Consider the following 56137-nt stretch of genomic DNA (forward strand, 5'->3'; position numbering starts at 1 on the left):
TCGCAGATGACTCGCTGGAGCGGCTTGTGGGCGTTTTCGCCCGAACGGATGAACTGGCGAAACACCCGGCCGATCATCCGCTCAACCTGCTGTGGGCGGCCTTCCAAGCAGAAGCGCCCCGGCCGTAGCCGAGGCGCTGGTGCTCGTTGCGGTACTGCTACTTCTGCGCGGGTGTCATGGCGTCGTGCTCAGGCCTGCGGGCTTCGACTTCGGGACGATGCTGGGCTTTGGCCATCTTGGCCAGCCAACTCGTCGCCTCCGAGCGGATCTTCGCCAGCTCGTCGTCGCGTGCCTGTTGCTCGTTCATCGGCCACTCCCTGCGTTCGGGAAATCGCTTCGATGGGAGCACTACCGGGCGTGTGCCCGCTAGGGCCGCCATTCTTGTGGGTGAACCTGGTTGACAGCATCGCTTGTGGACACGTTCCGCGCACCCCGACACGTCGAGCGTCAGTACCCCAGGTAGCCGCCACCCAGGTTCATGTTGACCAGACCGGGGTGGTTCTGGAAGCCGCCGTAGCGCGCGTAGGTGTAGCGGACGCCCGCGATGATGTTGTCGACCGGCGCCAGGATGTTGTCGTACCCCGGCAGCTTGTAGGCGCGGAACGTCGGGTCGATGCACTGCATGAGGCCCTTGGACGGCGTGCCGCGCATGGCGTTGGAGTCCCAGTTGTTGACGGCGTTGGGGTTGCCGTTCGACTCCTTCATGATGATCGTGTAGATCTCGTCGACGCTGCTGTTGTCGATGGCCGTGCCGTTGGCCTGCAGGACCTTGATGGCTTCCTTGATCCAGCCCTCGACCTCGCGCTGCTTGGCCGGCTTGCGCATCTCGATCTGGCGCTCGGCCTCGGCCTTGGCAGCGGCCTCGCGCTCGGCGTGCGCGTTCGCGGCGACCTTGGTGGCCTGGTCGAACGCCTGCTGCGCGTACATCTGCTGGTGCTGCAGGAGCCTGCCGACCTGGGTGCCCGGGTTGACGTTGTGCACCGTCTGGATGGTCTGCACCTGCTGGTCGGGCAGAGCGCCCAACTCGGCGGCACCCGCGGCGAGCTCCGTGGCGTTGCCGCTGGTGGCGGCGTTCGCGATGGCGGCGGTGCCGGCGGCGACACCAGCGGCGACGACGATGGCGCTCACGCGGTGGGCAAGCGGAACCTTGTCGTCCTCGGCACGGTGCGCACCGATCTTCAGTTCTGCGTTGGGCACGACCGTGTACACGGTGCGGCCGGCGGCCTTGCTGTGCCGGGCCAAGGGGGAGCCTCCTGCGTCGGGGAGCTTGGCCACCGTGCTCACTCGGCGGGGGATTCCGAGCGGGACCTAGGACCCTACGAGCTGCGGTTCCTTGTCCTGCCGGTGACCAAACCGTTATCGGCGGGCGAGAACGTAACCTCGCGTCACGAGCGCAGGCAAGCTTGAGGGCCCGCCGGGTGACTCTCGTCACGTTTTCGGGGAACCGAGCGACGACTCACTAACGGACAGTCAGCGGATTGCTTGCTCATTGCTGAAGTTCGTTCTTCGTGCGACGAACTGGCGGAGCTGTCCGTTGGTTCGGCGGCGGCTAGGTTCTCCGGTTCGGGTTAGTTCGACGACCACGCGATCGAGGGATGCTGTCACGCTTGGTAGTTGGGTCGGGGTGTGGGGGCGCTGACCTGCGGGGACTTGATCGCTGGACAGCGTTTGTTCGGGGTCTGATGAGGTGTACGGAGGGAAGGCCGCTCCGGTTCACCCGACTTTGTGGGTTACTTCTGCCGGAGTGCCTTGAGCGCCCAGTCCGCGCTGTCGGCCGGCCCCGAGTTGAACGCGATGGCGGCCTGCGGCTGGTGCCGGTGCACGAGGTTGACGACGGTTTGGAACAGCTCCAACATCTCCGCGGGCTTGCGAATGCCTCCCCCGACCACGACGCAGTCGTACGGCTTGCTGCGCAGGTGCTCGACGACTACTGCGGTGCTCGGCTCGCGGAAGTCGATCAGGCACCGATCCTCGACCATGCCCAGTTCCAGGAACCGCTCGCTGCCGGCGTCGAGGCTCGCGGCGACCGCGCCGGGTTCGAAGCCGGGAATGGAGTCGGGGGCGAAGCCGATGAGGAGAACGTGGGGCACCTCGTCGACGGTAGTGAGCCGGGCTAGCGGTTTCTTCGCTGTTCCAGCGCCTTGAGCACCCAGTCCGGACTGTCGCCGGGACTGTCGTTGAACGCGAGCGCGGCCTGCGGCTGGTGCCAGTGCACGAAGTTGACCACGACTTGGAAGAGCTCCAAGAGCCCAGGCCCCTTGCGAATGCCGCCGCCGACCACGACGCAGTCGTACTGCCTGACTCGAAGGCGTTCGACGAGCTTGGTCTGCGCGCGGCCGTCGAGCTCGTCGAAGTCGATGAGGAAGAGGTCCTCGGCCAGACCGAGCTCGGCGAATGCTCTGCTGCCCTGCTCGATGGCGGCTGCGACGGGGGCGGGGTCGAAGCCGGGGATGGTGTGCGGGTCGAAGCCGATCACGAGGATGTCGGGCACCGGGCCGAGGCTAGACCTTCCTAATAGGTACGACAGCCGGAACGACAGGCCTCAGCGCGATTCTCCGCATGCTCACCTGGTGCTGCGCGGCGTGACGGTGGCTCGTGGGCTGCGGATCGAACCGTCGTCTCCGGCGAACGACGAAGGCCCCCGGCGTCGTTGACGGGGGCCTTCGAAGCAGACTGCGTGGGCGAGGTCTAGCCGCGCAGTTCCATCGTGCAGCACTTCGGACCGCCGCCCGAAGCACGCAACTCCGAGATGTCCACGAACACGGGCTCGAACCCGCGCCGCGCCACCTGCTCGGCCAGGTGCGTGGCCTCCACAGGCATGACAACGTGCCGACCGTCAGAGACGGCGTTAAGACCCAGACAGACGGCATCGGCGTCGTTGGCGATCACCGCGTCCGGGAACAGGCGGCGCAGAACCGCCTGAGAGCCGGGAGAGAACGCCTCCGGGTAGTAGGCCACCAGTGGAGAAGGCGACTGGTCGTCGAGCATGAACAGCGCCACGTCCAGGTGGTAGAAGCGCGGGTCGACGAGCTGCAGAGACACCACAGGAACGCCGAGCACCTCCTGGGCCTCGGAGTGCGCGAGAGGGTCGGTGCGGAAGCCTGTGCCGGCGAGCAGCAAAGAGCCGGTCCAGGTGAAGTCGCCCTCGGCCTCGTTGACAGCGGTGGGCATGACGACCGACTTGTAGCCGGAGGACAGGAACCAGCGGCGGAAGTGGTCGGCCTCGGCGGCGCGCTGAGACGCCCTGAAACGCGAGCCGAGAACGCGGCCGTCGATCACCGTGCCGCTGTTGGCCGAGAAGACCATGTCCGGCAGGCCTGGCACGGGGTCGATCACCTGGACGTCGTGGCCCAGGCGTTCGTAGGTCTCCTTCAGCGCCGTCCACTGCTCCACGGCCAGCGAGGTGCTGGTGGGGCGGGTCGGGTCCATCCACGGGTTGATGGCGTACTCCACCGTGAAGTACGTCGGCGGGCACATGAGGTACCGACGGGTCGTCGGCATGCGCGTCGGCGCTAGGGGCGTGGCGATGTCGAGCGTGATCGGCTCGCCGGGCCCGGAGATGGATACCGTCATGGATCGAAATGTAAATGCCTGGCGGACCGTCGAACAACGCCGCGACATTGCGTGATCTGGGGCAGAATGTTGCGTGTGGACAGCATCGACCAGCGAATCATTTCGTGCCTCATGGCCAACGCCCGCTCCAGCTACGCGGAGATCGGCAAGGAGGTGGGGCTCAGTGCGCCCGCGGTGAAGCGGCGGGTGGACAAGTTGCTGGACAACGGCGTGCTCAGGGGCTTCACGGCGGTGGTGGACCCCGAGGCGCTGGGGTGGGGTACCGAGGCGTTCGTCGAGGTGCACTGCAAGGGGAACGTCGCGCCGCACGACATCCAGCACCGGCTGGAGCCGATGGCCGAGGTCAGTGCCGCCTACACGGTGTCGGGGGCGGCGGACGCGATCGTGCACCTGCGCGCCGCGGACATCCACCACCTCGAGACGGCGCTGGAGCGGTTGCGGGCCGTGGAGATCATCGACCGGACCGTGTCGACGGTTGTGCTGTCCCGCCTGCTGGACCGGCCGCTCGCACCCTAGGGTTCGGGGCATGGCCGAGGTTCTGCTGGAGTTCCGCGATTCCGTCGCCGTGATCACGATCAACGATCCGGACCGGCGCAACGCGCTCACGATCGACCTGTCCCAGGAGCTCGCGGACAAGGTCGGAGAAGCGGAACGAGGCGCCAACGCGCTGGTCGTCACGGGGGCACCGCCCGCGTTCTGCGCCGGCGCGGACCTCACGCAGCTCGGCAGTTCCAAGGACGAGGGCCTCAAGAAGATCTACCGCGGTTTCCTGGCAGTGGCGAACGCCACCATTCCCACCATCGCCGCCGTCAACGGTGCCGCGGTCGGGGCCGGGCTCAACCTCGCGCTGGCAGCCGACGTCCGGGTCGCGGGGCCGAAGGCGCGGTTCGACGCGCGGTTCCTGCAGCTCGGGATCCACCCCGGCGGTGGCATGACGTGGATGTTGCAGAGGATCACCGGGCCCCAGGTCGCCACCGCCATGACGCTCTTCGGGCAGATCTTGGACGCCGACGCCGCGGTCGAGAAGGGACTCGCCTTCGCCAAGGCCGATGACCCACTCGCGGTAGCCCTGGAGCTGGCGAAACACTCCGCCGAGGCTCCGGGCGAACTCGTGCGGACCATCAAGGCCACGATGCGCGTGACCGATGCAATGCACGACCACGCGGAGGCCGTCGAGACCGAGCTGCGGCCACAGGTCGCTTCGATCGACACTCCAGAGTTCGCTGCGAGGCTTGCCGCGATGAAGGCTCGGATCAGCGGACGTTAAGTGTTACCTTGGGTAACAGGTATTGAGGGTGACGTCGGTCGCGTTCGGGTATCCGCTGGTAGCGCTGTGCTGACCGTCCAGTCGGAGGCCCGTTGCGGCAGATGGGACGGTTCGTCTCGCCCAGTGGTACACGGCCCGTCTCGCAGGCGGTCCTGGCGACTACCCTCGCGGTGGGGCACAGCCACCCTTGGAGAGAGGTATCGGCGTAGGAATGAGCACTGAGACCCGCAAGCTGGATCGCGTCGTGATCCGCTTCGCCGGCGACTCCGGTGACGGCATGCAGCTCACCGGAGACCGGTTCACGTCGGAAGCGGCGGCGTTCGGCAACGACCTCGCCACGCAGCCCAACTTCCCCGCCGAGATCCGCGCGCCACAGGGGACCCTGCCCGGCGTGTCGTCGTTCCAGCTGCACTTCGCCGACTACGACATCCTGACGCCCGGCGACCGCCCCGACGTGCTCGTGGCGATGAACCCGGCCGCGCTCAAGGCGAACGTGGGCGAGCTGCCGGACGGCGGCATCCTCATCGTCAACACCGACGAGTTCTCGAAGCGGAACCTGACGAAGGTCGGCTACGACTCGAACCCGCTGGAAGACGACTCGCTCGAGAAGTACCAGGTGCACAAGATCGCCATGGCGACCTTGACCATCGGCGCGCTCGAGGAGACCGGACTCGGCAAGAAGGACGCGGAGCGCGCGAAGAACATGTTCGCGCTCGGCCTGCTGTCGTGGATGTACCACCGGCCGACCGAGGGCACGGAACGGTTCCTGCGCGAGAAGTTCGCGAAGAAGCCGGACATCGCCGAGGCCAACGTCCTCGCGTTCCGCGCCGGCTGGAACTACGGCGAGACGACCGAGGCCTTCGCCGTCACCTACGAGGTGGCGCCCGCCAAGCTCAACGTCGGCACGTACCGCCAGATCACCGGCAACACGGCCACGGCGTACGGCATCGTCGCGGCGGCGCAGCTGTCGAAGCTGCCCGTCGTGCTCGGCACGTACCCGATCACGCCGGCGTCGGACATCCTGCACGAGCTGAGCAAGCACAAGAACTTCGACATCACCACGGTGCAGGCCGAGGACGAGATCGCGGGCATCGGCATCGCCCTCGGTGCGTCCTACGGCGGTGCGATCGGCGTGACGTCCACGTCGGGTCCCGGCATCGCGCTCAAGTCGGAGACCATCGGCCTCGGCGTGATGACCGAGCTACCGCTGCTCGTGATCGACGTGCAGCGCGGTGGCCCGTCCACCGGTCTGCCGACGAAGACCGAGCAGGCCGACCTGCTGCAGGCGATGTTCGGCCGCAACGGCGAGTCGCCGGTGCCGATCGTGGCGCCGCAGTCCCCCTCGGACTGCTTCGACGCGGTGGTCGACGCGACCAGGATCGCGCTCAAGTACCGCACGCCCGTGCTGTTCCTGAGCGACGGCGCGATCGCGAACGGTTCCGAGCCGTGGCTGGTCCCGGACGTCGACGCGCTGCCGGACCTGACCGTCGAGTTTGCGACGGACCCGGAGACGTTCCAGCCCTACGCGCGCGACCCGGAGACGCTGGCGCGTCCGTGGGCCGTGCCGGGCACCCCCGGGCTGCAGCACCGGATCGGCGGCCTGGAGAAGCAGGACGTCACCGGCAACATCTCGTACGACCCGGACAACCACGACAAGATGGTTCGCCTGCGCCAGGCGAAGATCGACGGCATCGAGGTGCCCGACGTCGTGGTCGAGGACCCGGACGGCAACGCCAAGGTCCTCGTCGTCGGCTGGGGTTCGTCCTACGGCCCGATCGGCGCGGCGGCACGGCGAGTGCGCAAGCTCGGCCTCCCGGTCGCGCACGCGCACCTGCGGCACCTCAACCCGTTCCCCAAGAACCTGGGTGACGTGCTGAAGTCGTACGAGAAGGTCATCGTGCCGGAAATGAACCTGGGGCAGCTCGCGTTGCTGCTGAGGGCGAAGTACCTCGTGGACGCCGTGTCGTACACCAAGGTGCAGGGCCTGCCCTTCAAGGCGGAAGAGCTGCAGGACGTGCTCGCTGACGTGATCAAGGGGGTGTCGGCGTGACTGCGATCGACATCGGACTGCCCGGCCTGACCGGGGTTCCGACCACCGACGAGAAGCAGACGGCCAGGGACTACAAGTCGGACCAGGAGGTCCGCTGGTGCCCCGGCTGCGGCGACTACATCGTGCTCAACACCATGCAGTCGTTCCTGCCGTCGCTGGGTCTCAAGCGCGAGAACATCGTGTTCGTCTCGGGCATCGGGTGCTCGTCCCGCTTCCCGTACTACATGAACACCTACGGCATGCACTCCATCCACGGGCGTGCGCCGGCCATCGCCACGGGTCTCGCCGTCGCGCGGCCGGACCTGAGCGTGTGGGTGGTGACCGGTGACGGCGACGCGCTGTCCATCGGCGGCAACCACCTGATCCACACGTTGCGGCGCAACGTGAACCTCAAGATCCTGCTGTTCAACAACAGGATCTACGGCCTCACCAAGGGCCAGTACTCGCCGACCTCAGAAGAGGGCAAGGTCACCAAGTCGACCCCGCTCGGGTCGCTCGACCACCCGTTCAACCCGGTGTCGCTGGCGCTGGGCGCGGAGGCCTCCTTCGTGGGCAGGGCGCTCGACTCGGACAAGGCCGGCCTGACCTCGGTGCTGCGCCAGGCGGCGGAACACCGCGGCTCGGCGCTCGTCGAGATCTACCAGAACTGCCCGATCTTCAACGACGGCGCGTTCGACGTGCTGAAGGACGCGGACGAGGCGCAGCGGCGGATCATCAACGTCGTCGACGGCGAGCCGATCCGGTTCGGCCGCGAGGGCGAGTACTGCGTGGTCCGCGAGGGCTTCGGGCTCGCGGTCGCGAAGTCGGCGGACGTCGACGCGAGCGACATCGTCGTGCACGACGCGTCCGACCTGAACCTGTCGTTCGCGCTCTCGCGGCTCTCGACGCAGGACCTCACGCACACCGTCACGGGTGTGTTCCGGCGTGCGGACCGGCCGACGTACGACGACAGCGCGCGGGCGCAGGTCGCCGAGGCGAAGGCGACGAAGGCAGCGGACCTGAGCAAGCTGTTGCACGGCAAGGACACCTGGACCGTGGTCGGCTGACCCGGACCGACGGGAAAGGCCCCCACCGGGCTCGGTGGGGGCCTTTCTCGCGTTCTCAGGGCCTCACGGCGCCGGGCGGAACCCGGCCTTCTCCGCGTCGGCCTCCGTGCGGAACCACACGTCGGCGCGGGTGTCCCCGAAGTTCGAGGAGCCCTCGGTGTAGTAGCGGCGGCCGGTCAGCGTCGCCTTCACCGCGAAGTCCGCGGCGGGCGCGTGGCCGTCCGACTTGGGCAGCACCGAGCCCGGTCCGAACGGCGACCGCGGGTTGAAGCCCTCCGGCTGCTGGAAGCGGGCCGAGCCCTGCGGCGCGCCGTTCGGGCGGCCGCCGGTGGACGGCGAGAAGCCGACCGGGCGCGGACGTGCCGGGAGCGCGGGGGCGGGCGGTGCCTCCGCCTTCGGCGACTCGAAGGCCTGGAACGCCGGGAAGCTCTGCTGCCGTTGCGGCGTGGTGCGCCGGGCCTCGCGGATCGGCAGGCCCGCGTCGGTAACGCGCTGGGGCAGGTCGGTCACGGCGACCGGTTCGGGCTCCGGCTCGGGCGGGGCGGCGAGCAGGGGCTCGCCGCTCGGCACGAACTTGGGCACGAACGGCTGGTCGTTGCTCGTGTCCGGCAGCGTGCGGGTCTGGCCGAGGGGCGGCAGCGGCTCGTCGGCCTCCAGCAGCGGCTCGAAGATCGAGCGCGTGCGTTCGACCTTCGGCGCCGGTGCGGGTTCGGGGGCCGTCTCGGTCCCGTGCGAGAACGCGGCACCGACGGCGCGCACCGAGCGCTCCTGGGTGTCCTCGACGTCCACGCGCGGCTCGAACGCCGAGAACGGCGCGGGCGGCGGGGCACCGGGGGTGCTGAACGGCTCCGCGTAGGCGTGCCGGGGCTGCCAGAGCTCGGGCTCCGGCTCGGTGAACTCCTGCCGGACCGGCTCGGGCTCGCGGTACTCGTGGACGGGCTCGGGCTCGCGGTACTCGGGCTCCGGCTCCGGCTCGGGTTCCGGCTCCCGCAACGCGTGCGCGGACTCGGTCTCCGGCTCGCGCAGGGCGTGCGCCGACTCCCTGTCCTGCTCGTCCGCGGTGTCCTGCTCGGCGTAGGACTCCTCCTCGGCCAGCGTCGACTCGAAGACGCCGTTGCGCACGTGCGGCGCGTCCAGGTCGACGGGCTCGATCAGGCCGGTCTGCTCGGCGGGCGTCTCGGGCTCGGTGAAGCCCTCCAGGTCGCCGGAGATCTCGTCGCGCAGGCCGGGGTACTCACCGGTGAGGTCGTTGTCCGGCCAGCTGCTCTCCTCGACGGCGATGAACGTCGTCTGCTCGGAGCGGGTGTCGGCGGGCTCGTCCTCCTGCTCGGCGGCCTCGTCGAGGAACGCCTCCTGCTCGTCCTCCGCCCAGACCTCGCGCGGCTGGTAGATGAAGTCGTCGGCCTGCTCGTGGACCTCCGGCGGCGCCGTCGGCCTGGTGACCGGCTCGCCCACCTCGGCGACCGGCTCGACCGTCGGCACGTACGACGTCTGCTCGGCCGGGAGCTCGGGGTGCTCGTCCTCGAAGTCGGCGGCCTCGAGACCCGAGCGCGGCAGGACCGTCGTCATCTCCGCCGGCGTCTCGGCGGGGACCTCGTCGTCCGGCCCCAGGCGCTCGAACAGCGACCGCGGGCGGTCGTCCTCGGCGTCGGCCAGTGCCTTCTGCTCGGCGAGCTGCTCCTCGAAGCGGCGCTGCGCCTCCTCCGGCTCCAGGTACTGGCGGACCGGCGCGGCGGGCTCCTCGTGCTGCTCCTCCTCGACGACCGGAGCGGGCTCCTCCACGACGGGAGGAGGCGGCAGCGGCACCGGGAGGGGTGCGGCGGGCGCCTTCACCGGCTCGCCGAAGTAGGCGGGCGGCTCCGCGTATGGCGCGGGCGCCGGCGGCAGAGCGGACTCGGGCGCGGGCGGCGGCAGGGCGGGAACCGGCGCGGGCGGCGTCAGCACCTCGTCGGTCAGCGAGCGGGGCGGCGTGTCCTCCCACTCGTCGACCACGAAGTCGTCGACGCGGCTCTGCGACGCGACCGGCGAGGCCGACTTGCGCGCGTCCAGAAGTTGATCTTCGAGGTCGGCTACCTGCTTCCGCGCGGGGCGCACCATCACCACCCAGGTGAGGACCACCCCCGCGACGAAGGCCAGCAGGCTCCACAGCCAGACCTGCCCGAAGATGTTCACGGGTAAGCCCCTTCTACGACCACACTCCGACCCCACTCACTCGGAAGGGTGAGCATGGCCAAACTACAGTGCCTTTGTTGATGCTCCGTCACTACGCCGTTCAGCGCAAACAAGCAGCGGAAAGCCCAGCGTAGAGTGGGATTTTGTGCCCCCTCTGACGACCTCGGCCATCAGTTCGCCAGAAGTTCACACCCAGGGGCGAGGGGTCACCTACGGCGTGCTCGCCTACGTCCTCTGGGGACTTTTTCCGGCGTACTGGCCACTCCTCGCGCCTGCCCAGCCGATCGAGGTGCTGGCGCACCGGATCGTCTGGTCGTTCGTCATCCTCGCCATCGCCGTCGCCTTCCTCCGACGCTGGCGCCCTCTTCTGGAACTGTCCGGAAAAGGCTGGTTGATCGTTACCGCAGCCGCCGTGCTGATCACGGTGAACTGGGGCACCTACATCTACGCGGTCAACAGCAACCACGTCGTCGAAGCGGCGCTGGGGTACTTCATCACGCCGTTGGTCAGCGTGGCACTAGGCATGATCTTCCTCAAGGAACGATTGCGTCTCATCCAGGTCGTCGCGCTCGCGGTGGTCGTCGTCGCTGTGATCGTGCTCACCGTCGACTACGGCAGGCTTCCCGTCGTCACGCTGGTCCTGGCCTGCTCCTTCGGCGTCTACGGGCTGCTGAAGAAGAAAGTCCCGCTCGACGCCGTCTCCAGTCTCACCGCGGAGAGCGCCGTGATCGCCCCGGTGGCACTCGTCTACCTGCTGACGCTCGGCAGCGCGAACACGTTCACCGGCGCGGGCACCGGTCACGCGCTGTTGCTGGTCAGCACCGGCATCGTGACGGTCGTGCCGCTGCTGCTGTTCGGCGCGGGCGCCCGGCTGATCCCGCTGACCACCATGGGGATGCTGCAGTACCTCGCGCCGGTCCTGCAGTTCGTCTGGGGCGTGTTCGTGGTGCACGAACCCATGCCGGCCAGCCGGTGGGTCGGCTTCGCCCTGGTGTGGCTGGCCCTGCTGGTCTTCACGGCCGACGCGCTGCGGAACCGGCGCAGGCAGACGCCCGCGCCGGTCGCGAACTAACGAGAACGCTCGACGCAGTAGGTCGCGAGCTCCTCGAGTGCGTCCCGCGCGGCGCACGGCGGCAGCTTGTTCAGCTCCGTGCGCGCCCGATCCGCGTACTCGTCGAGCGTCTCGCGCGCCCTGTCCATGCCGGAGGACTTCCGCAGCAGGCCGAGGGCTTCCTCCACCAGCGCGTCGTCGGTGATCGGGCCCGCCAGCAGCTCGGCGAGGCGCGTCTCGGCCGGGTCCGCGAGCGCGTAGAGCATCGGCAGCGTCTTCACGCCCTCGCGCAGGTCGGTGCCCGGCGTCTTGCCGGACTCGACCGACGGCGAGGCGATGTCGATGACGTCGTCGGAGATCTGGAACGCCGCGCCGATCACCTCGGCGTACGCGCGCAGGGCGTCGACCTGCTCCTCGGTCGCGTCGGAGAACATGCCGCCGAACCGCGCCGCGGTGGCGATCAGGACGCCGGTCTTCTCCTCGATCACCTTGAGGTAGTGGGAGATCGGGTCCTCGCCGGGCTTCGGGCCGACGGTCTCGCGCATCTGGCCCGTCACCAGGACCGAGAACGTCTCCGCGATGATCCGCGCCGCGTCCGTCCCCAGGTCGGCGGTCAGCCGGGACGCGTGGGCGAACAGGAAGTCACCCGTGAGGATCGCGATGCTGTTGTCCCACTTGGCGTTCGCGGACTCGGCGCCGCGCCGCATGGTCGCCTCGTCCATGACGTCGTCGTGGTAGAGGGTCGCGAGGTGGGTGAGCTCGACCACAGTGGCCGCCTTGACGACCTGCTCGCGGTTCCAGTCGGCGCCGAACTGCGATGCGAGCAGTGTGAAGAGCGGGCGGATGCGCTTCCCGCCCGCCTCCACCAGGTGAAGAGAGGTCTCGGTGACCGGGTGGAACTCGCTCTGCACGACGTCGTGCAGGTTGCGCTCCACCTCGGCAAGGCCGTCCTGGACTACCTCGGTGAGCACGGGGTCCACCAACGCGAACCCCGGTCCCACATGCTCGCTACTGGTCACACCAGCAGACTACGTACACCTAGCTGAGGAAGGTGCCGGTACCCGCCCAATCGAGCACCAACGTGGGCCACAAACCCAGCACCAGGGTCACGACGGCACCCAGCGTGATCGCGATCGTGGTGAACGCACCGGGCACCGTGACGGTCGGGCCGTCCGTCGCCGGGTCGCTGAAGTACATCAGCACGATCACCCGCAGGTAGAAGAACGCCGCGACGGCCGAAGCCACCAGGGCGACCACCACGAGCGGCGTCAGACCGGCCTCGATCGCCGCGCTGAACACGACGAACTTGCCGATGAAGCCGGACGTCAGCGGGATGCCGGCGAGCGCCAGCAGCAGGAACGTGAAGGTGCCCGCCACGATCGGCGACCGCTTCGCGAGACCCGCCCACTGCGACAGGTGCGTCGCCTCGCCGTCCGAGTTGCGGACCAGCGACACGATGCCGAACGCGGCGATCGTGGTGAAGCCGTACGCCAGCAGGTAGAACATCGTCGCGCTCACGCCCTCGCCGTTCGGCACGAGCGCGATCGAGCCGATCAGCAGGAAACCCGCGTGCGCCACCGACGAGTACGCGATCATGCGCTTCACGTCGGTCTGCGTGAGACCCAGGACCGCGCCGATCACCATCGAGACGACGGCGACGCCGTACAGCACGCCGCGCCACTCCCACTGGGTGTTCTCGAACGCCACCGTGAGCACGCGCAGGATGCCGCCGAACGCGGCGACCTTGGTGCAGGCGGCCATGAACGCCGTCACCGGCGTCGGCGCGCCCTGGTACACGTCCGGGGTCCAGGCGTGGAACGGACCGACGGCGGCCTTGAACAGCAGGCCCACCACCAGCAGGCCGAAGCCCGCGAACAGCAGCGTGTCGGAGCGGTCCGTGCCGGCGGCCGCGGTCGCGATGGCCGAGAGCTTCACCGAACCCGCGTAGCCGTAGAGCAGGGCCACGCCGTAGAGGAAGAACGCGGACGCGAAAGCGCCGAGCAGGAAGTACTTCACGGCCGCCTCCTGCGAGAGCAGGCGACGGCGGCGGGCCAGGCCGCACAGCAGGTACAGCGGCAGCGACAGGACTTCCAGCGCGATGAACATCGTCAGCAGGTCGTTCGCCGCGACGAACGTCATCATGCCGCCGAGCGCGAACAGCGTGAGCGGGAAGACCTCGGTCTGCATGCCGGTCTTCGTGGCCTGCGCCCGGTCCTGGACCGTGCCGGGACGGATCGCGGCCTGCGCCACGAACGCGCCGCCGGGTTCGACCGAGCGGTCGGCGATCAGCAGGATCGACCCGAACGCCAGCACCAGCAGCGTTCCCCACAGGAAGAGCGACGGCGTGTCGACGGCGATCACGCCCGCCAGCGTCGCGACACCCTGCTCGGGTCGGTCGGCGGAGTTCGCGTACAGGATCAGCGTGCCGGTGGCCGCGACCAGGGAGACGAGCGACAGCAGGAGCTGCACGGCCCACCGCTGGTGCTTGGGCAGCAACGCTTCCAGCAACACGCTGACGCAGGCGGCGCCGAGCACGATCAGCACCGGTGCGATGGCGTTGTAGTGGATCTCCGGCGCCTCGATCTGTTGCGCCTGAGCGACGAAAAGGTTCACGTCACTTGCCTTCCTGCACGGAGACCGGGTCGGTCACGCCGACCTCGGTCAGCGTCGCCCCGACAGTCGGGGTGATGACGTCGAGCACCGGCTGCGGGTAGAACCCGAGCGCCAGCACGATGACAACGAGCGGTGCGAGAACCGCGATCTCCCGCTTGGTCAGGTCACCGATCGTCGTCTTGCGCTCCGGGTCGCCGACGGCACCCGGACCCGCGGCGGCACCCACGAGGGCGTCTCCGCGCAGCGGGCCGGTCATGACCCGCTGGTAGAGCCACAGCACGTAGAGCGCCGCGAGCACCATGCCGACGGTGGCGATGATCGTGTAGACCGGCCGCGTCGGGAACGAGCCGATCAGCACCAGGAACTCGGAGACGAACGAGTTCGTGCCCGGCAGCGACAGCGTGGTCAGGCCGGAGATCAGCAGCATGCCCGCGAGCAGCGGCGCCACCTTCGACATGCCGCCGTAGTCGGAGATCTGCGACGAACCACCGCGCGCGATCACCATGCCGATCACCAGGATCAGCATGCCGGTCGAGATCGAGTGGTTGAGCATGTACGACACCGAGCCCACGCCCGCCTGCGACGTGAAGGAGAAGATGCCGAGGGCGATGAAGCCGAAGTGGGCGATCGAGACGTAGGCGAGGAACCGCTTCATGTCCCGCTGGCCCGTGGCGAGCAGCGACCCGTAGAGGACGCCGGCCACCGCGAGCACGAGCACGAACGGCGCCAGGTTCTTGGACGCCTCCGGGAACATCGGCAGCAGGTAGCGCAGCATGCCGAACGTGCCGACCTTGTCGAGGATGCCGACGACGATCACCGTGACGCCGATGGGCGCCTCGGCCGCGGCGTCGGGCAGCCAGGTGTGGAACGGCACGAGCGGCGCCTTGATCGCGAACGCCAGGAAGAAGCCGAGGAACAGCCAGGTCTGCGTCGTCGAGTCGGCGTCGCTGACCACCTTCACGAGCGTCGCCCAGTCGAACGTGCCCTTGCCGAGCTCGTCCGACGCCATCGCGTAGGCGCCGATCGCGGAGGCCAGCATGATCAGGCCGCCGAGGAACGAGTACAGGAAGAACTTGACCGCCGCGTACTGCCTGCGCGCGCCGCCGTAGCCGCCGATCAGGAAGTACATCGGGATGAGCATGACCTCGAACAGCACGTAGAACAGGAAGACGTCGGTGGCGGCGAACACCGCGACCGTCACGGCCTCCTGCACCAGGATCAGCGCGAGGTACCCGCCCTGCGAACGGCCGGCGGGCAGCTTCTCGGTCCAGCCGGCACCGATCACCAGCGGGATCAGCAGCGCGATGACCGCGATCATCACGAGCGCAATGCCGTCGACGCCGAACGAGAGCCGGACGCCGAACGACTCGATCCAGGTCACCCCGGTGGCGAGCTGGATGCGGTCGCCGCCGGGGTCGTAGGCGGTCCACAGCAGGACCGCGAGCACGAGCTCGACGAGCGAGACCGCCAGTGCGGCGAGCTTGGCCGTGCGGTCGTTCTTGCGCAGGAACGCCACCACCAGTGCGCCGACCAGCGGCACCACCAGCAGTGCGATCAGAACCCAGGTCACGAGAACCTCACCACCAGGAGCGCCCCGAGCACGAAGATCGAGCCCAGCAGCATGGACAGTGCGTAGGAGCGGACGAACCCGGTCTGCAGCCTGCGCAACCGGCCGGAGCTACCGCCGAGCAGCGCCGCCGTGCCGTTCACGACACCGTCGACGCCCTTGAGGTCGAGGTACACCAGCGCGCGGGTGAGCCAGGTGCCCGGCCGCGCGAAGAGGGCCTCGTTGAGTGCGTTGCCGTAGAGGTCCGCACGGGCCGCGCGCACCGGGAACGACACGCGGACCGGCCGTTCGACCGGCTGCTTGCGGCGGCCGAAGAGCAGGAACGCGAGACCGGCGCCGAGAACCGCGAGCACGACGGTCAGGATCCCGACCAGGCCGTGCGAGATGACGCCGTGCTCCTCCTTCAGCTCGCCCAGCGAGGGCTCGAGCCACCCGGCGAGACGACCGCCGGAGGAGAGGAACCAGCCGCCACCGATCGAGCCGACCGCGAGGATGATCATCGGGACGGTCATCGACAGCGGGGACTCGTGCGGGTGGTAGTCCTTGCCGTTCTCCGCCTTCAGGTCCTTCCAGCGGGGCTGGCCGAGGAAGACGAGGATCAGCAGGCGCGTCATGTAGAACGCGGTCAGCGCGGCACCGAGCAGTGCGACACCGCCGAAGACGTACGGGCGCCAGCCCTCCCCGGTGAACGCCGCCGCGATGATGGCGTCCTTCGAGAAGTAGCCCGCGAACGGCGGGATGCCGATCAGGGCGAGGTAGCCGAGCGTCCAGGTGACGAAGGTGATCGGCAGGTACCTGTAGAGCCCGCCCATCCGGCGGATGTTGCCCTCGTCGTTCATGCCGTGCATGACCGAACCGGCACCGAGGAAGAGCCCGGCCTTGAAGAAGCCGTGCGTCAGCAGGTGCATGATGCCGAGCGCGTAACCGACCGGGCCGAGGCCCACGGCGAGGATCATGTAGCCGATCTGCGAGACCGTCGAGTACGCCAGGACCTTCTTGAAGTCGTCGTAGGCGCAACCGATGATGCAGCCGATCAGCAGCGTGACGCCACCGATGATCATGACGACCAGGCGGCCGTCCTCGCTCAGGTTGTAGAGCGGGTTCGAGCGGGCGATGAGGTACACGCCCGCGGTGACCATCGTCGCCGCGTGGATCAGGGCGGACACCGGGGTCGGGCCGGCCATCGCGTCCGGCAGCCAGGCCTGGAGCGGGAACTGGCCCGACTTGCCGCAGGCGCCCAGGAGCAGCAGCAGCGTGATCGCGAGGACCTCGGCCGAGGAGAACTCGCCGACGCGGCTGAAGACCTCGGTGTACTGCGTGGTTCCGAGCTTGTTGAACATCAGGAAGATCGCGATCGCGAGGCCCAGGTCACCGACGCGGTTCATCAGGAAGGCCTTCTTGGCCGCCGACGCCGCTTCCGGCTTGTACTGGTACCAGCCGATCAGCAGGTACGAGGCGAGACCGACGCCCTCCCAGCCGAAGTACAGGGTCACGAAACCGTTGCCCAGCACCAGCAGGAGCATCGCGGAGACGAAGAGGTTGAGGTAGGCGAAGAACTTGCGCCTGCCCTCCTCGTGCGCCATGTAGCCGATCGAGTAGATGTGGATCAGCGAGCCCACACCGGTGATCAGCAGCACGAACGTGAGCGACAGCGGGTCGAGCCGCAGTCCGAACTCGACGGTCAGCGCGTTGACGTCGATCCAGTCCCACAGGTGCAGGTTCTGCACCCGCTCCTCGGGGTTCGAGATGCCGACCGTCGAGAAGAAGAGCGCGAGCGCGTAGGCGAACGACGCGATGAGCACGCCGCTGCCGAGCAGGTGGCCCCACTTGTCGGCGCGCTTGCCGCCAACCAACAGCACCGCCGCACCGAACGCGGGCAGCGCCAACAACAGCCAGGCGAAGCTCGCGACCCCGCTGGCGACAACAGGTTCCGTCACCGGTGACCCCTCAGTACTTCAGCAGGTTCGAGTCGTCGACCGAGGCCGAGCGACGCGTCCGGAAGATGGACATGATGATCGCGAGGCCGACGACGACCTCCGCCGCGGCGACGACCATCACGAAGAACGCCATCACCTGACCGTCGAGCGAGCCGTTGATCCGCGCGAACGTCACGAGGCTCAGGTTGACCGCGTTGAGCATGAGCTCGACGCACATGAAGACCACGATGGCGTTGCGGCGGACCAGGACGCCGACGGCGCCGATGCTGAACAGCAGAGCCGACAGCAGCAGGTAGTACGTGGGAGTCACGACTCACTTCCCTTGAGCGCGTGCGAGTCCGGCTGGTGCCCGGTGCCCGCGACCTCGGAGACGTCGTCCGACAGCACGGACTTGTCGGTCGCCTCGATGACCTCGAACAGCGACTCCTCCGACACGCTGCCGTCGGGCAGCAGGGCGGGGGTGGCCACCGAGTTCGCGGTGGCGAAGACGCCGGGACCGGGGAGGGACCCGACCCGCTTGCCGTCCTGGAAGCGCTCCTCGACGAGCTCCTTCTGCGTCTTCTTGGCGGGCTTGCCGTCCCTGCCGACGAAGGCGAGGATCATCGCGCCGAGCGCGGCGGTGATCAGCAGCGCGGAGGTGAGCTCGAACGCGAACAGGTAGTCCGTGAAGAGCTTCTGGCCGATGTTGCCGACGTTGCCGCCGTTGGTGGTGTTCGCCTCCCGCAGACCGGCGGGCTCGACCGAGGTGAGCGCGCGGCCGACGGAACCGACCAGCAGCACGGCGAACCCGATGCCGAGCAGCGCGGCCGCGAGCCGCTGGCCGCGGATGACCTCGACGACGGAGTCCGAGCTGTCCCTGCCGACCATCATGAGCACGAACAGGAACAGCATCATGATCGCGCCGGTGTAGACGATGATCTGCACGAAGCCGAGGAACGGCGCCTGCTGGATCATGTACAGCACACCGAGGCTGAGCATCGTGACGACGAGCCAGAGCGCGGAGTGCACGGCGTTGCGCGCGAAGAGCATGCCCAGCGCGCCGGCCAGGGCCAGCGGGCCGAGCACCCAGAACGCGACGGCCTCGCCGGTGGTGACGGTGTCGACCACGCGCTGCACGGGCTCCGGCTGCTGCGCGAGGAAGGTCAGGAGGCTCACTGCTGACCCTCCTTGGCGAGCCGCGGGCCGTTGACGTAGTAGTCCTGCTCGTTGTCGCCCAGCCGCATCGGGTGCGGCGGCTGCTCCATGCCGGGCAGCAGCGGGGCGAGCAGGTCCTCCTTCGTGAAGATCAGGTCCTGGCGGTTGTCGTCGGCGAGCTCGTACTCGTTCGTCATCGTGAGCGACCGGGTCGGGCAGGCCTCGATGCACAGGCCGCAGCCGATGCAGCGCAGGTAGTTGATCTGGTAGTCGGCGCCGTAGCGCTCACCGGGCGAGAAGCGCGCTTCCTCGGTGTTGTCGCCACCCTCGACGAAGATCGCGTCGGCCGGGCAGGCCCACGCGCACAGCTCGCAGCCGACGCACTTCTCCAGCCCGTCCGGGTGCCGGTTCAGCTGGTGACGGCCGTGGAACCGCGGCGCGGTCACCTTCTTGACCTCGGGGTACTTCTCGGTCACCACCTTCTTGAACATGGTGCCGAAGGTGACGCCGAAGCCTTTGACGGACTCGAACATCCCTACTCAGCCTCCTTACCGGTGGTGACGGCTGCCTTCTCCGCGGGGATGGTGGCGACCTTGACCTTGCGCTTGGGCGCTGCCCTGGGGACCTCGAGGTCGAGCGGCGGGACCGGGAAGCCGGACCCCGCGAGCGGAACGCCCTTGGTGTCGACGACCTTCTTGTCCGGCAGCAGGAACGAGAGCAACAGCACGAGGCCGACGACCACGCCAAGCGCGATGAGCCGCTGCGCCGTGGAGAGCTGCTGGATCGCGCCGGTGCGGATGACCGCGACGGCCATGATCCAGACGAGGCTCGTCGGGACGAGCACCTTCCAGCCGAGCTTCATGAACTGGTCGTAGCGCAGGCGGGGCAGCGTGCCGCGCAGCCAGATGAAGAGGAAGAGGAAGAACAACGTCTTGAGGATGAACCACAGCAGGCCCCACCAGCCGGTGTTCATGGTCTCGCCGCTCCACGGGGCGTGGTAGCCGCCGAGGAAGAGCGTGGTCGCGAGCGCCGAGACGGTGACCATGTTGACGTACTCGGCGAGGAAGAACAGCGCGAACTTCAGCGAGCTGTACTCCGTGTGGAAGCCACCGACGAGCTCCGACTCGGCCTCGGGGAGGTCGAACGGCGCGCGGTTGGTCTCGCCGACCATCGACACCACGTAGATCACGAAGCTGGGGAACAGCAGCAGGCCGAACCAGCCGGGGAACACCCCGAGCACGGTCGAGGCCTGCGCGTTCACGATGTCACCTGTCGACATCGAGCCGGTGAACATGATCACCGCGACGATCGACAGACCCATCGCGATCTCGTAGGAGATCACCTGCGCGGCCGACCGCAGGGCGCCGAGCAGCGGGTACGGCGAGCCGGAGGCCCAGCCGGACAGCACGATGCCGTAGACGCCGATCGAGGAGCAGGCGAGCACCACCAGCACGCCGACCGGGAGGTCGACGAGCTGCAGCGTGGTCCACTCGCCGCCGATGCTCACCGGTCCGCCGAGCGGGATCACCGAGAACGCGAGGAACGCGGGGATGCAGGAGATCACCGGGGCGAGGAAGAACACCCACTTGTCCGCGAGGACCGGGCGGATGTCCTCCTTGAACGCGAGCTTCAGACCGTCCGCGAGCGACTGCAGCCAGCCGTTCGGGCCGACCCGGTTGGGGCCGGGGCGGTGCTGCATGCGCGCGACGACCTTGCGCTCCCAGTTGATCATGAACAGGGTCATGACCACGAGGAGGGCGAAGATCGCGACGACCTTGACCAGGATCAGCCAGATCGGGTCGTCCGCGAGCAACCTCCCGGTGTCGCCGTTCCCCGCTGCGAAGACGTGCTGGATCATGACTTTCCTCCGCTGACGGAGACGATCGAGCCGTGGCCGGCGCCGAGCGTGGCCCGGACGGACACGTCACCCGAGTTGGTGGGCAGCCAGATGACGCCCTCGGGCAGGTCGTCGGTCTCGACCGGGAGCGTGATCGCGCCGCGCTCCGTGGAGACCGTCACCCAGCCACCGGTCTCGAGGCCGAACTGAGCCGCGGTGGCCTCCGCGACCTTCGCGACGACCGGGCGGGCCGTGCCGGCGAGGTGCGGTTCGTCCACCTGCAGCGAGCCGTTGCCGATCAGGCGGTGCCACGTGGCCAGCACGGCCTTGCCGGCACCGGCCGGGGACTGCAGTGGCGCGGCGACGTTGAGCGAGGACCCGGTGACGGCGCCCTCGCCCAGGCGGGCCAGGTCGGCGGCCGAGGCGGCGGGCGTCTGCGTGAACAGGTCCGCGTCCATCTCCACCGCGAGGGTGTCGAGCACGCGGCAGTCCGGCAGGGAACCGGTGCCTTCGAGGGTCGTGCCGAACTCGCGGCGGCGGCCCTCCCAGTTGAGGTAGCTGCCGGCCTTCTCGACCGCGGGGGCGATCGGGAGCACGACGTCGGCGTGCGCGGTGACCGCGCTCGGACGCAGCTCCAGGCTGACGATGAAACCGGCCTCCGCCAGCGCCTTCTCGGCGAGCGCGGGGTCCGGCAGGTCGAACGGGTCGACGCCGCCGACCACCAGGCCGGACATCTGACCGTTGACCAGGGCGTCGAGGATGCCCGTGGTGTCGCGGCCCGGCGTCGCGGGCAGCGAGCCCTCCTCGACGCCCCAGGTGCGCTCGACCTCGGTGCGGGCAGCGGTGTTCGCGACGTGGCGGCCACCGGGCAGCAGGTTCGGGACGGCACCGACCGCGAGCGCACCGCGCTCACCGGCACGGCGCGGGATCCACGCGACCTGGGCACCGGTGCGCTCCGCGAGGCGGGCGACCGCGGTGAACGCGCCGGGGATCTCGGCGGCGCGCTCGCCGACGAGGATCACCGCGCCGGGCTTCGACAGCAGCTCGACGACGTCGGAAGCGTGCTCCGGCAACGCGTTGACGGCGTTCGCCTCGGCACCGGGCACGCAGGCGAGCAGCGTGCCGTAGGTCTTCTCGACGGCCGGGGTCGTGTACTGGCCGAGGTGGAAGACCTTCGTGGTGCCCTTGCGAGCGGCCTTGCGCAGGCGCAGGAAGACGATCGGCGCCTCTTCCTCCGGCTCGAACGCGACCAGCAGCGCGGCCGGCGCGGACTCGATGCCGGCGAAGGTGACGCCGTTGTCCGGGTTGGTGAACACCGTGGTGCCGGACAGGAACTCCAGCTCCTCGGCGCTGTGCGGCCGGGCGCGGAAGTCGATGTCGTTGGTGCGCAACGCGATCCGGGCGAACTTCGAGTACGCGTAGGCGTCCTCGACGGTCAGCCGGCCACCGGTCAGCACGCCGACGCCGTGCGCGTCGCGCGCCGCCGTCAGACCCGCCGCGGCGACCTGCAACGCCTCGGTCCACGAGGACTCGCGCAGCTCACCGGTCTCCGCGTCGCGCACCAGCGGCCGCTTGATGCGGTCGTCGGCGGTGGCGTAGCGGAAGGCGAACCGGCCCTTGTCGCAGATCCACTCCTCGTTGACCTGCGGGTCGTCGCCGGCGAGCTTGCGCTGCACCTTGCCGCGCCGCCAGTCGGTGCGCTCGGCGCAGCCGGAGGAGCAGTGCTCGCAGACGCTCGGCGTCGACACGAGGTCGAACGGCCGGGCGCGGAACCGGTAGGCGGCGCTGGTGAGCGCGCCGACCGGGCAGATCTGGATGGTGTTGCCGGAGAAGTAGCTCTGGAACGGCTTCTCCTTCGCCACACCGATCTGCTGCTGCGCACCGCGCTCGAGCAGCTCGATGAACGGGTCGCCGGCGATCTGCGCGGAGAACCGGGTGCAGCGCTGGCAGAGCACGCAGCGTTCGCGGTCGAGCAGCACCTGCGTGGAGATGTTGATCGGCTTCGGGAACGTCCGCTTGTGCTCGTGGAAGCGGGAGTCGCTGCGGCCGTGGGCGAGCGCCTGGTTCTGCAGCGGGCACTCACCGCCCTTGTCGCAGATCGGGCAGTCCAGCGGGTGGTTGATGAGCAGCAGCTCCATCACACCCTGCTGGGCCTTGTCCGCGACCGGCGAGGTCAGCTGGGTCTTCACGACCATGCCGTCCGCGACCGTCATCGTGCAGGAGGCCTGCGGCTTCGGCATCGGCCGGCCGCCCATCTCGACCTCGACGAGGCACTGGCGGCAGGCGCCCGCGGGCTCCAGCAGCGGGTGGTCGCAGAAGCGCGGGATGACCGTGCCGAGGCGCTCGGCCGTGCGGATCAGCAGCTCACCCTTGGGGGCCACCACCTCCACACCGTCGATGACCAGCTTGACGTGGCCCTCGGGCACGACGAGCTCGGTGGAGTTCTTGTCAGGGGCGATGGTCATGCGTTCGCTCCAGCCAGGACCTTGGAGTTCTGGTCGCACAGGGCCAGGAACTCGTCCTTGAAGTACTTGATGCCACTGGTGATCGGGCTGACGGCACCGTCACCGAGCGCGCAGAAGGAACGGCCGAGGATGTTGTCGCAGACGTCGAGCAACGTGTCGATGTCGCTCGCCGTGCCGTTGCCCGCCACCATCCGCTGCAGGATCTGCACGAGCCAGTACGTGCCCTCGCGGCACGGCGTGCACTTGCCGCACGACTCGTGCTTGTAGAACTCCGTCCACTTCATGACGGCCCACGGCACGGACACGGTCTCGTTGAAGATCTGCAGCGCCGTCGTGCCGAGCATGGAACCGGCCTCGGCGGCACCCTCGAAGTCCAGCGGCACGTCGAGGTGCTCCGCGGTGAACAGCGGGGTGGACGAGCCACCCGGCGTCCAGAACTTCAGCGGGACGCCGTCCTTCATGCCGCCGGCCATGTCGAGCAGCTGACGGAGCGTCGTGCCCATCGGCGCCTCGTACTGGCCGGGGTTCGTGACGTGGCCCGACAGCGAGTAGATCTTCGGACCGGGCGACCGGTCGCGGCCCATCGTGCGGAACCAGTCCGCGCCACCGTTGACGATGAAGGGAACCGACGCGATCGTCTCGACGTTGTTCACCACGGTGGGCGACGCGTAGAGGCCCGAGGTCGCGGGGAACGGCGGCTTGAGCCGCGGCTGGCCGCGGCGGCCCTCCAGCGAGTCGAGCAGCGCGGTCTCCTCGCCGCAGATGTACGCGCCGGCGCCGGCGTGCACGACGAGGTCGAGGTCGAACCCGCTGCCGAGGATGTCCTTGCCCAGGTAGCCCTTGGCGTACGCCTCGCGCACCGCCGCGTTGAGGCGGCGGATGCAGTGCAGGACCTCACCGCGGACGTAGATCGCCGCGAAGTTCGCGCGGATCGCGTACGACGTGATGATCACGCCCTCGATCAGCGAGTGCGGGTCCGCCATCATCGTGGGGATGTCCTTGCAGGTGCCCGGCTCGCCCTCGTCGGCGTTGATGACGAGGTAGTGCGGCTTGCCGTCGCCCTGCGGGATGAAGCCCCACTTCATGCCGGTGGGGAACCCCGCGCCGCCGCGGCCGCGCAGTCCGGAGTCCTTGCACTGCTGGATGAGCTGGTCGGGGTGGGCCTTGAGCGCCTTCGGCAGCGCGGTGTAGCCACCGGTGCGCTCGTAGGTCTCCATGGTCCAGGACCTGGGCTCGGTCCAGCGCTTGGTGAGAACGGGAGTCAGCGGGTCAACCATGTGCGATCCCTACTTCTTTTCCGGCAGGGCGGGGAACTCGGGGTCGGACGGCATCTCCGGCGCGTCCCAGCCGCGTTCCTGGGCGATTCGCGCACCGGCCAGCGACTCCGGCGCCGCCGACGGGCCGTCGAGGTCGGCGTCGCGACCCTCGAAGAACCCGGCGAGCTGGAGCTCGGCCTGCTTGAAGTCGGTGAGCGGGGCGCCGCGGGTCGGGTCGGGCTTCTCCCCCGACTGCAGCGCCTGCACGAGTCCCAGCGCCTTCTCGGGCGTCTGGTTGTCGTAGAACTCGTAGTTCACCTGGAGAACCGGGCCGAGGTCGCACGCGGCGAGGCACTCGGCGTGCTCCAGGGTGATCGAGCCCGGCGTGCCCGGCTCGCCCGCGGTCTCCTCGTGGCCCACGCCGAGGTGGTCCTTGAGGGTCTTGTAGATGTCGTCGCCGCCCAGCGCCGCGCACAGCGTGTTGGTGCAGACGCTCACGAGGTGCTCGCCGCACGGGCGGCGCTTGTACATCGTGTAGAACGTCGCGACCGCGCTGACCTCGGCCTCGGAGAGGTCGAGCTGCCCTGCGCAGAACCGGATGCCGTCCTGGGAGACGTACCCCTCGACCGACTGCACCAGGTGCAGCATCGGCAGCAGGGCGCTGCGGGCCTGCGGGTAGCGGGCGACGATCGCCTGCGCGCGGTCCACCGTCGCCTGGTCGAAGACGACGCTTTCGGGAGCTTGAGTCATCGGTCGCAACCACCCATCACCGGGTCGATCGAGGCGACGGCGGCGATCACGTCGGCGACCATGCCGCCCTCGCACATCGCGGGCATCGACTGGAGGTTCACGAAGCTTGGTTCGCGGACGTGCACGCGCATCGGCCGGGTGCCGCCGTCGGAGACGACGTGGTAGCCCAGCTCGCCGCGCGGCGACTCGACCGGCACGTACACCTGGCCGGACGGCACCTTGAAGCCCTCGGTCACCAGCTTGAAGTGGTGGATCAGGGACTCCATGGACTGGCCCATGATCTTGCGGACGTGCTCGAGCGAGTTGCCCATGCCGTCGCTGCCGATCGTGAGCTGCGCGGGCCACGCGATCTTGGCGTCCTCGACCATCACCGGACCGGTGGGCAGGCTCTTCACGACCTGCTTGATGATCTTCAGCGACTGGTGCATCTCCTCGAGGCGCAGGAGGTACCGCGCGAAGCAGTCCGCCGCGTTCGAGGTGGGGACGTCGAAGCTGTAGTTCTCGTAGCCGCTGTACGGCTCGATCTTGCGCAGGTCCCAGGCGAGGCCGGCGGAACGCAGGATCGGGCCGGTGATGCCCAGCGCGAGGCACGCGTCGACGGGCAGGTAGCCCACGCCCGCGAGGCGGTTACGCCAGATCGGCTGGCCGGTGAGCAGCTTGTCGTAGTCCGGGAGCCGCTTCTCCATGACCTTGACGAACGCGGTGATCTTCTCGACCGCGTCGTCCGGGAGGTCCTGCGAGAGACCGCCGGGGCGGATGAACGCGTGGTTCATGCGCAGGCCGGTGAGGTGCTCCAGCAGGTGCAGGGCCTCCTCGCGCTCGCGGAAGCCGGAGGTCATGCCGGTGAGGGCACCGAGCTCCATGCCGCCGGTGGCGAGCGCGACGAGGTGCGAGCTGATGCGGTTGATCTCCATCAGCAGCACGCGGATCGCCTGCGCCTTGTCCGGCACCGTGATGCCGAGCAGCTTCTCGACCGACATGCAGTAGGCGGCCTCGTGGTGCAGCGGCGCCAGGTAGTCGGTGCGCGTGATGAAGGTGACGCCCTGGACCCAGTTGCGGTACTCGAGGTTCTTCTCGATGCCGGTGTGCAGGTACCCGATGACGCTGCGGGCGTGCGTGACCGTCTCGCCCTCGAGCTCCAGGACCAGGCGCAGCACGCCGTGCGTCGACGGGTGCTGCGGGCCGAGGTTCATGACGATGCGCTCGTCGTGGACCGCGTCCGCCAGCACCTCGTCCCAGTCGCCGCCGGTCACCGTGTAGACGGTGCCCTCGGTGGTCTTCCGGGAGTCCGCGATCTCGGGACGCTCGGTGCGGGTGTCGACGTCGTCCGTGCTGTCGCTCCCGGTGGCGCTGGTGTTCGTCCCGGTGGTGACGTCGGAAAGTCGCTCGGTCATGAGTACGACCGCCTCTGGTCCGGCGGAGGGATCTCCGCGCCCTTGTACTCGACCGGGATGCCGCCCAGCGGGTAGTCCTTGCGCTGCGGGTGGCCGTCCCAGTCGTCCGGCATGAGGATGCGGGTCAGTCCGGGGTGACCGTCGTAGACGATCCCGAACATGTCCCAGGTCTCGCGCTCCTGCCAGTCCGCCGTCGGGTAGACCTCGACGAGGCTCGGCACGTGCGGGTGCTCGACGTCGACCGCGACCTCCAGCCGCACGCGGCGGCGGTAGGTCATCGACGTGAGGTGGGTGACCGAGTGCAGGCGCTGCGGCACGTCGGCGCCGTAGTCCACACCGGACACCGAGCTGCAGAGCTCGAAGCGCAGCGACGGGGTGTCGCGGAAGATCCGCGCGACCTCCAGCAGCGTCTCCGGCTTGAGGTAGAAGGTGATCTCGCCGCGGTCGACCGTCACCTGCTGCACCGTGTCGGCGGGCAGGCCCTTCTCGCTGATCGCGGCGAAGAGCTCGTCCGCGACCTCGTCGAACCAGCCGCCGTACGGGCGCTCGGACGGAGCGGCCACGTGGGCGGGCAGGCGCAGGCCGCCGAAGCCGGACGTGTCACCGGAACCGGTGACGCCGAAGAGGCCCTTGCGCTCCTTGCCCGCGAAGATCGGCGCCTTCGCCCTGGCCTCGGTGCCGTTGGTCTTGTCGAGGTCCTCTCCCGCGCGGTTGACGCTGGAGTGCTCTCCCCCTGGCTCGGTCACTTCTTCCTCGCAAAACGCTCGGACGACGGGATGAGGTCGGTGCGGTAGCCCGAGTCGGCGAGCGCCTTGGCGCGCACGGCGCCCAGCGGCTCGTCCATGATCTTGGCGTGGATCTTGAGGATCGCGTCGATCAGCATCTCCGGCCGCGGCGGGCAGCCGGGCAGGTACATGTCGACGGGGACGACGTGGTCGACGCCCTGCACCACCGCGTAGTTGTTGAACATGCCGCCACTGCTGGCGCACACGCCCATCGCCAGCACCCAGCGCGGCTCGGGCATCTGGTCGTAGATCTGCCGCAGCACCGGCGCCATCTTGTTGGTGACGCGACCCGCGACGATCATCAGGTCCGCCTGGCGCGGTGAGGCCCTGAAGACCTCCATGCCGAAGCGGGCGAGGTCGTAGCGGGGACCACCTGTCGTCATCATCTCGATGGCGCAGCAGGCCAGGCCGAAGGTGGCAGGCCAGAGCGAGGACTTGCGGGTCCAGTTGACCAGCTTCTCCACACTGGCCAGCAGGACGCCGTTCGGGAGCTTCTCCTCGAGACCCATGACTTCCTCAGTTCCAGTCGAGGCCGCCGCGGCGCCACACGTAGACGTACGCGAAGCCCAGCGTTGCGACGAACAGCACGATCTCCACCAGCCCGAACAGGCCGAGCTTGTCGGCAGCCACGGCGAACGGGTAGAGGAACACCATTTCGATGTCGAACAAGATGAAGAGCATCGCCGTCAGGTAGTAGGCGACGGGCATGCGCCCACCACCCACGACCGGCTGCGGGCTCGGCTCGATGCCGCACTCGTAGGCGTCGAGCTTCGCCTTGTTGTAGCGGCGGGGTCCGATGTAGGGCGCTGCGGTCACCGAGAACAGTGCGAACGCCCCGGCTAGCGCGAACATCAATACGAGGGGGAGGTAAGGGTCAAGCACGCTCCGTCGTCCTTTCCTCGCGGTCGACCGCACCCTAAGGGTGTTGTTCAGCGACTCGTTTGTTAGGCGGACCTAACAAACGCTTGTGAAACAGTTCACAAGCTTGTGCACACTGTTGTGAAGTGATTCACAAGGTCGATCGCCAGTGTAGAACGCCTGTAAATGACCTAGGTCACAGGGTCTGACCTGGGGCTTTAACATGCCGGACACAAACGAAACGGCACCGGCTCGTATTGAGCCGGTGCCGTCACCTAATCGGAGTAATTTACGCCGTCGGAGCGAGCTTCGTAGCGGCCACGATCAGGCGGTCCATAGAGTCGCCGTCCTTGGGGTCGTAGAGGCCCGCGAGCAGCTTGAGCACGAGTTTCATCAGGCGTTTCCGCGGCATTCCGTACTTCGTTGCGGTCCGCATGATCGCCGGGTTCCCGATGAGCTTCGAGAAGACGTTGCCGAGCCGGTAGTAACTGCCGAGCGCCTGTTCGATCCGGACCGGGTAGCCGTGCAGCGCCCGTTCACGGTTGACGCCGGTGCGCGCGAGGGCCTGGACGATCGACTCGGACGCGATCCTGGCCGACTCCATGGCGTAGCCGATGCCCTCGCCGTTGAACGGGTTGACCATGCCGCCGGCGTCGCCGACGAGCACCAGGCCCGCGCGGTAGTGCGGCTTGCGGTTGAGGCCCATGGGCAGCGCCGCGCCGCCGATGCGGCTGGTCGCGTTCTCCTCGCGGAAGCCCCACTCCTCCGGCGTGGCGTCGAGCCAGGAGCGCAGGAGCTGGCGGTAGTCCGTGGTCCCGTAGGCCTTCGACGTGCTGAGGATGCCCAGGCCGACGTTCACGCTGCCGTCGCCCATGCCGAAGATCCAGCCGTAACCGGGCAGCAGCTGCCCGTCCGGCGCCCACAGCTCGAGGTGCGACTCGAGGTAGTCGTCCTTGGTGCGCGGGCTGTTGTAGTACCGGCGGACCGCGACGCCCATGGGCTTGGCGTCGTCCTTCTGCAGGCCGACGGACAACGCGAGGCGGGCGGAGACACCGTCGCAGCCGACGACGATCGGCGCCCGGTAGGTGACCGGGTTCTTCTCCGGCCCCTGCTTGGCCTCGACGCCGACGACCCGGCCGTTCTCGATGATGGCCTTGGTGACCGTGGTGGCCTCGTGCATGCGCGCGCCGGCCGCCTTCGCGGCGTTCGCGAGCATCTCGTCGAAGTCCATCCGCGGGCGGACCACGCCGTAGTTCGGGAACGTGGCCAGGTCCGGCCAGTCGAGCTCCATCGTGACGCCGCCGCCGACCACGCGGAGGCCCTTGTTGTGCAGCCAGCCGTTGGACTCGCGGGTGTCGATGCCGAGGTCGATGAGTTGCTTGACGCCTCGGGGGGTGAGGCCGTCGCCGCAGACCTTCTCCCTGGGGAAGGTGCTCTTCTCGAGGAGGAGCACGTCGAGGCCCGCCCTGGCCAGGTAGGTCGCCGCGGTCGAGCCCGCCGGTCCCGCCCCCACCACGATGACGTCGGCGTCCTCGTTGATCCCGCGCCTGCTCATCCAGACTCCCTAACGTGTGCCGTGACTCCTCCGCGACTCTAACCGGCGCTCGCTGAGACCAGGGCCGCCAGGCGCTCGCGCAGGCCGGGTGCCCGGTGGTCGCCGCGGTCCTCGAAGATCGCCAGGGCCTCGCGCCAGACGGCGGCCGCCCGGTCCCGGTCGCCGACCTGGCGCAGGGACTCCCCGAACAGCTCCAGCAGGAGGGCGTGGCTGCGCGGGTTGTCGTGCCGGTCTTCGTGCTCCAGCGCGCGTTCGCACAGCTCGACGGCCTCGGCGTGGTCGCCGGCCACCTGCTTGGCGCGGGCCATGGCGTGCCACGCGTAGCTGCGGAACCTGTCCTCGCCGAGCTGGTGCAGACTCCGCTCCGCGTGCAGCAGGGCCTGCTCCGGGTCGCCGAGCCCCGCGTGCACCCCGCTGAGGCAGAACTCGACGAAGCTGCGCGTGCGGGTGCCCGCCTGGCAGAACTCCAGAGCGCGTTCCAGGTCGGACCTCGCCTCGGCGTGGCGCCCCAGCTCCAGGCGGACCCAACCCAGGTGCCCGAGCACCTCGGCGACCAGCTCCGGATCGCCGAGCTCCTCGGCGGTCGTGAGGTTGGCCAGGTAGACCTCGACGGCCCGCTGCCAGTCGTTGACGACGCTCAGCAGCTGCCCGAGGTGCTGCGCCATCAGGAACTCCGCGCGCCGGTCGCCGAGGTCCGCCGCCGCGCGCACGCCGATCCCGCACACCTCCAGCGCCTCGTCGAACCGGCCGACGAGGCCCAGCTGGCCGCAGGTGATGTCGGCGAGGAGCAACGTGATCGCCGGCCGGTCGTGCCGCGCCGCGGTCCTGACCAGCGCGGCGGCGTTGCCGAACTCGGCGTCCGCCCAGGCCCACACGGCGTCGTCGCCGGCGAAGTCCAGCTCCAGGCTCGTGCTGGTGGTCACCCGCGCACCGGCGTGCAGGTGGGCGCGGTCGGGGAAGAGCACCAGGAACGCCTTCTTGGCGTGGTGGGCGACCCATTCGAGCAGGCGGTCGACGACCTCGTCGCGGTCCTCGTCCTGCTCGGCGAGATCGGCGGCGTACGCGCGCAGCAGGTCGTGGCAGGTGTAGCGGTCCTTGCCGTGCGGCTCGACGAGGTGCTGCGCGGCCAGCGCCGCCAGCAGCCTGCGCGCGACGTGCGGCTCGACGTCGCACAGCACGGCGCACACGTGCACGCTGAAGGTCTCCACCGGCAGCAGGCCGATCCTGCGGAACATCAGCGCCTGGTCCGGAGTCAGCCGGCGGTAGGACCAGTCGAACACGGTCCGCACCGCGTGCTGTTCGTCGTCGGGGACGCTCAGCGCCTCCCACCGTTGTGCGCGCAGCTCCTCCACGAGGTCGGTGACCGTGACGTGCGGGTCGACGGCGATGCGGCCCGCCGCGATCCGCAGCGCCAGTGGCAGCCGCGCGCAGGCGCTGACCAGCTCCGCGACGGCGGCGGGGTCGGCCGGCCGCGGCCCCAGCACCGTCGCGACCAGGTCCGCTGCCTCGTCGCCGGTGAGCAGCGGCAACGGGATCCGCCGCGCCCCTTCGCCGATCTCGAGGCCCTGCAGGTCGGACCTGCTGGTCACCACCACGCAGCCGGAACCGCCGGGCAGGAGCGGGCGCAGCTGGCTGACGGCGTTGGCGTTGTCGAGCACGACCAGGACGCGCCGGTCGGCCAGCAGCGACCGGTAGAGGGCGGCGCGGGCGTCCTGGTGCGGCGGGACCCGTTCGGGCGCGACGCCGAGGGCGGTGAGGAAGTCGGCCAGCACCTCGCCGGGGGTGGCGGGCTGACCGGGGCCGTAGCCGCGCAGGTTGGCGTACAGGGTGCCGCCGGGGAAGTGCCGCTGGGCCTCCCGCGCCCACCTGACGACCAGCGACGTCTTGCCCACGCCCGCGGTGCCGACCACGGCGGCGAGCGCGGTGGTGCCGTCGTCGGTCGGCAGCCGGTCGAGGGTGGCCAGGTGCTCGGCGCGGCCGACGAAGCCGGGTGACGCGAACGGCAGCTGTCTCGGCACCGGCGGGGTGTCCGGCGCCGAGCCCACCGACAGGTGCCCGACGTACCCGGCCTGCACGGCGGTGCCGCGGTTCTCACCGAGGTCGTTCGTGTTCACACGACCCAGTGTGACCTGGGCGGTGTGCCCGCGTCAGGCCCCTTCGCGCTTCGGCTTCGGCTTGGTCGCCCTGTGCAGCGCCACCATGCCTCCGGTCAGGTTGAACCACGCCACGTCCTCCCAGCCGGCCTTCGAGATCAGCTCGGCCAGGGAGCGCTGGTCCGGCCACGACGCCATCGACTCGGCCAGGTAGGAGTAGGCCGCCGGGTTCGAGGAGACGAAGCGCGCGATGAACGGCAGCAGCTTCAGCAGGTAGCGCATGTAGACGAAGCGGAACGGCTTCCAGACCGGGGTGGAGACCTCGCAGATCACCATCCGGCCGCCGGGCTTCACCACGCGGGCCATCTCGCGCAGGGCGACGACCGTGTCGTTGAAGTTGCGGATGCCGAAGGACACCGTGACGGCGTCGAAGGAGTCGTCCCTGAACGGCAGGCGCAGGGCGTCCGCGGCCACCTTCGGGACGCGGCGGTGGGCTCCCGAGGCGAGCATGCCCACGGAGAAGTCGGCGGCCACGCACCAGGCGCCCGACTCGGCGTACTCGACGGTCGAGACGGCGGTGCCGGCGGCCAGGTCGAGGACCTTCTCGCCGGGGCGCGCGTCGAGCACCCGCCTGCTCCACTCCCGCCAGCGGCGGTCGAAGCCCAGCGTCATGACCGAGTTCGTGCGGTCGTAGCCCTTGGCCACGCCGTCGAACATCTCGGCGACCTCGCGGGGGTTCTTGTCCAAGCCGGCTCGCGACATGCCTAGAGACTAAGTCAGGGTCGCCGAGATCATCTTCAGGGCACCTTCAGGGCACTTTCAGGGCCGTGAGCATGCCGTCGACCGCCGCGTGCCACGGGTACTCCTCCGCGCGCGCCCTCGCCGCCTCCCGCGAGCCCGACGCCAGCAGGTGCCGCGCGGCCGTCGCGAACGCCGTCGCGTGGTCGTCCACCGCCGCGCCGCACGAGGGCTGGACGATCTCCTTCAGGGCGCTGCTGCGGCTGACGACGACGGGCGTGCCGCTCGCCAGTGCCTCCAGGGCGGCCAGGCCGAACGTCTCGTGCGGGCCCGGTGCCAGCGACAGGTCAGCCGAGGCGAGCAGCGAGGCGACGTCCGCGCGTGACTTCACGAAGCCGAGGAACGTCACCGGCAGGCCCGCCGCGCGCTTCTCCAGCGCCGACCGGCGCGGTCCGTCGCCCGCGATCACCAGCCGTGCGGAGTGGCCCTGCTCGTGCAGCTCGGCCAGGGTGTCGACGGAGCGTTCGACGTGCTTCTCCGGCGACAACCGTCCACAGTGGATCAGCAGGTTCTCGCTGCCCCGCAACAGGTCTCGGCGCAGGCCGGCGGAGTGGCGGTGCGGGGTGAACGTCGTCAGGTCGACGCCGAGCGGCACCTGCGTGACGTTGCGCGCGCCGATGCGGTCGAACTCCTCGCGGGCGAACGCCGTCGTGCAGACGACCGTGTCGTAGGAGGCGGCCATCCGGCGGTTCGCCCAGTCGGCGCCGCGTTCGGCTGGGCCTTCCGGCAGCACGAACCGCAGCAGGCGGTCGAGGCGTTCGTGGGAGATCACGACGTTCGGGATGCCGCGGTCGCTCGCCCACGTGCCCATGCCGCGCAGCGTCAGCCGGTCGGAGACCTCCAGCCTGCCCGGCTTCAGGTCCTCCATCAGGGCTTTCACCCGCCACGGGTCCACCACGCGGTAGCCGCCGGTGTACGGGATCTTGACCGCGGGCAGGGTGATGCGCCGGACGCCGCCGGGCAGCACCTCGTCGGCCCGGCGGTCGCCGGGGACCACGAGCACCACCTCGTGGCCCGACTGCGCGTAGCCGGTGCCGAGGTGGTGCAACGCCGTGCGGAGGCCACCCGACTTCGGTCCGTAGAAGTTGGCCAGCTGGACGATCCTCAAGCCGCCGCCTGGTGAGTCAGTCCGATGACGGCGGCGTAGTGGCCCATCAGCTCGTCGCAGACCGCGGGCCAGGTGCGGGAGAGCACCGACCTGCGGGCGGCGAGCCCGAACCGCTTGCGCTGCAACGGATCGCGCAACAGGTCGACGTACTGCGCGATGTCGTCCTCGAACAGGTAGCCGGTCCGCCCGTGCGCGACCAGGTCGCGCGGGCCGCCGGCGTTCGGCGCGAGCACCGGCAGCCCGGTCGCGAGCGCCTCTTGGACGGCCTGGCAGAACGTCTCGTGCGGCCCGGTGTGGATGAAGACGTCGAGCGACGAGTAGGCGTCCGCCAGCGCCTGGCCGGTGCGGAAGCCGAGGAACTCCGCGTTCGGCAGGTCGCGCTCCAGCTGCTCGCGGTCAGGGCCGTCGCCGACGATCCGCAGCTTCACGCCGGGCAGGTCGTGCAGCTCCTTCAGCCGGTGGACCTGCTTCTCGGGCGCGAGGCGGCCGACGTAGCCGATGGTGAGCTCGTCGTTCTGCTTGGCACGCGGGCGGAAGAGGTCGATGTCGACGCCGCGGCCCCACCGGTGCACGCGCGGCACACCGTGCAGTTCCAGCGCCTCGACCGCGGAGGTCGACGGCGCCAGCGTGCGGTCGGCGAGCGTGTGCAGGCGCTTGGTCCAGCGCCAGGCCGCCCGTTTCGTCAGCCCGAGCCCGTAGTTGCCGGCGAACCCGGCGACGTCGGTCTGGTAGACCGCGACCGTCGGCACGTCGATCTTGCGCGCGGCTCTGAGACCGTAGGCGCCCAGCACGAACGGCGACGCGAGGTGCACGACGTCGGGCCGGAAGTCCGCGAGCGCGTGGAGCACTCTCGGGCTCGGCACGCCGATCGGCAGGCTGGTCACCATGGGCACGTCGACGGCGGACACCCGGACGACGGGCGTGCCGTGGTGTTCTTCAGCGCCGGCACCGGGCGCGACCACCAGAGCCTGGTGGCCGCCTCGCCGCAGGTGCTCCAGCACGCGGAGAACGGAGTTGCTGACCCCGTTCACCTGAGGCAGGAAGCTCTCGGTCACGATCGCTACGCGCACGAACGACACCTTGTAGTGCCCGCGTGAAGTCCGAATGACACGCAATTTGACGTGGTCAGAACACCTCACGTCGTGGCCAGGTGATCGTCGGTTCGTCATCTCCGCTTCGGCTGCCGGACACACAACGCGGTGAAACTAGGCCAGCATGACCGTCTTGTCGTCCCGTCCCGCGCACCCGGCCGACCCCGGGCTGGTCTCGATAGCGCTGGAAGTGGCCGGTCGCCTCGCGAACGACGCCTCGGACGTCATCATGGCCACCGCCGGCCGCGGCGTGCGTCCCGACTCCGACGAGTCGCCGTTCGACTGGGTCACCGACACCGACCGCACCCTGGAACGCCACACCCGCCGCGTGCTCACCGCCGAGTTCCCGTCGATCCCCGTGTTCTGCGAGAACTCCGACGTCCCCGCCGCCGCCGACACCGAGTTCCGCTGGGTGGTCGATCCCGTCGACGGCACGGCGAACTACACCGCGGGCATGCCGTGGTGCGCCTACAGCCTCGCCCTGGTCGACCGCTGGGGTCCGGTCGTGGGCGTCGTGGCCGACCCGTACCGCTCACAGATCTACGCCGCCGCTCGTGGCCGTGGAATGCGCGCGAACGGCACGCCCGTGCGACTGACCGAACGCCAAGGCGACTCTCTGGTCGTGTGCACCGAGATGACCCGCACGGGCCCATGGCCAGGCATGGGCGAGTTCATCTCCACAGCAGCAATCGCAGGCACGGGCGTGCGCGTCCTCGGCTCCAAATGCCTCGCCGTTGCCCAAGTGGCGCTGGGACACGTGGCCGCCGCCGTACTGCACGGCTACCACGAGTGGGACGTGGCCGGTGCCGTCTCTCTGGCCGTGGAGTCGGGTGCGGTCGTGCTCGACAGACGCGGCGAGGGGGCCCAACTACCCGTGGACGGCCTTCTGGTCGCCGCCCCCGACGCCGCCGACGAGGTGCTGGGCTGGTGGCAGTCCGCGCTTCAGGTGGACAGCTGAGGCAGCTGCTTCTCGAGCACCTCGAGGTGCGTGCGCGCCTCGTCGAGCTCGGGGTGGTCGAACATCTGCAACGCGACCCGCCCGACCTCGTTCTCGAACTGGTGGAAGTCGTGCGTCGCCTTGAGCAGCCGCTGGTAGACGGGGTGCTGCCGGTCGACGGCCCCGAGCGCCCTGCCCAGCTGCGCGATGCCGCGCACGTCGTCGAGCTCCTTGGCGAGCTGCTCGCTGATCCGCTGCAGCCACTCCTTGGCGGGCGAGTTGGGCACAGTCTGCACGGCGGCAGCCACCCTGCGCGTGGACTCCGCGCACCGTTCGACCAGGTCGGACCACATGTCGTACGGCCGCTGCGGGTGCGGCGGCGCGTAGACCGGCCGTGGTGCGGGCGGACGCTGGGTCGAGCGGCGGACGAAGCCGACCGCGGTGCCGATCACGGCTCCGGGCACGCCGCCGACGACGAGCGCGAGGAACAGGACCGCGATGATCGTGGCGAGGACCGGGGACGGTTTGTCGCTCGGGATGGTGAGCTCGAGGATGGTCATGAGGGTGCCCATCAGCAGGGTGCCGGCTGCGGCACCCCAGAGCATCGAGCGGATCACGACCCCCATGGCCTTGATCGTGCCACGTCGGAGGCGGTTTCGTCCGTCCATTCGGAATCGCGAACCGGTCACAGTGCCGCTATCGTTCTGCTGCCGGTTCCCATCGGAGCCGGAAGTGGACCCGGTTCACCGTCCGGACGGTCGGTTGCCGGGTTTCGCGTTTTCCGGCGCCGGGTCAGGCGTCGAAGTCGACCGTCACGCACTCGCTGGTCGGCAACGCCTGGCAGGTGAGCACGAACCCCGCCGCCACCTCCGACTCGTCCAGCGCGTAGTTCCGGCGCATCTCCACGCTGCCCTCGGTCACCAGCGCCCGGCACGTCCCGCACACGCCGCCCTTGCACGCGAACGGCAGGTCGGCGCGTACCCGCTGGGCCGCGTCCAGGATCGGTTCGTCGGCCGGCAGCGGCAGGGTGGTCGACTTGCCGTCCAGCACGACCGTCACGGAAGCGGCGGCGTCCACCACGGCTTCGACACGGCGGGGCGGGGGTGGCGGGGCGTCGACGTAGAAGAGTTCGTGGTGCACGCGGTCCGCCAAAACGCCGCGGTCGCGCAGGACGGCGCTGGCGTCCTGGACCATGTCGTACGGGCCGCAGAGCCACCACTCGTCGATGGCGTCGAACGGGACGACGGAGCCGAAGAGCGCGGTGAGCTTGGCGGCGGTCAGGCGGCCGGTGAACAGTTCCACGTCGCGCGGTTCGCGGGACAGGACGTGGATCAGCTGGAACGTCGCCGGGTAGCGGTCCTTCAGGTCGGCCAGCTCGTCGGCGAACATCACCGTGTTCGTGCTGCGGTTGCCGTAGAGCAGGGTCACGCGGGCGCCCGAGGCCAGGACGGTCGCGGCGATCGACAGGGCCGGGGTGATGCCGGAGCCGGCGACGACCAGGCCGTGGTGGGTGCCGGACCCGGAAGGCGTGAACTTGCCCAGTGGCGGCAGGACCTCCACCACGTCGCCCACCGACAGCCGGTCGACCAGCCACGTCGAGAACTGGCCGCCGTCGACCCGGCGCACGCCGATGCGCGGGGCGGCGCCGGTGGGAGCGCAGATCGAGTACGAGCGGCGTTCGTCGCCCTGGCGCAGGGTCAGGTACTGGCCGGCGGTGAAGGCGAACTCGTCCGCCAGGTCCGCCGGCACGTCGAACGTGACGGCCACGGCGTCGTCGCAGAGGCGGTCGACGTTCGCGACCGTCAGCTTGTGGAAGGCGGCTCGGCGCGACACTCAGATCTCCTTGACGTGCTCGAACGGTTCGGAGCAGGCGTTGCAGCGGCGCAGGGCCTTGCACGCCGTCGAGCCGAACCGGGAAATCTCGGTCGTGTTCGGCGAGCCGCACTGCGGGCAGGCGACCTGACGTGACGGCGGCACCAGGTTCAGCGGGACCGGGCCGGCGACCGTCGGGCCGATGCGGGACGGCGGTGCGATGCCCGCCGCCGCCAGCTTCGAACGGCCCTCGGAGCTGATCCAGTCCGTGGTCCAGGCCGGGGAGAGCGACAGGCGCACCTCGACGTCGGAGAAACCCGCGCCGAGCAACGAGCGGCGCAGGTCGGCGCCCATCTCGTCGATCGCGGGGCAGCCCGAGTAGGTCGGGGTGATGGTGACGACGACGCGACCGTCCTCTTCGGACACCTCACGCAGCACGCCGAGGTCCGCCAGCGTGAGGACCGGGAGCTCCGGGTCCCGCACGGCCGACGCGATCTCCAGTGCCGTCGTCACCAGACCGCTCCGGGCAACGAGCGGTGCAGGTGCTGCATCTCGGCGAGCAGGTAGCCCATGGCCTCGGTGTGCACGCCGTCGCGACCGGCCATGCCCGCGACGCGAGCGGCCTTCGTGTCCGCCGGACGCGTGAGGCCGGCAGCGGACAGCACCGCCTCCAACACACCGTCCACTTCGGACCGCAACGACGAGGGATCGACCGCCACGCCGGTCAACGTGGCTTCGACGGAATGGGTCGAGAACAACTCGTCCACGAACGGCCACACCCGCTCCAGCCCCGCCTGCATGCGGCGGTGCGACTCGTCGGTGCCGTCGCCGAGGCGCACGGTCCACTGCGCGGCGTGGTCGCGGTGGTACGCCAGCTCCTTCAGGCCCTTCTCGGCGATCGCGGCGAGCACCGGGTCCGCCGAGCCCCGCAAGCGCGAGAACAGGGCCAGGCGCCACGACGAGAACACCAGCAGGCGCGCGATGGTCGTGCCGAAGTCGCCGCCGGGGCCGGGTCCGCAGTCGATCTCGGCCAGGTGCACGTTGCGGAACTCGCGCTCGTCGCGCAGGTACGCCAACGAGTCCTCGTCGCGCCCCAGCACCTCGCCGGCGCGCGTGAGCAGCATGCGCGCCTGACCGAGCAGGTCGAGGGCGATGTTGGCGAGCGCGATGTCCTCTTCCAGCTCCGGAGCGCGCGAGCACCACTCCGAGAGCCGCTGCGAGAAGATCAACGCGTCGTCGCCGAGCATCAGGCAGTACGCGGCGAGCGCCTCGCGGTCCACTCCCGCCGGGAACTCGCGGTTCACGCCGGACAGGGCCTCGGAGAAGCCGGTCCCGAACGCCCAGTGCGCGTCCTCGTGTCCCAGCAAGGACTCGTAAGCGTTGTCGAAGCTCATAGGTGCGGCACGTCCTCGGGAATCGCGTAGAACGTCGGGTGCCGGTAGACCTTGTCGCCCGACGGCGCGAAGAACGGGTCCTTCTCGTCCGGCGAGGAAGCCGTGATCTCGGTCGCCGGCACCACCCAGATCGACACGCCCTCGTTGCGGCGCGTGTAGACGTCACGGGCGTTGCGCAGCGCCATCTCGGCGTCCGGCGCGTGCAAGGAGCCGACGTGCACGTGGTTCAGCCCGCGCTTGCCCCGCACGAACACTTCCCACAGCGGCCAAGACGTGCTCACGCGGCACCTTCCTTCGCAGTGACATGAGCGGGGGCGTGCTTGGCAGCGTGCGCCACGGCGGCCTCACGAACCCATGAACCGTCCTCGTGCGCCTTGCGGCGGTGGGCGATGCGCTGCTCGTTGCAGACACCACCACCCTTCACGACCTGCCAGAACTCGTCCCAGTCCGGCGAACCGAAGTCGTACTGCCCGCGCTCGGAGTTGAACTTGAGCTCGGGGTCGGGGAACGTCACGCCGAGCGCCTCGGCCTGCGGCACGCTCATGTTCACGAACTTCTGCCGCAGCTCGTCGTTGGTGTCGCGCTTGATCCGCCACGCCATCGACTGCTCGGTGTTCGTGGACTCCGCGTCCGGCGGCCCGAACATCATCAGCGCCGGCCACCACCAGCGGTTGACCGAGTCCTGCACCATGTCACGCTGCTGCTGGGTGCCGCGCATCATCGTCATGAGCAGCTCGTAGCCCTGACGCTGGTGGAACGACTCCTCCTTGCAGATGCGGATCATCGCGCGCGCATACGGCCCGTAGGACGTGCGGCACAGCGGCACCTGGTTGCAGATCGCGGCGCCGTCGACCAGCCAGCCGATGACGCCGACGTCGGCGAAGGTGAGCGTCGGGTAGTTGAAGATCGAGGAGTACTTCTGGCGGCCCTCGATGAGCTTGGTCGTCAGGTCCTCGCGGTCGGCGCCGAGCGTCTCGGTCGCCGAGTACAGGTACAGCCCGTGGCCGGCCTCGTCCTGCACCTTCGCCAGCAGGATCGCCTTGCGGCGCAGCGAGGGCGCGCGGCTGATCCAGTTGCCCTCCGGCTGCATGCCGATGATCTCGGAGTGCGCGTGCTGGGCGATCTGCCTGATCAGTGTCCTGCGGTAGCCGTCGGGCATCCAGTCGCGCGGCTCGATGCGCGCCTCCGCCTGCACGGTGCGCTCGAAGCGAAGCTCCAGGTCATCCGCCATGACCTCGATGTTACACCTGGGTGCCGAATCTGCGTAGAACTGTCACAACGGCGGCGATGACGATCCAGACGGACGCGAGGAAGGTTCCGACGGGAAGCAAGCTCAGCGTCGCCGTCCGGCCGGCGACGCGCACGAGTTCGGGGTTCGTCTGGTCGTACTCGACCCGGACGTTGTCCCCCTCCGAGAGCCCGGACGGGTAGAGCACGCCCTGCGAGGGGATGATCACGCGCCCGTCGGGTGTGGCGTAGCGCACAACCGTCCGGTTGAAAGCGACGGAGTCGACCTGCGCCACGGCGTTGCCGAGGTTCTTCTCGATGGCCACGTCGTCACGCCAGCAGGCGATGGGGAGCAGCACGCACACCAGCGTGACCACGCCTCCGACCACCAGCAACACCCGGCAGACCGCACGGCGGACGCGAACGCCGGGCGACCGTTTGACAACTGCGTCCTCCACCACAACTGAGAAGTCTAGAGCCGGGCGGGTGCCGCACTTTCAGGTTGAGGTCCATACAGTCGGAGCGTGACCTCTGCACCCGCATCGCGAGCACGGCAGCGAATCCGCGTCCGGTCGAGGCGGGACACCGCCGGTGACCTGCTCGGGCTGCTGCCGACCCCCGAGCACGCGCTCGCCTGGGTGCGCGACGGGTCCGGCCTGGTCGGCTGGGGCGAGGCCGCACGACTGGAGGTCAGCGGCCCCGACCGCTTCGCGCAGGCCGACAGGTGGTGGCAGGAGTTCGTCTCGCACCTCGACGTCGACGACGAGCCGGGCGTGCCGGGCAGCGGCCCCGTGGCGTTCGTGTCGATGGCCTTCGCCGACTCGCCGAGCCACTCGGTGCTGATCGTGCCCGAGGTGGTGGTCGGCCGCCGCAACGGCGAGCAGTGGGTCACCACGATCGGCGCCTCCGACCCCTCGCCGTTCGTCGAGCCGCTGTCACGGCCCTCGACGGTCCGGTACGCGAACGGCCAGCTGCCGGTCACGCAGTACCGCGAGGCCGTGCGCTCGGCCGTCGCGCGGATGCGCTCCGGTGAGCTGGACAAGGTCGTCCTCGCCCACGACCTGGTGGCCGTGACGGACAAGCCGCTGGACCAGCGGTTCGTGCTGCAGGGCCTGGCCAGGCGCTACCCGGAGTGCTGGGCGTACGCGGTCGACGGGCTGGTCGGGGCGACGCCGGAGCTGCTGCTGCGCCGGACCGGCTCGGTCGTGGACTCGCGGGTGCTGGCGGGCACGACCTGGCCGCACGACGGCGTCTCCGACGAGGAGCTCGCCGCAGCGCTGATGTCGTCCGAGAAGAACCTCGAGGAGCACGACTACGCGATCCGCTCGCTCGCGGACACCCTGCGGCCCTTCTGCACGACGATGTCCGTCGAGGGTCCGTCCGTGCTGCGGCTGCCGAACGTGTCGCACCTGTCCAGCGACGTGATCGGCACACTGGAGTCCTCGGTGTCGTTGCTGCACCTCGGCTCGGCCGTGCACCCGACCGCCGCGGTCGGCGGGACGCCCCGGCTGGACGCGACCCGGTTGATCGCCCAGCTGGAGGGGATGGACCGCGGGCGGTACGCGGGGCCGGTCGGGTGGATCGACGGGAACGGGGACGGGGAGCTCGGGATCGCGCTGCGGTGCGCGCAGATCTCCGGGTCCACCGCTCGGTTGTTCGCCGGGTGCGGGCTGGTGGCGGACTCGGATCCGGACATCGAGGTGCAGGAGGCGCACGCGAAGATGCGGCCTATGCGCGAGGCGCTCGAAGGGCTCTAAGCCGGCGGACCCTGCCAGCGCCAGCCGACCTGCCGCTCACGGCCGGGCAAGCTCGCGCGGCCGGTCGCCCAGAGCAGGCCGGTCCACGGATCCACGTCGAGGTCGTGCGGGAACATCCGTGCCAGGACACGAGCGCAGACGTCGCGAGGCGGGTCGAGCGCCAGGCCGAGGCCGCGGGCGATGTCCTCGCCGTGCACCAGGACCTCGACGCACCCCATGCCGGCGAAGTGGTCCCGGCCGGCCACCCCGGTCGGGTGGTAGGCGCGGGCGGACGACGGCGTCGTGCGCACCACCGAGGCCAGGATCCTGCCGCCGGCCACCGCGAACTCCAGCACCTCGGCCGGGCTCGCCTCCTCGTCCGCCGCGGCCATGAAGCGCACGTAGCGGTCGGCGGGGCGGGCGACGAGCTGGGCCGCGTAGGACAGCAGGCAGTCGCCCAGGTGTTCGGCGGTGCTCCAGCAGTTCCACTCCCCCGTGCCGGGCGGGACCGTCCAGTCCCGGCCGGTCGCGGGGGCGAGGGTCTCGGCGAGGCAGGAGACCGCCGCGTCGAGGTCGTCAGCGGTGACCGTCACCGCCGCAGGATAGTGGCCAGGACGGACGCGTCCCGGCCACCTCCGGCACTACTTGTGGGCGTCCAGCAGCTCGTGCGTCAGCGCGATCTTGGCGCGCGACTTCGGCTCCGCGGCCTTCACCGACGACGACTTCGCCGCCAGGTCGGAGGCACGCCCCGGTGCCTGGGCCGGCTTGCCCTTCGTGAAGAGCCACGTCTGGAACAGCTGGTCGAGCTGCTGTCCCGAAATGCGCTCCGCCAGTGCGATGAACTCCTCGATCGTGGAGTCCGAGTACTTCTTCTCGGTGACCCTGGCGCGCAGGATCTCGAAGAACTTGTCGTCGCCCACGGCCACGCGCAGGGCGTGCAGGGCCAGCGCGCCGCGGTCGTACACGGCTCCGTCGAACACGGCGCCGGCACCGGGGTCGCCGGGCAGGACGTTCCAGAACTCGCTGTCGGCCGGGTAGAGGTCGTAGGTGAAGTCGGAGTTCTCCTGCGCCGTGCCCTCGCCGACGTGCTCGGACCAGAGGAACTCGGCGTAGGACGCGAAGCCCTCGTTCAGCCAGATGTCACGCCAGTGGTGCACCGACACGGCGTCGCCGAACCACTGGTGGGCCAGCTCGTGCGCGACCACGTAGGTGTTGGCGCCGCGGCGGAAGAAGCCCGTGTCGTAGTTCGGGCGGGTCTGGTTCTCCAGCGCGTAGCCGAGGTTCGGGGTGACCACGCCGCCCTGCGCCTCGAACGGGTACGGGCCGAAGTTCTCCGACAGGAACTCGATGACCTCGGGCGTGCGCTCGACGCTGGCCTTGGCCGCGTCCGCGTTCTCGCCGAGCCGCTCGGAGTAGGCGTTGACGTACGGCTGGCCCGAGGGCGTCGTGCCCTGGCGGAGCTCGAACTGGCCGATGGTCAGGAACGTCAGGTAGGTCGCCTGCGGCTTGGTGCTGCGCCAGTTCCAGCGGGTGTAGCCGTTGATCTGCTTGGTGGCGCCCACGAAGGTTCCGTTCGAGACCGCCTCGACGCCGTCCGGGACGGCGACGTTGACGTCGAACGTGGCCTTGTCGGTCGGGTGGTCGTTCGACGGGAACCACCAGGAGGCGATCTCCGGCTCACCGATGGCGAGGGCGCCGTCGACCGTCTTGGTCCACGCCGTGAAACCGTTGCGGTCCTTGACCGTCGACGGCGAGTCGGCGTAGGTGACGACGATCGTCAGGTCCTGGCCCTTGCGGACGCCGCCGCGCGGGGTGAGGGTCAGCTCGCCGCCGTCCGAGACGAACGAGGCCGGCACGTTGTTGATCCGCACCGACTTCACCTTGAGCAGGAAGTCCAGGTTGAACTGCGTGAGGTCCTCGGTGGCCTTCGCGAGGATCGTCGTGGTGCCCGACAGCTGGTCGCCGGTCGGGTTGTAGTTGAGCCTGATGTCGTAGTGGGAGACGTCGTACCCACCGTTGCCGTAGGTCGGGAAGTACGGGTCACCGACGCCGGGGGCGCCAGGGGCCGCCGCCAGCGCCGTCCCCGCGAAGAGCGTCATCGCGGCCGCGGACGCCACCGCGGCCGTCGCCTTGGTTCTCATCGACATGCGGCGGACGCTATCCAGACGATCATGGGCGAGCCACCGACTTCCGTATGTTTCCTACCTGCTGAAAACGATTGACACCGTCGCCTTGAGACGTTCGTGCAAAGACCGCAGTTCGTCCCGTTTCGCCTGCACTTCCACCACTTGGAGGCCCTGCGGTGCCGCAAGTGCGCTACGGAACTCCTCCGCGTCGTCCACAATGGAGTGCCTAATTCGGTAGCCCGCGCACAAAGCGGTCAGATCAGTCCCGTGCGGAGTGCCGAAAACGCGCTCGAAACTCGGGTCGTACTTCGGAGCACCTTGTTCCAGCAACGAGAAAATCCCGCCGCCGTCGTCGTTGAGGACGACGATCGTGAGGTCCGGCCGGTGGTCGGCGAGCAGACCGTTGCTGTCGTGCAGGAACGTCAGGTCGCCCATCAACGCGTACGACGGCCCGTCGTGCTCCACCGCCAGCCCGATGGCCGTGGACACGCTCCCGTCGATGCCCGCCGCACCCCGGTTCGCGTGCACGACGACGTCCGTCCGGCGTTCGCCCGCGAAGTCGACGTCGCGGATCGGGTTGGACGAGCCGACGAACAGCAGCGACCCCGGCGGCACCGCCTGCGTGAGGTCGCGGGCGACGTGCAGGCCGGTCGGCCACGGCTGCGCGTCCAGCAGGTCGTCGACGGCCTCGCCGACGTCCTTCACCGCGCTCTGCCACGCCTGCGTCCACGCACCGTCGAGCCGCGCGGGCTCGGGCAGCCAGGTCGACGCACTGGTCGCGGTGAACGGCACGTCCGGCCAGAGCGCCTGCTCCCCGACGGCCTGCACGCGGGTGCCCCTGAGCACCGACTGCTGCCCCCTGGACAGCGTCACCCGCCCCACCACCAGCACCGCGTCGGGCCTGAGGTGCTCCGGCAGACCCGCGTTGAGCAGCAACGACCCGTGCCGCAGACCACCGGGCGCGGTCGGCTCGGCGATCACCGGCCAGCCCAGCTCCGAGGCCGCGCGCAACCGCTCCGGCCGGTCGTCGCCGAGCAGCACCAACGTGCGGGCGGGCAGGTCCGACGGCCGCGTCTCGACGGTGAACGTGCGGTCCGTCTCCGTCCACACAGCGCGGTCCGACGACGGCCACGCGTCGTCGTCCGGCGTCAGCGGCGGCCGAAAGGGCACGTTGACGTGCGACGGCCCGTCGGTGGCGATCGCACGGCACACCAACGAGCGCGTGGTCGGCTCGTCGGCGCCCTCCGGCATGTGCAGGGTGGGGATGCCGAGCACGTCGTGCTGGTTGATCGTCTGGCTGGCACCGGTGCGGTAGAGGTCGACCGGCCGGTCGGCGGTCAGCGCGATCAACGGCACCCCGGTCAGCTGCGCCTCGACCACGGCCGGGTGCAGGTTCACCACGGCGGTGCCACTCGTGCAGGTGACGACAGCGGGCGTGCCCGTCTTGGCCAGTCCGAGCGCGAGGAACCCCGCACTGCGCTCGTCGATGCGCACGTGCACGGTGAGCAGGCCCTTCTGCTCGGCCTGGTGCAGTGCGAACGACAGCGGGGCGTTGCGCGAGCCGGGGCACAGCACGGCGTGGCGGACGCCGTTGCGGACCAGTTCGTCGACGATCAGCCTCGCCTGCGTCGTGGACGGGTTCATCCCTCGATTGTCCCAGCAGGCGCCGATAGCCTGGTGGGAGCGGGGGTGGGGGATGCCGGACGAGCCCGAGGTGCGCAACGAGATCAGCGGTCAGGTGTTCGGACCGTCCGTGCAGGCGGGCCGGATCGAAGGCGGCGTGCACTTCTACGGCCACCCGTCCGCCCACGGCGTGCCGGCCGCCCCGCCGGAGCCGGTGCTGCCGCCACGAGACCGATGGCTGACGTGGACAGGCATCGCCACGATCATCGTCACGCTCGCCGACTTCGTCCTGGTGCCTCGTCTGCTCGGCTGGCCGCCGCTCTTCGGCACCGGCGCGGTCCTGACCGACGTGCACCAGTTCTTGCGCGTGTTGGACGTCTACGCGAGCGATCTGGTCGCACTCGCGTGGGCGTGGTTCCTCGGCTGGCAGTTGTGGACCGGCTGGGACCTGACCACGCGCCGGCGGCAGAACCACGGCCGGGAACGGCACGTCGGCCAGCTCGCCCTGTGGTTCTCGCTCCTCCCGGTCTACGCCGTCGGGGCGTCGTTCGGCTCGGTGCTGCCGTTCCTCCTGGCGGCAGGGCTGGCGGTGTCCTCGCTGGTCCGCAGCCCACGGGCACTGGTTCCGCACCGCGTCGCCTGGGCTGCGACCGCCGGGCTCGTCGCGGCGTCGACCTGGCTGCCGGTCGAGGTGGTCACGCTCTGGAGCACGCCCGCCCCGGTGGCGTGGCGGATCGCCGGGCTGCTGCTGTTGCTGCCGATCGTCGCGGTCCCGGTCCACGCGATGCTGGTCTTCCCCGGCACACAGGCGGGCTGCGTCCTGCGGACCTGGCTGAACAGCCTCGGCGCCAAGTTCGGGGTCACCCTCCTGATCCTGGCGATCGACTCGTCCGCCGTGCTGTCCAAGACGGTCGCGATCGTCCTGCCGATCCTCGGGATGCTCGCGATGAAAGCCGTCGTGCACGTCCTCGGGGAACGGACCAGGGGTGAAGCGGCCTAGAGTCTCGGTCGTGGCAGATCAGGAGCTCTTCGACCCGTCGTTGTGGAAGCCGATCGAGGGCTTCGACTTCACCGACATCACCTACCACCGCGCGCTCGACCAGGGCACGGTCCGCATCGCGTTCAACCGGCCCGAGGTGCGCAACGCGTTCCGGCCGCACACGGTGGACGAGCTGTACCGGGCGCTGGACCACGCGCGGATGTCGTCGGACGTCGGGTGTGTGCTGCTGACCGGCAACGGGCCGAGCCCCAAGGACGGCGGCTGGGCCTTCTGCAGTGGCGGTGACCAGCGGATTCGCGGGCGCAGCGGCTACCAGTACGCCTCGGGTGAGACGGCGGAGACCGTGGACCCGGCGCGCGCGGGCAGGTTGCACATCCTGGAGTGCCAGCGGCTGATCCGGTTCATGCCCAAGGTCGTCATCGCCGTGGTGCCGGGCTGGGCCGCGGGCGGTGGGCACAGCCTGCACGTGGTGTGCGACCTCACGCTCGCGAGCGAGGAGCACGCCAAGTTCAAGCAGACCGACGCGGACGTCGGCTCGTTCGACGGCGGCTACGGGTCGGCGTACCTGGCGCGGCAGGTCGGGCAGAAGTTCGCTCGGGAGATCTTCTTCCTCGGGCGGACGTACTCGGCGCAGGAGATGCACGAGATGGGCGCGGTCAACGCCGTCGTGCCGCACGCCGAGCTGGAGACGACGGCGCTGGAGTGGGCGCGCGAGATCAACGGCAAGTCGCCGACCGCCCAGCGGATGCTGAAGTACGCGTTCAACCTGATCGACGACGGACTGGTCGGTCAGCAGCTGTTCGCCGGTGAGACGACCCGTCTCGCGTACATGACCGACGAGGCCGTCGAGGGGCGTGACTCGTTCCTGGAGAAGCGCGACCCCGACTGGTCGAACTACCCGTACTACTTCTGAGCCCGCACTCCTCTTGGGCAGGTAAAAGCATGCTCGACGAACTGCGCGCGGCGCTGCGCGACGGCGACCCGCTGGTGGACGGCCCGCTCGAGGGCTGGGAGAAGCGGGCCGTGCTCGGCGTGCCCACCTCCGGCTCGACCGGTGAGCCCAAGACCGTGCTGCTCGACGCCGACGCGCTGACGTCGTCGGCGCACGCCACCCACGAGCGGCTGGGCGGGCCCGGGACGTGGTTGCTCGCGTTGCCCACCAACCACATCGCGGGCGTGCAGGTGCTCGTGCGGTCGATCATCGCGGGCACCACGCCCGGCGAGCTCGACCTGACGCACGGCTTCCGCGCCATGGGTTTCGCGCAGGCCGCACGGCCCGTGCTCGCCGAACCGGGACGCCACTACACCGCCCTCGTGCCGACGCAGCTCTCCCGGCTCGTCGTGGGCGAGGGGCCGGGGCTGGAGGCGCTGCGGCAGTTCGACGGCGTGCTGATCGGCGGGGCCGCCACCCCGCCGAAGCTCCTGCAACAAGCGCGTGACCTGGGCGTCCAGGTCGTCACGACCTACGGCATGAGCGAGACGGCCGGCGGGTGCGTCTACGACGGCGAACCGCTGCGCGACGTCCGGGTCCGCACCGACGAGGTGATCGAGCTCAGCGGGCCCGTGCTGGCCCTGGGCTACCGCGGTGACGCGGAGCCGTTCGGCGAGTGGTTCCGCACCGGCGACCTCGGGCGGGTGCACGACGGGCGGTTGGAGGTGCTGGGCCGGGCGGACGACGTGATCGTCACGGGCGGCGAGAAGGTGCCTCCGGTGCTGGTCGAACGGGCTCTGGCGACCGTCGAAGGCGTGCTGGAGGCCTGTGTCGTGGGCGTGCCGGACGACGAGTGGGGCCAGGTGGTCGCGGCGGCGGTCGTGGCGCGCGGCGAGGAGCCGTCGCTCGACGAGCTGAAGTCCGTCGTCGCGGCGGCCGTGGGCAGGGCGGCGACGCCGAAGCTCGTGAAGTTCGTGCACGAGCTGCCGCTGCGCGGACCGGGGAAGGTCGACCGGACGGCCGTCGCCGACTCCTTTAGGTGAACCTTTACCGCTGAGGACAACTCTCCCCGCGAAGCGCACGGAATCCTGTGCCGTGCGCGTTAGCGATGGGGGTTCTCATGCGCTTCCTGATACCGCTGGTCGCCGGCACCGCGCTGGTGGCCGGCCTGGCGTCGCCCGCTCACGCGGAACCCGCCTCCAACGAGTGGACCGCCGACGTCAGCGGGCAGTCCGCCACGTGGGGCGGGTCGCCGAAGATCGGGCTGATCCCGCTCGGCACGCACAGACTGGCTCGTCCCGCCAACGCGGTCACGGCGGCGGTGACCGGCGACGGCGTCGTCGACGTGCGCGGTCTGCGCGCGGACGGGCAGTGGACCGAGTGGTACGAGGCGTCCCCGGCCGAGCCGGTGACGCTGCCGGTGACCACCTCGACGATCGAGTCGCGCGTGGTCCTGCACAGCGGCAAGGCCTCGAAGGTCAAGGTCTCGGCCACCACGGCTCCGGCCAAGGGCGACTTCGCGGCTGCGGCAGCGGGCCTCGCCTACCGCGTCTACGCGACGCGCGAAGGCCTCGTCGGCGGCACCACGGCGAACGGGCACGTGATCCGGTCCCGCGACCACTTCGTGGCGCTGCCGTCACGCCGTGGCCTGGCGAACAAGAACTCCGGCAACTACAGCGTGCAGATCTGCGCGTCGAGCGGCCGGTGCGAGTGGGCGCCGGTGTGGGACGTCGGCCCGTGGAACACCAAGGACGACTACTGGAACGCGTCCTCGACCCGGGAGACGTTCAAGGACCTCCCGCAGGGCAAGCCGGAGGCGCAGGCGGCCTACGAGGACGGCTACAACGGCGGCAAGGACGGCTCTGGCCGCAAGGTCGCGAACCCCGCGGGCATCGACCTCGCCGACGGCACGTTCTGGGACGGCCTCAAGCTGACCACGAACTCCTGGGTGACGGTGACCTATCTGTGGACCGGCTCCGGTCCTGTCGGGACGGTGCGCACCGCCGACGCCGCCGGCACGGTGAACGTCCGCAGCGGCGCGACGTCCTCGGCCTCGCAGGTCGGCCTCGCCGCGAACTACGCGCAGGTCCGGGTGACCTGCCAGCTCACCGGTGAGTCGGTCTCGGGCACGCAGGGCACCTCGAACATCTGGTACCGCATCGCGTCCGGCAAGCACATCGCGAAGGCGTACGTGGCGGGCGTCTCGGGAGCGACCACCTGCTGATCCACCCGTCGGCGGGTCCTCAGGCGCCATGACGGAGGATGGAGGCATGGCCTCAGTCGTCCAGTGGATCCAGGGGACCCGCCCGCGCACCCTGCCGAACTCGATCGCGCCCGTGGTCGTGGGCGCGGCGGCCGCCCACCACATCGACGAGTTCAACGCGCTGTACACGGTGCTCGCGCTGGTCGTGTCGGTCGCGTTCCAGATCGGCGTGAACTACGCCAACGACTACTCCGACGGCATCCGCGGCACCGACGACAACCGCGTGGGCCCGTTCCGCCTCACCGGGTCCGGCGCCGCCGAGCCCGCGAAGGTGCGGCTGGCGGCGTTCATCTCGCTGGGCGTCGGCGCGGTGGCCGGGCTCGCGCTCGTGGCGCTGTCCGGGCACTGGTGGCTGCTCGCGTTGGGTGCCGTGTGCATCGCGGGAGCGTGGTACTACACGGGCGGCAAGCGTCCGTACGGCTACGCGGGCCTCGGCGAGATCGCCGTGTTCCTCTTCTTCGGCCCGGCCGCGGTGCTGGGCACGCTCTACGTGCAGACCGGCGAGATCACCGGCATCGGCATCGGCGGGTCCATCGCGATGGGCTCGATCTCGGCCGCGGTGCTGGTGGCGAACAACCTGCGCGACATCCCGACGGACGCCGTGTCGGGCAAGCGGACCCTGGCCGTGGTGCTGGGCGACAAGGACACCCGCCGGCTGTACCTCGCGCTGATCGCCGTGCCGTTCCTGATCGCGCTGGGCATGGTCGTGCGGGTGCCCTACGCGTTGCTGGGGTTCCTCGCGGCGCCGATCCTGCTGCCCGCCGTGCGCCGGGTGGCGGCCGGCCGTGGTGGCAAGGACCTGATCCCGGTGCTGCAGTTCACCGGGATCGCGATGCTCGCGTGGGCCGTGCTGGTCAGCGTGGGGCTCGTCCTCGACTGACCCCGGTGTGGCCGCGCGGGCTCACCACGCGTCTTCGGTGAACTGCATCGGCTCGTCGTCGTCCGTGCGCGCGGGCCTGCGCGGCGGTGGCGGCGGGGCGGTCTCGCCCTTGATCAGCTCGTCGAGCCTGGCCCGGTCGGCCTCCAGGGCCGCCCGCACCAGCGGGTCGTGGCTCGCCTCGCCCGTGAGGACCTGGCGCCAGCTCAGCCCGGCGCCCCGCGCGATGCGGTCCGCGAGCTGCCGCATCGCGGGCGAGGCGTCGCTCGACTTGGCGAACTGCATGACCCTGCGGATGTCCTCCGTGGACGGTTCCTTGCCCCGCAGGCCCTGCTGGGCGGAGCGCATGGCGCGGTCGACGTCGGCGACCGCGCCCGTCAGGAAGTCCTCCGCCGCGAGGACGTCAGGTGTCCGCCAGGCCGTCATCACCACTTGTCCTCCGTGAAGATGTCCGGGTCGAGGGCGTCACCGTCGTCGTCGGGACCGCTCCGGCGCGGCCGCTGGGCCTCCATGATCTCCTCGGCGGTCATGCCCTCCTGCAGCATCTGGAACGCCTGCTTCATCTTCTTGACGTTCTCCTGCTGCATGGCCTGCACGTCGGGGTCCTGCGCCGCCTTGCCGGAGACGACGTCCTCCCACGTGAACTCGCCCGCGTCCACCTTGCGCTTGAGCGCCTTGAGCTGCTCCGGCGCGTCGCGTTCCTGCGCGGCCCGCTCGACCTGCTGGGCGATCGCCTTGAAGTCGACCGGCGGAACCGGCGGCAGCGGCGTCTCCTTCAACCGGTTGGCGAGGTCCCGCGCCTCCTTGAAGCGCGCGTCGACCTGGGCCTCGGCGGCCCGCAGCTCCGGCGTCTTCCAGCTGTCGTTCGGGGCGGTCATCAGTTCTCCCTGCCGAAGAGGCCGCGCTGGATCGGCCTGGCGTCCCCGCGGATGTCGGTCACCTCAGCACGCTGCGCGACCGTGCGCCACTGCCGGAAGTCCACTTCGGACAACCCGAGCTCGCGCGCCGTCTCGTAGTTCTCGCCGACGTAGTGCAGCACGGCCTGCTCGCCGAGGACACCGACGATCTCGAACTCCGCGCCGCGGAAGGTGCAGAGCGTGCGGACGAGCTGGAGGTCCTCGACGACCGCGTCCGGCACCTCGAGGAACTGGGCGCCGTTCTCGTCGGTGAAGTCCGGCGGCGCGGGCTGACCGGCCACCGGGTGCAGCAGCACGCCGCCGGCGGTCGGCCCGAAGTCGACGTCGAAGTCCTGACCGCGGTAGCGGCCGATCAGTCCACGACGGACGGTCGGCCGCAGCGGAACCGGTGCCTGCCAGTACCGGCCGGGCCCGAAGCCGACGTCACCCGTGGGCACCCAGCCGACCTGGCGGTTCAGGTACTTGCCGACGCTGCGCCCCTGGCCGTCCGGCTCGAAGCGCCACAGCTCGGTGCCCGCCGGGAGCTCGGCGAGCTCCATGACGTACTCGGGGATGGGGTTCGCGCTCGGCGTGTAGCCGGTGCCGGTGAACGGCAACGGGTACACGCGCGTGGTGCCCATCTTCTGCGCGCCGTCGAGCGTGGGGCCGCCGAAGCTCGTGTCGAACAGCTCGACGGTGTGCGCCAGGAACCGCAGCAGGTACTGCGTGCCGCGCGGCCAGTCGGCGACCTTGTCGACGCCGAACGCCTCGGCGAACTCCTCGGAGGTGCCCTGCGGGAAGTCCTGCCCGCGCGTGACGAACCCGGCGGCGCGGTGCGGCTCGAACTTGCCCGGCACGACGACGTTGCCCAGGTAGAGCTGCGCGACCGCGGGGTGGACGATCTTCTGCAGGATCGTCTCCGGCCCGATGCCGGCGGCCTTGCGCACGGCCTGTGGGGTGCTCATCCCGGGTTCTTCTCCTTCCACCGCGCCAGGAAGTCGGTGCGGTCGACCTGCACGTCGTGGAGCTCGTCGACGGCGAGCGTGGCCGTGTAGCCGTTGTACTGGTCGCCTTGGAGCCCGTTCTGCTGCGCCCAGCTGTACTCGCCGCCCGCGAAGCCCGCCTCCGCCTTGCCGTCGTGCGTGCTGACGACGTTGAACGGCTGGCCGCGCCAGAGTGCGGTCATCCGTTCCTCGTACCAGGCGTCGAGGGCCGTTATCGCGACCGTCTTGAGCTCACGGCCGTTGTAGGTCTCGAACCGTTCGTCGTTCGTGTAGGTCACGCCGGGGATCTTGCGGATCCACACGTGGTGGGCGTCCTCGCTGCCCGCGAAGTACACCTCACCCCGGTACTCGGCCATCTCCTGCGAGTAGTGGGTCATCAGAGCTTCGTCCAGCCGAACTTCCGGTCGTACACGGCGTGCAGTTTCTCAGAGCCGTCCGCGTTCACCTGCCAGATCTCGGCACGATCCGGCAACGGCGTGCCGGCGTCGACGCGCCACTCCGGCATGCCGCCCATGGTGGAACCGGTGCCGGTGAACGGGTCGTAGCCGTCGTAGACCTTCGCGCTGCCGCCGGCCGCCGCCATCTGCTTCTGCGACTGCTCGTAGTGCGCCTGCTCCTGCGGCGACTGGTAGGTGTCCAGCTTCGGCCCGCCGTACGGCACGTTGTGGTTGCCGACGTTCTGGTCGTTCACCTCGTACCGCAGCTGCATCGCGTTCTGCGAGCCCGCCGGGATGGGCGTCCAGCCCTTGCCCTTGTCGTCGAGCGCGAGGCTGTCGCGCAGACCCTGCGGGGTGTTGTCGAGGACGACGTCCTGACCGCGGGCGATCGAGCCGGCCATCTGGTTCTGCCAGGTCTCGCCCCTGCTGCCGGGCGCGTGCGGCTGGTTGGGCAGGTAGGTGTCGACCGCGCTCGGGCTGAGCGCCTTGGTGACGATGTCGCCGGAGCCGACCTGGATCTGGTTGCGGACGTCGGCGACGTGCTGGGCCTCGTCCGCGCTGAGCTGGGTCGACAGCTTCTGGCTCAGGTCGACGTAGCGGTCGCGGTCGGCCTGGTTGGGCAGGATCTGCTCGAGCTGGTGCTGGTAGCCCTGGCCCTGCGCCGCCATCGCCGCCGCGTCGAAGTGGCCCTTGAGGTCGGGGCCGGTGGGCGGAGGCGGGGACGCGCCGTCGCCGTTGCCCTCGCCGCCGCTGTCCGGGTGGGCCGGGGTGGCGTCGTGCCCGGGCTCCGGCGTGTGGTCGACCGGCGGTGCGTCGTGGTCGGCCTGGGGCACGTCGTGGGGCTTGGCGTCGTCGGCACCGCTCGTGTCGGTGTCGTGGGGCTTGTGGTCGTCGTCGTGCGGCTTGGGGTCCGTGTCGTGCGGCTTGGAGTCGTCGCCGTGGGGCTTCGTGTCCGTGTCGTGCGGCTTGGTGTCGTGCTGGCCCGTCGTGTCGTGGGGCTTGGTGCCGTCCGACGCGTCGTGGGGCTTGGTCGTGTCGTGCGGCTGGCCGGGCACGTCGTGCGGCTTGGTGTCGTGCGGGGTGGTGCCGGACGGCGTCGTGTCGTGCGGGGTGGTGCCGGACGGCGTCGTGTCGTGCGGCTTGGTGGTGTCGTGCGGGGCCGTGCCCGACCCGCTCGGGGTCGAGTGGTCCGCGGTCGGGCTCGGGTGTCCGGGAGGCGAGGGCAGGCCGCCGCCGGCGCTCGGGGACGGGTGTCCCGGAGGCGACGGGAGGCCGCCGCCCGAGCTCGGCGTGTGGCCGGAGCCCGGCGTGTGACCCGTGGCCGGAGTGTGGTCCGGGGCCGGGTGTCCAGGCGGGGACGGCAGGCCGCCGCCCGTGTGGGCGGGAGCCGTGGGCGTCGCGGTGCCCGCGCTGGCGCTCGGGTGACCGGGCGGCGTGGGCAGGCCGGAGCCCGGAGCCGGGTGCGTGGACCCCGGCGTGGTGTGGTCACCGGTGCCGGAGGTGTGTCCGGGAGGCGTGGGCAGGCCGCTGCCCGAACCGGGGTGCGTTCCCGGAGCCGGGTGCGTGCCCGCGGAACCCGGCGTCGGGTGCGTGCCGGGAGTGCCCGGAGTCGGGTGCGAGCCCGGCGTCGAGCCCGAGGTCGGGTGCGTTCCGGCCGAGCCGGGGGTCGGGTGCGATCCGGGAGGCGTCGGCAGGCCGGAGCCGCCGGGACGTCCGCCGCCGGTGCCGGAGCCCGTGTTCGCGTGATTCGGCGGGGTGGGCAGGCCGGAGCCCTGCGACGGAGGCGTCGGCAGGCCGCTCGCGGGCCGTCCGGTCTGGGCGCCGCCGGCGGGCGAGCCCCCCGAGGGGAACGCCGGGACGCCGCCCGCGCCCGGACGTGAGCCCGAGCTCCTGGTCTGGTCGCCACCAGCGCCACCGGCCATCGGGGCGCCCATCGGCATGGCGCCGCCCATGGGCGTGGTCTGGTGCGACGACGGCGGGGCGATCGCCGGAGCCGCGCCGGCCGCGTGCGTCGTGTCCAGGCGCGGAGGGGCGCCGGTCGGGCCGTGACTGCCCGAGGGGACGCCGCCCGAAGCCGCCGGGACGTGTCCCGCACCGGCCGGCACGTGGCCGGAGCCCGTCGGAACGGTGCCGCCACCACCGCCGCCGCCCGCCAGTGACGGCGGCGCGGACACGGACGGGCCTGCCGCGGACGCCGCGTGCGTGGCGGGAGCGTCGGCGCCGTGCACGGCCGGAGGTGCGGAGACCGGGGCGCCGCCGGGAGCCACGGCGGACGCGGCCGCCGGTTTGGTGCCGTCGTCGGAGCCCGGCGGTGAGTAGGCCTCGCGGACCTTCGAGCCGACGTCGCGGCCGCGGTCGGCGATCTCGGTCGCCGAGTCCTTGATGGACGTCATGTCGTCGTGGATGTCGCGGACGGCGTTGCGCACGTCGCGACCGGCCTCGGCCACCTCCTGGGTGGCGTTCATGGCCTCGGCGAGCGAGTCGGCGTCCTTCAGCTTGCCGATGGCCGAGAAGACGCGGCCGACGGCGTCGAAGAGCGACTTCACGTCGGCGATGAGCTTCTGGACCGTGTCGATGATGTCCATGACACGGCGGTAGATCTGGTAGGCGTTCCAGACCATCTCGGCGGCCTTGATCCAGCCCGCCACCGGGATCCAGACGGTGGCGGCGGCCTCCAGCAGCTTGTTGACCAGGTAGTCGAGCAGGCGCGCGGCCTGCTTGCCCAGTGCCTCGGCGCCGGACGCGACCGTGTCGAAGCCCTTGGCGATCAGCTGCGCGACGCCCATCTCCGCGAGGAGACCGGCCTTCCAGCCCAGCGCGATGTAGCGCTCGTGCGCCTTCGCCGCGTCGCCGTCCCAGTGGCCGCGGACCTTGCCGACGGCGTCGGTGAGGTTGTACGAGACGTCGTTCATGGCGTTGCCGACCATGCGCCACGCGTCGCCGTCGGCGCGGATCTTCGACCAGTCGCCGGTGATCGGCGTGATGATCGTGGAGACCAGGCTCTCGCCCGTGACCGCCTCGAACACCCAGTTGACGGCCTGGACCCCCCAGCCCTGGTCGCGCAACACGTCGTTGAGGGAGGCCGTGTCCACATCGGGCTGCTTCAGCGAAGCAACCACCGGGCGCGGGTCCCGGTACGCCGCGGCCGTCACTTCAGCAACCCGTTGAAGATCGTCATCTGCGCCCGGTCGACGTCCTCGTAGACCTTGGCCGTCGTGTCGATCGCCGCCGCCGTGCCCTCGAGCTTCGTCTTGCCGAAGTCGAGCGTCTCGTCGAAGAGCGCGCGCACGATGTCCACGCCGGGCTGCAGCAACGTCAGCAGGCCGGTGAAGCCCGCCTTGTCGCACGCCGTCGCGTGGACGTACTTGCGGATCGTCTCGAACTCTTGGGCCTCGGTGCGCAGGTACTCGGCGTACGCGCGCAGCTCGGCCGCGTCGGTGAACAGCGACGACACAGGTCCCCCCTGCGGACTCA

Annotated in this window: 54 protein-coding genes and 1 pseudogene (1 of these 55 cut by a window edge); 13 read left to right on the top strand and 42 right to left on the bottom strand. The window is 70.1% G+C overall.

Annotated features, from left to right (window positions below):
• A protein-coding gene (locus ACFWV3_RS09285) for a LysR family transcriptional regulator (protein WP_382410011.1) crosses the window boundary here: on the top strand, positions 1 to 128 show its 3' end. The gene continues 904 nt to the left of window position 1, outside the view; 128 of the gene's 1032 nt are visible here — the last part of the coding sequence; the start codon falls outside the window, past its left edge; its stop codon occupies positions 126 to 128.
• A gap of 29 nt (positions 129 to 157) precedes the next feature.
• Here ACFWV3_RS09285 and ACFWV3_RS09290 read toward each other — a convergent pair whose 3' ends face one another.
• From ACFWV3_RS09290 to ddaH, 5 genes and pseudogenes are all read right to left on the bottom strand, one after another.
• Positions 158 to 307 carry a hypothetical protein gene (locus ACFWV3_RS09290; protein WP_382410013.1) on the bottom strand — a complete coding sequence of 50 codons (150 nt, stop codon included), beginning with the start codon at positions 305 to 307 and terminating at the stop codon, positions 158 to 160.
• Positions 308 to 447: 140 nt separating this feature from the next.
• A pseudogene (locus tag ACFWV3_RS09295) lies at positions 448 to 798 on the bottom strand (transglycosylase SLT domain-containing protein); the annotation flags it as partial.
• A 932-nt stretch (positions 799 to 1730) separates the two neighbouring features.
• On the bottom strand, positions 1731 to 2090 hold the full coding sequence (locus ACFWV3_RS09300) for a hypothetical protein (protein ID WP_382410015.1): 360 nt from the start codon (positions 2088 to 2090) through the stop codon (positions 1731 to 1733).
• Positions 2091 to 2113: 23 nt separating this feature from the next.
• The gene (locus ACFWV3_RS09305; protein ID WP_382410017.1) at positions 2114 to 2491 is read right to left on the bottom strand and encodes a hypothetical protein; all 378 of its coding nucleotides are present in this window, start codon (positions 2489 to 2491) and stop codon (positions 2114 to 2116) included.
• A gap of 197 nt (positions 2492 to 2688) precedes the next feature.
• Positions 2689 to 3501, bottom strand: coding sequence for a dimethylargininase (gene ddaH / locus ACFWV3_RS09310; protein ID WP_382410480.1), 813 nt, complete (start codon positions 3499 to 3501; stop codon positions 2689 to 2691).
• Positions 3502 to 3648: 147 nt separating this feature from the next.
• Between ddaH and ACFWV3_RS09315 the strand changes: the two genes are divergently transcribed.
• The 4 genes from ACFWV3_RS09315 (at position 3649) to ACFWV3_RS09330 (ending at position 7936) form a co-directional block, all read left to right on the top strand.
• Positions 3649 to 4089 (top strand): Lrp/AsnC family transcriptional regulator, encoded by a 441-nt coding sequence (locus ACFWV3_RS09315; protein WP_109628898.1) that lies wholly within the window; start codon positions 3649 to 3651, stop codon positions 4087 to 4089.
• Positions 4090 to 4099: 10 nt separating this feature from the next.
• Positions 4100 to 4840 (top strand): enoyl-CoA hydratase, encoded by a 741-nt coding sequence (locus ACFWV3_RS09320; RefSeq protein WP_382410019.1) that lies wholly within the window; start codon positions 4100 to 4102, stop codon positions 4838 to 4840.
• Positions 4841 to 5051: 211 nt separating this feature from the next.
• Positions 5052 to 6890: a 2-oxoacid:acceptor oxidoreductase subunit alpha gene (locus ACFWV3_RS09325; RefSeq protein WP_382410021.1), complete on the top strand. Its 1839-nt coding sequence runs from the start codon at positions 5052 to 5054 to the stop codon at positions 6888 to 6890.
• Positions 6887 to 7936, top strand: a complete 1050-nt coding sequence (locus ACFWV3_RS09330; protein WP_382410023.1) for a 2-oxoacid:ferredoxin oxidoreductase subunit beta — start codon at positions 6887 to 6889, stop codon at positions 7934 to 7936. Before ACFWV3_RS09325 ends, ACFWV3_RS09330 begins: the two co-directional genes overlap by 4 nt.
• A gap of 63 nt (positions 7937 to 7999) precedes the next feature.
• On the opposite strand, the gene ACFWV3_RS09335 is transcribed toward ACFWV3_RS09330, so the two are convergent.
• A complete protein-coding gene (locus tag ACFWV3_RS09335; RefSeq protein WP_382410025.1) occupies positions 8000 to 10108 on the bottom strand; it encodes a hypothetical protein in 2109 nt (702 codons plus the stop codon).
• A 145-nt stretch (positions 10109 to 10253) separates the two neighbouring features.
• Here ACFWV3_RS09335 and rarD point away from each other — a divergent pair, with 145 nt between their 5' ends.
• Positions 10254 to 11180 carry an EamA family transporter RarD gene (gene rarD, locus ACFWV3_RS09340; protein WP_382410027.1) on the top strand — a complete coding sequence of 309 codons (927 nt, stop codon included), beginning with the start codon at positions 10254 to 10256 and terminating at the stop codon, positions 11178 to 11180.
• On the opposite strand, the gene ACFWV3_RS09345 is transcribed toward rarD, so the two are convergent.
• The 20 genes from ACFWV3_RS09345 to ACFWV3_RS09440 all read right to left on the bottom strand — a co-directional run bounded on the left by ACFWV3_RS09345 (position 11177) and on the right by ACFWV3_RS09440 (position 34379).
• Complete coding sequence (locus ACFWV3_RS09345; protein WP_382410029.1) at positions 11177 to 12178, bottom strand: polyprenyl synthetase family protein; 1002 nt, start codon at positions 12176 to 12178, stop codon at positions 11177 to 11179. The two genes, rarD and ACFWV3_RS09345, sit on opposite strands and share 4 nt — an antisense overlap.
• A gap of 19 nt (positions 12179 to 12197) precedes the next feature.
• Complete coding sequence (nuoN, locus tag ACFWV3_RS09350; RefSeq protein ID WP_382410031.1) at positions 12198 to 13772, bottom strand: NADH-quinone oxidoreductase subunit NuoN; 1575 nt, start codon at positions 13770 to 13772, stop codon at positions 12198 to 12200.
• A 1-nt stretch (position 13773) separates the two neighbouring features.
• Positions 13774 to 15342 carry an NADH-quinone oxidoreductase subunit M gene (locus ACFWV3_RS09355; RefSeq protein ID WP_382410033.1) on the bottom strand — a complete coding sequence of 523 codons (1569 nt, stop codon included), beginning with the start codon at positions 15340 to 15342 and terminating at the stop codon, positions 13774 to 13776.
• Positions 15339 to 17276 (bottom strand): NADH-quinone oxidoreductase subunit L, encoded by a 1938-nt coding sequence (gene nuoL / locus ACFWV3_RS09360; protein WP_382410035.1) that lies wholly within the window; start codon positions 17274 to 17276, stop codon positions 15339 to 15341. The genes ACFWV3_RS09355 and nuoL overlap by 4 nt, the downstream gene beginning before the upstream one ends.
• Before the next feature lie 10 nt (positions 17277 to 17286).
• Positions 17287 to 17586: an NADH-quinone oxidoreductase subunit NuoK gene (gene nuoK, locus ACFWV3_RS09365; RefSeq protein ID WP_030473209.1), complete on the bottom strand. Its 300-nt coding sequence runs from the start codon at positions 17584 to 17586 to the stop codon at positions 17287 to 17289.
• A complete protein-coding gene (locus tag ACFWV3_RS09370) occupies positions 17583 to 18431 on the bottom strand; it encodes an NADH-quinone oxidoreductase subunit J (RefSeq protein WP_382410037.1) in 849 nt (282 codons plus the stop codon). The genes nuoK and ACFWV3_RS09370 overlap by 4 nt, the downstream gene beginning before the upstream one ends.
• Entirely contained in the window at positions 18428 to 18943 is a 516-nt protein-coding gene (gene nuoI, locus ACFWV3_RS09375) for an NADH-quinone oxidoreductase subunit NuoI (RefSeq protein ID WP_382410039.1), read from the bottom strand. The genes ACFWV3_RS09370 and nuoI overlap by 4 nt, the downstream gene beginning before the upstream one ends.
• A gap of 2 nt (positions 18944 to 18945) precedes the next feature.
• Complete coding sequence (nuoH, locus tag ACFWV3_RS09380) at positions 18946 to 20268, bottom strand: NADH-quinone oxidoreductase subunit NuoH (protein WP_382410041.1); 1323 nt, start codon at positions 20266 to 20268, stop codon at positions 18946 to 18948.
• On the bottom strand, positions 20265 to 22712 hold the full coding sequence (locus tag ACFWV3_RS09385; RefSeq protein WP_382410043.1) for an NADH-quinone oxidoreductase subunit G: 2448 nt from the start codon (positions 22710 to 22712) through the stop codon (positions 20265 to 20267). The genes nuoH and ACFWV3_RS09385 overlap by 4 nt, the downstream gene beginning before the upstream one ends.
• Positions 22709 to 23989, bottom strand: coding sequence for an NADH-quinone oxidoreductase subunit NuoF (nuoF, locus tag ACFWV3_RS09390; protein ID WP_382410045.1), 1281 nt, complete (start codon positions 23987 to 23989; stop codon positions 22709 to 22711). Before nuoF ends, ACFWV3_RS09385 begins: the two co-directional genes overlap by 4 nt.
• Positions 23990 to 23998: 9 nt before the next feature.
• On the bottom strand, positions 23999 to 24718 hold the full coding sequence (gene nuoE, locus ACFWV3_RS09395; protein ID WP_382410047.1) for an NADH-quinone oxidoreductase subunit NuoE: 720 nt from the start codon (positions 24716 to 24718) through the stop codon (positions 23999 to 24001).
• Positions 24715 to 26112 carry an NADH-quinone oxidoreductase subunit D gene (locus ACFWV3_RS09400; protein ID WP_382410049.1) on the bottom strand — a complete coding sequence of 466 codons (1398 nt, stop codon included), beginning with the start codon at positions 26110 to 26112 and terminating at the stop codon, positions 24715 to 24717. The genes nuoE and ACFWV3_RS09400 overlap by 4 nt, the downstream gene beginning before the upstream one ends.
• A complete protein-coding gene (locus tag ACFWV3_RS09405; protein WP_382410051.1) occupies positions 26109 to 26858 on the bottom strand; it encodes an NADH-quinone oxidoreductase subunit C in 750 nt (249 codons plus the stop codon). Before ACFWV3_RS09405 ends, ACFWV3_RS09400 begins: the two co-directional genes overlap by 4 nt.
• Positions 26855 to 27406 carry a NuoB/complex I 20 kDa subunit family protein gene (locus tag ACFWV3_RS09410; protein ID WP_382410053.1) on the bottom strand — a complete coding sequence of 184 codons (552 nt, stop codon included), beginning with the start codon at positions 27404 to 27406 and terminating at the stop codon, positions 26855 to 26857. Before ACFWV3_RS09410 ends, ACFWV3_RS09405 begins: the two co-directional genes overlap by 4 nt.
• Before the next feature lie 7 nt (positions 27407 to 27413).
• Entirely contained in the window at positions 27414 to 27779 is a 366-nt protein-coding gene (locus tag ACFWV3_RS09415) for an NADH-quinone oxidoreductase subunit A (protein ID WP_030473219.1), read from the bottom strand.
• 265 nt (positions 27780 to 28044) lie between these two features.
• Complete coding sequence (locus ACFWV3_RS09420; RefSeq protein WP_382410055.1) at positions 28045 to 29310, bottom strand: geranylgeranyl reductase family protein; 1266 nt, start codon at positions 29308 to 29310, stop codon at positions 28045 to 28047.
• Positions 29311 to 29348: 38 nt separating this feature from the next.
• The gene (locus tag ACFWV3_RS09425) at positions 29349 to 31424 is read right to left on the bottom strand and encodes an ATP-binding protein (RefSeq protein ID WP_382410057.1); all 2076 of its coding nucleotides are present in this window, start codon (positions 31422 to 31424) and stop codon (positions 29349 to 29351) included.
• 33 nt (positions 31425 to 31457) lie between these two features.
• Positions 31458 to 32165: a demethylmenaquinone methyltransferase gene (locus tag ACFWV3_RS09430; protein WP_382410060.1), complete on the bottom strand. Its 708-nt coding sequence runs from the start codon at positions 32163 to 32165 to the stop codon at positions 31458 to 31460.
• 46 nt (positions 32166 to 32211) lie between these two features.
• Positions 32212 to 33309 (bottom strand): glycosyltransferase, encoded by a 1098-nt coding sequence (locus ACFWV3_RS09435; protein WP_382410062.1) that lies wholly within the window; start codon positions 33307 to 33309, stop codon positions 32212 to 32214.
• Positions 33306 to 34379 (bottom strand): glycosyltransferase family 4 protein, encoded by a 1074-nt coding sequence (locus ACFWV3_RS09440; RefSeq protein WP_382410064.1) that lies wholly within the window; start codon positions 34377 to 34379, stop codon positions 33306 to 33308. The genes ACFWV3_RS09435 and ACFWV3_RS09440 overlap by 4 nt, the downstream gene beginning before the upstream one ends.
• A 145-nt stretch (positions 34380 to 34524) precedes the next feature.
• On the opposite strand from ACFWV3_RS09440, the gene ACFWV3_RS09445 reads away from it, so the two are divergent.
• Entirely contained in the window at positions 34525 to 35358 is an 834-nt protein-coding gene (locus ACFWV3_RS09445) for an inositol monophosphatase family protein (RefSeq protein WP_382410066.1), read from the top strand.
• Here ACFWV3_RS09445 and ACFWV3_RS09450 read toward each other — a convergent pair.
• The 7 genes from ACFWV3_RS09450 to ACFWV3_RS09480 all read right to left on the bottom strand — a co-directional run bounded on the left by ACFWV3_RS09450 (position 35343) and on the right by ACFWV3_RS09480 (position 40168).
• A complete protein-coding gene (locus tag ACFWV3_RS09450; protein ID WP_382410068.1) occupies positions 35343 to 35963 on the bottom strand; it encodes a hypothetical protein in 621 nt (206 codons plus the stop codon). The two genes, ACFWV3_RS09445 and ACFWV3_RS09450, sit on opposite strands and share 16 nt — an antisense overlap.
• Before the next feature lie 166 nt (positions 35964 to 36129).
• Entirely contained in the window at positions 36130 to 37170 is a 1041-nt protein-coding gene (paaE, locus tag ACFWV3_RS09455; protein WP_382410070.1) for a 1,2-phenylacetyl-CoA epoxidase subunit PaaE, read from the bottom strand.
• Entirely contained in the window at positions 37171 to 37662 is a 492-nt protein-coding gene (gene paaD / locus ACFWV3_RS09460) for a 1,2-phenylacetyl-CoA epoxidase subunit PaaD (RefSeq protein WP_382410072.1), read from the bottom strand. It abuts the gene before it with no gap.
• Complete coding sequence (paaC, locus tag ACFWV3_RS09465; RefSeq protein WP_382410074.1) at positions 37659 to 38543, bottom strand: 1,2-phenylacetyl-CoA epoxidase subunit PaaC; 885 nt, start codon at positions 38541 to 38543, stop codon at positions 37659 to 37661. Before paaC ends, paaD begins: the two co-directional genes overlap by 4 nt.
• Positions 38540 to 38824: a 1,2-phenylacetyl-CoA epoxidase subunit PaaB gene (gene paaB / locus ACFWV3_RS09470; protein WP_089915556.1), complete on the bottom strand. Its 285-nt coding sequence runs from the start codon at positions 38822 to 38824 to the stop codon at positions 38540 to 38542. The genes paaC and paaB overlap by 4 nt, the downstream gene beginning before the upstream one ends.
• Positions 38821 to 39774 (bottom strand): 1,2-phenylacetyl-CoA epoxidase subunit PaaA, encoded by a 954-nt coding sequence (paaA, locus tag ACFWV3_RS09475; protein ID WP_382410077.1) that lies wholly within the window; start codon positions 39772 to 39774, stop codon positions 38821 to 38823. Before paaA ends, paaB begins: the two co-directional genes overlap by 4 nt.
• A gap of 10 nt (positions 39775 to 39784) precedes the next feature.
• The gene (locus tag ACFWV3_RS09480; RefSeq protein ID WP_382410079.1) at positions 39785 to 40168 is read right to left on the bottom strand and encodes a DUF3592 domain-containing protein; all 384 of its coding nucleotides are present in this window, start codon (positions 40166 to 40168) and stop codon (positions 39785 to 39787) included.
• A gap of 126 nt (positions 40169 to 40294) precedes the next feature.
• Here ACFWV3_RS09480 and ACFWV3_RS09485 point away from each other — a divergent pair, with 126 nt between their 5' ends.
• Positions 40295 to 41527, top strand: a complete 1233-nt coding sequence (locus ACFWV3_RS09485; RefSeq protein ID WP_382410081.1) for an isochorismate synthase MenF — start codon at positions 40295 to 40297, stop codon at positions 41525 to 41527.
• On the opposite strand, the gene ACFWV3_RS09490 is transcribed toward ACFWV3_RS09485, so the two are convergent.
• The 3 genes from ACFWV3_RS09490 to menD are packed head-to-tail and all read right to left on the bottom strand — an operon-like array spanning position 41524 to position 45276.
• Positions 41524 to 42099 (bottom strand): hypothetical protein, encoded by a 576-nt coding sequence (locus ACFWV3_RS09490; RefSeq protein ID WP_382410083.1) that lies wholly within the window; start codon positions 42097 to 42099, stop codon positions 41524 to 41526. The genes ACFWV3_RS09485 and ACFWV3_RS09490 overlap by 4 nt on opposite strands.
• 48 nt (positions 42100 to 42147) lie before the next feature.
• Positions 42148 to 43653, bottom strand: a complete 1506-nt coding sequence (locus tag ACFWV3_RS09495) for a M1 family metallopeptidase (RefSeq protein ID WP_382410085.1) — start codon at positions 43651 to 43653, stop codon at positions 42148 to 42150.
• 54 nt (positions 43654 to 43707) lie between these two features.
• Positions 43708 to 45276 carry a 2-succinyl-5-enolpyruvyl-6-hydroxy-3-cyclohexene-1-carboxylic-acid synthase gene (gene menD / locus ACFWV3_RS09500; RefSeq protein ID WP_382410087.1) on the bottom strand — a complete coding sequence of 523 codons (1569 nt, stop codon included), beginning with the start codon at positions 45274 to 45276 and terminating at the stop codon, positions 43708 to 43710.
• A 52-nt stretch (positions 45277 to 45328) separates the two neighbouring features.
• Here menD and ACFWV3_RS09505 point away from each other — a divergent pair, with 52 nt between their 5' ends.
• From ACFWV3_RS09505 to ACFWV3_RS09525, 5 genes are all read left to right on the top strand, one after another.
• Positions 45329 to 46255 (top strand): hypothetical protein, encoded by a 927-nt coding sequence (locus tag ACFWV3_RS09505; RefSeq protein ID WP_382410089.1) that lies wholly within the window; start codon positions 45329 to 45331, stop codon positions 46253 to 46255.
• A 10-nt stretch (positions 46256 to 46265) separates the two neighbouring features.
• Positions 46266 to 47168, top strand: a complete 903-nt coding sequence (locus tag ACFWV3_RS09510) for a 1,4-dihydroxy-2-naphthoyl-CoA synthase (RefSeq protein WP_382410091.1) — start codon at positions 46266 to 46268, stop codon at positions 47166 to 47168.
• Between the two features lie 29 nt (positions 47169 to 47197).
• Complete coding sequence (menE, locus tag ACFWV3_RS09515; protein ID WP_382410093.1) at positions 47198 to 48229, top strand: o-succinylbenzoate--CoA ligase; 1032 nt, start codon at positions 47198 to 47200, stop codon at positions 48227 to 48229.
• Positions 48230 to 48306: 77 nt separating this feature from the next.
• On the top strand, positions 48307 to 49410 hold the full coding sequence (locus tag ACFWV3_RS09520) for a hypothetical protein (protein ID WP_382410095.1): 1104 nt from the start codon (positions 48307 to 48309) through the stop codon (positions 49408 to 49410).
• Between the two features lie 46 nt (positions 49411 to 49456).
• A complete protein-coding gene (locus tag ACFWV3_RS09525) occupies positions 49457 to 50329 on the top strand; it encodes a 1,4-dihydroxy-2-naphthoate polyprenyltransferase (protein ID WP_382410097.1) in 873 nt (290 codons plus the stop codon).
• 21 nt (positions 50330 to 50350) lie between these two features.
• Here ACFWV3_RS09525 and ACFWV3_RS09530 read toward each other — a convergent pair whose 3' ends face one another.
• The 6 genes from ACFWV3_RS09530 to ACFWV3_RS09555 are packed head-to-tail and all read right to left on the bottom strand — an operon-like array spanning position 50351 to position 56117.
• On the bottom strand, positions 50351 to 50752 hold the full coding sequence (locus tag ACFWV3_RS09530; protein ID WP_382410099.1) for a hypothetical protein: 402 nt from the start codon (positions 50750 to 50752) through the stop codon (positions 50351 to 50353).
• Positions 50752 to 51204, bottom strand: a complete 453-nt coding sequence (locus ACFWV3_RS09535; protein WP_382410101.1) for a hypothetical protein — start codon at positions 51202 to 51204, stop codon at positions 50752 to 50754. Before ACFWV3_RS09535 ends, ACFWV3_RS09530 begins: the two co-directional genes overlap by 1 nt.
• Positions 51204 to 52187 carry a hypothetical protein gene (locus tag ACFWV3_RS09540; protein ID WP_382410103.1) on the bottom strand — a complete coding sequence of 328 codons (984 nt, stop codon included), beginning with the start codon at positions 52185 to 52187 and terminating at the stop codon, positions 51204 to 51206. The genes ACFWV3_RS09535 and ACFWV3_RS09540 overlap by 1 nt, the downstream gene beginning before the upstream one ends.
• Positions 52184 to 52603, bottom strand: coding sequence for a hypothetical protein (locus tag ACFWV3_RS09545; protein ID WP_382410105.1), 420 nt, complete (start codon positions 52601 to 52603; stop codon positions 52184 to 52186). The genes ACFWV3_RS09540 and ACFWV3_RS09545 overlap by 4 nt, the downstream gene beginning before the upstream one ends.
• Positions 52603 to 55815: a hypothetical protein gene (locus ACFWV3_RS09550; RefSeq protein WP_382410107.1), complete on the bottom strand. Its 3213-nt coding sequence runs from the start codon at positions 55813 to 55815 to the stop codon at positions 52603 to 52605. Before ACFWV3_RS09550 ends, ACFWV3_RS09545 begins: the two co-directional genes overlap by 1 nt.
• A complete protein-coding gene (locus tag ACFWV3_RS09555) occupies positions 55812 to 56117 on the bottom strand; it encodes a hypothetical protein (protein ID WP_382410109.1) in 306 nt (101 codons plus the stop codon). Before ACFWV3_RS09555 ends, ACFWV3_RS09550 begins: the two co-directional genes overlap by 4 nt.
• Positions 56118 to 56137: the final 20 nt, after the last annotated feature.

It is taken from the genome of Lentzea sp. NPDC059081, assembly GCF_042738015.1.
Taxonomy (GTDB): domain Bacteria; phylum Actinomycetota; class Actinomycetes; order Mycobacteriales; family Pseudonocardiaceae; genus Lentzea.

What these genes read in the sequence shown, in the direction of transcription:
- ACFWV3_RS09290 (WP_382410013.1), bottom strand. Translation starts at nt 307, where the DNA reads ATGAACGAGCAACAGGCACGCGACGACGAGCTGGCGAAGATCCGCTCG.
- ddaH (WP_382410480.1), bottom strand. Translation starts at nt 3,501, where the DNA reads ATGCCGACGACCCGTCGGTACCTCATGTGCCCGCCGACGTACTTCACG.
- ACFWV3_RS09320 (WP_382410019.1), top strand. Translation starts at nt 4,100, where the DNA reads ATGGCCGAGGTTCTGCTGGAGTTCCGCGATTCCGTCGCCGTGATCACG.
- ACFWV3_RS09325 (WP_382410021.1), top strand. Translation starts at nt 5,052, where the DNA reads ATGAGCACTGAGACCCGCAAGCTGGATCGCGTCGTGATCCGCTTCGCC.
- nuoI (WP_382410039.1), bottom strand. Translation starts at nt 18,943, where the DNA reads ATGTTCGAGTCCGTCAAAGGCTTCGGCGTCACCTTCGGCACCATGTTC.
- nuoH (WP_382410041.1), bottom strand. Translation starts at nt 20,268, where the DNA reads ATGATCCAGCACGTCTTCGCAGCGGGGAACGGCGACACCGGGAGGTTG.
- ACFWV3_RS09385 (WP_382410043.1), bottom strand. Translation starts at nt 22,712, where the DNA reads ATGACCATCGCCCCTGACAAGAACTCCACCGAGCTCGTCGTGCCCGAG.
- nuoF (WP_382410045.1), bottom strand. Translation starts at nt 23,989, where the DNA reads ATGGTTGACCCGCTGACTCCCGTTCTCACCAAGCGCTGGACCGAGCCC.
- nuoE (WP_382410047.1), bottom strand. Translation starts at nt 24,718, where the DNA reads ATGACTCAAGCTCCCGAAAGCGTCGTCTTCGACCAGGCGACGGTGGAC.
- ACFWV3_RS09400 (WP_382410049.1), bottom strand. Translation starts at nt 26,112, where the DNA reads ATGACCGAGCGACTTTCCGACGTCACCACCGGGACGAACACCAGCGCC.
- ACFWV3_RS09410 (WP_382410053.1), bottom strand. Translation starts at nt 27,406, where the DNA reads ATGGGTCTCGAGGAGAAGCTCCCGAACGGCGTCCTGCTGGCCAGTGTG.
- ACFWV3_RS09420 (WP_382410055.1), bottom strand. Translation starts at nt 29,310, where the DNA reads ATGAGCAGGCGCGGGATCAACGAGGACGCCGACGTCATCGTGGTGGGG.
- ACFWV3_RS09430 (WP_382410060.1), bottom strand. Translation starts at nt 32,165, where the DNA reads ATGTCGCGAGCCGGCTTGGACAAGAACCCCCGCGAGGTCGCCGAGATG.
- ACFWV3_RS09445 (WP_382410066.1), top strand. Translation starts at nt 34,525, where the DNA reads ATGACCGTCTTGTCGTCCCGTCCCGCGCACCCGGCCGACCCCGGGCTG.
- ACFWV3_RS09450 (WP_382410068.1), bottom strand. Translation starts at nt 35,963, where the DNA reads ATGGGGGTCGTGATCCGCTCGATGCTCTGGGGTGCCGCAGCCGGCACC.
- paaC (WP_382410074.1), bottom strand. Translation starts at nt 38,543, where the DNA reads ATGAGCTTCGACAACGCTTACGAGTCCTTGCTGGGACACGAGGACGCG.
- paaA (WP_382410077.1), bottom strand. Translation starts at nt 39,774, where the DNA reads ATGGCGGATGACCTGGAGCTTCGCTTCGAGCGCACCGTGCAGGCGGAG.
- ACFWV3_RS09495 (WP_382410085.1), bottom strand. Translation starts at nt 43,653, where the DNA reads ATGTCGATGAGAACCAAGGCGACGGCCGCGGTGGCGTCCGCGGCCGCG.
- menD (WP_382410087.1), bottom strand. Translation starts at nt 45,276, where the DNA reads ATGAACCCGTCCACGACGCAGGCGAGGCTGATCGTCGACGAACTGGTC.
- ACFWV3_RS09505 (WP_382410089.1), top strand. Translation starts at nt 45,329, where the DNA reads ATGCCGGACGAGCCCGAGGTGCGCAACGAGATCAGCGGTCAGGTGTTC.
- menE (WP_382410093.1), top strand. Translation starts at nt 47,198, where the DNA reads ATGCTCGACGAACTGCGCGCGGCGCTGCGCGACGGCGACCCGCTGGTG.
- ACFWV3_RS09520 (WP_382410095.1), top strand. Translation starts at nt 48,307, where the DNA reads ATGCGCTTCCTGATACCGCTGGTCGCCGGCACCGCGCTGGTGGCCGGC.
- ACFWV3_RS09525 (WP_382410097.1), top strand. Translation starts at nt 49,457, where the DNA reads ATGGCCTCAGTCGTCCAGTGGATCCAGGGGACCCGCCCGCGCACCCTG.
- ACFWV3_RS09530 (WP_382410099.1), bottom strand. Translation starts at nt 50,752, where the DNA reads ATGACGGCCTGGCGGACACCTGACGTCCTCGCGGCGGAGGACTTCCTG.
- ACFWV3_RS09535 (WP_382410101.1), bottom strand. Translation starts at nt 51,204, where the DNA reads ATGACCGCCCCGAACGACAGCTGGAAGACGCCGGAGCTGCGGGCCGCC.
- ACFWV3_RS09540 (WP_382410103.1), bottom strand. Translation starts at nt 52,187, where the DNA reads ATGAGCACCCCACAGGCCGTGCGCAAGGCCGCCGGCATCGGGCCGGAG.
- ACFWV3_RS09545 (WP_382410105.1), bottom strand. Translation starts at nt 52,603, where the DNA reads ATGACCCACTACTCGCAGGAGATGGCCGAGTACCGGGGTGAGGTGTAC.